This window comes from Corynebacterium sp. HMSC055A01 (assembly GCF_001809405.1).
Lineage (GTDB): Bacteria > Actinomycetota > Actinomycetes > Mycobacteriales > Mycobacteriaceae > Corynebacterium > Corynebacterium hesseae.
In genome coordinates, this window is record NZ_KV797592.1 from 163,740 (window position 1) to 205,044 (window position 41,305).

Sequence of the window (41,305 nt, forward strand, 5' to 3'; positions counted from 1 at the left end):
CGGCGTCCTAGGCCGCTAGACGAACGGGGCATAGAACTGTGACCACTGACTGCAAAGTGCCGCTGCACTTTACGCAGTTATCACTGCTGGCCTACCAGGACTCGAACCTAGAATGACGGTACCAGAAACCGTTGTGTTGCCAATTACACCATAGGCCACTATCGCGTTGAGCTTGCTTGGAGCTTAACCCCTCGCCGCTCGCTGCAACGGTTTATTACTATATCCAGCACCACCGATACACACAAATCGCCAGGCCAGATAGCATTTTCGGGACATTAAGAACGATTCTTAATGCCCCGAAATTACAGGCCTGTGAGACTAGCGCTTGAGACTACTCAGCGCTCCACGGAGTCACGGCCAGAGCTGCCTTAAGGCGAGCCAGCGTGGACTCCTTGCCCAGCAGCTCCATGGACTCGAACAGCGGCGGGGAAACCTGCTGTCCCGAGACCGCGACACGCAGGGCGCCGTAGGCCTTGCGGGGCTTGAGACCGAGGTCGTCGATAAGTGCGCCAGAGAGAACCTTTTCAATCTCTTCGGTCTTCCACTCCCCAAGCTCCTCCAACTTGGCAATGGCGACCTCGAGAGGCTGAACAGCCTCCTCCTTGAGGTTCTTCTTCGCCGCCTTGGCATCGAGCTCCAGCTCAGCGTCCGGCGTGGTCAGGAAGGACATAAGCCCGTAAGCGTCAGACAGCGTCTTAATGCGGGTCTGCACCAGGTCGGCGGCGAAGGCGAACTTGTCTTCCGGGTAATCCGCAGGGAAGTCGGTGTACTCGGTGAGGTAATCCCGCAGGCGCTGGGCAAAGTCAGCCGGCTCAAGCAAACGAATGTGGTCGGCGTTGATGGCTTCCAACTTCTTCTGGTCGAAACGGGCGGGGTTGCCCAGGACGTCGTGCACATCGAAGTTGGCAATGAGCTCATCGACGGAGAAGATGTCCTTGTCCGCGGAAAGGGACCAGCCCAGCAGGGACAGGTAGTTGAGCATTCCCTCCGGGATGATACCCGCATCGCGGTGGTTGAACAGGTTGGACTGCGGATCGCGCTTGGACAGCTTCTTGTTGCCCTCACCCATCACGAACGGCAGGTGGCCGAACTCCGGGGTCTGCTTGGCAATGCCCAACTCAATGAGCGCCTCGTAGAGGGCGAGCTGGCGCGGAGTGGAAGACAGCAGATCTTCGCCGCGCAACACGTGGGTAACCCCCATGAGCGCGTCATCGACGGGGTTAACCAACGTGTAGAGCGGTGCGCCATTGGAGCGGGCCACCACATAATCCGGCTGGGTCTCCGACTTAAAAGTCAGCTCTCCACGCACCAGGTCATTCCACGTCCAGTCCTTGTCCGGCATGCGAAGGCGCCACACCGGCTTGCGGCCTTCCGCCTCGAAGGCATCGATCTGCTCCTGGGTGAGGTCGCGGTCAAAGTTGTCGTAGCCAAGCTGCGGGTCGCGTCCGGCCGCCTTGTGGCGCGCCTGCACTTCTTCATTGGTGGAATAAGCCGGGTAGACATAGCCGCCATCCTTGAGCTTCTGCAGGACATCGGCATAAATATCCATGCGCTGCGACTGACGGTACGGCTCGTCCGGACCACCCACATTGACGCCTTCATCCCAGCCCAAGCCGAGCCAGTTCAGCGAATCAATGATGGCCTGGAAGGACTCCTCGGAGTCACGAGCGGCATCGGTGTCCTCGATGCGGAAGATGAGCTTGCCGCCGGTGTGGCGGGCATAGGCCCAGTTGAACAGCGCCGTGCGGACCATGCCCACGTGGGGCGTTCCTGTGGGCGACGGGCAAAAACGTACGCGGACGTCGGAAGTTGTTTCAGTCATGTCAACCATCGTAGTTCAGCGCTGAGTTACGGCACCGCCCGCCCCACTTGGGGGTAATTGAACCCGGTTTCCACTAAGCGTGAACTGGGTTTTCGATCCAGACTAAACGGAATTGATTTCCATTCCCTATAGTGAAATTCTCTCGACAGAACTGAAGAAAGGTTCCACACTGTGGCTCGAACTCGCTCCGTGGCGCTGCTTACCTGCGCCACACTTCTCTTCTCCCCCGCTACCGCCGTAGCCGGCCCTGACGACGGCAAACACGTCGCCACCCAAACGCACATCGATTCCCCCAAAGCATTCTGGGAAGACGATTCTCTTAACCTCAAGAGCCATTCAGCCGAGTCTGACCACGACCTCGCCGACACCGTCACGTGGGTAGGCAAAGGCTGGGACCAAAACGGCACGAACCAATACCAGTTCACCGTGCCTGAAGACCCTGCGCTCTCCTTCCTGGGGAAGCCGGGCGAAACCTATTACATGGCCCCTGCCAGCGTGCAGGGCAGCCTGGACCCGGTATGGATGGGCTTTGGCGCGGACACTGAGCTGCCTGTCGACAGCTTCCGCGATAACATCGCCTCCCTCGACCTGTTAAGCGTCGATGGACCGGGCGAAGTAGAGATGTTTGGCTACTACCCCGGCCCTGGCGGGCTTCAACGATTCTTTGGCACGTCGGAGGGCGCACCTCACTCCGCGTGGCTGACTAGTGGCACGCATACCCACAACTTCACTGTCTTTTCCAAACCCGGGCGCTACCAGCTCACATACCAAACCACCGCGCGAAACAAAGACGGCGAGTTCATTTCCTCCAAGCCGACAACCACGTCCATTCAGGTCGGAGGGCAGCGCCCGTCAGACCACAAGACTCCCTCCCTCAAGGAGCGCTTCGAACAGGCATCCGCAGGGGATGCTAGCCAGAAGGACTATCGCTTGCGCATCGCCCCTGCCAAGTCCCGTGACAAAGATGGAGATGAGCGGCTTTCCTCCATCGACTTCACTGGGGGCAGTAACGGCACGCTCACGCTGCTTATCGACGGCTACTTCCTCACCGATCTAGCCGTGAAAGATGGCAAGGCACACTTCGATGAATTCTTAGGGCCCGAGGCCTCAACAATCCAAGCTGTGTACACCCCGGAGGACGGCAGCCCGCGCTGGGTGAGCGAGGAGCTCGCCTATTCTGAAAACGCTGAGCTTTCTACCTCCTCGAAGACGTCCGCGGAGTCCTGGGAGGAGACGACCAACCCCCGTCAACTCTTCTCCGGAGAAGAGGTTTCGCTATCTGACACGGGACTGTCCGCGCGCGCCGTTCCGGAGGGCGAAGACGCCACCCGCATCATCCTGGAGGCAGCCGATAAAAACCTGGAAGGCTACGTGCACGGTGGCTTCTTTAGTAAGGGAAGCTCGCTTCCGGACATCGATTTCGACGGCACTATCACCCGCGGCCGCGCGGAATTTGTCGTCGGTGCCAATGCAAACTTCAACGGCAATACCGTGCGCCTCGATATTCTTCCGCACCCAAGCATCACGCAAGACTCCGGCAGCATCACGCTGACCGACAATTTCGCTTTCGGAAAAACGTACGAGCGCGTGGGCAAACTCGGCGCTGGGGCTCAGGCTCCTACGCCAGCCCCAGATAACACTCCTCAGCCCGAACCCGGCGACAACACCGGTGTCTGCGCCGACAAGGCAGTGCTCGACCACGGACACGTCGATATTGCGGTATCCCGTGACGGCGATAAGTTTCTCACCCGCCTCAAGGATGAAACGGCCATCGTGGATAAGAAGACCGTTGAGCGCCCGCTTGACGACGTCGTCCTCGCAGTACACGACAACGCACTGCGCTCCCGCCCCGCCGCGCTCAACGGCAAGGAATTCGACTACCTGGGCAAGGAGAAATTCTTCCTCCTCCCCCAAACCCAAGAGCAGAGCATCATCTGGCCGGGATATAACACCCAAGCTCTCAACTACAAGGACTATAAAGACGGCAAGGTCATGCTCAATATTAAGCCCGTCGAGAAGCCTGAAGGCGCAGAAATTGGGCTCTTCACCACTGAAGGATTAGGCAAAGGTTTTACCCCGCTGATCAACTCAGCCGCAGGAGACTTGTCCATCGAGACCACTTTTGCCTCGCATACCCACAGCAATTGGGTGTTTACCAAGCCGGGAATCTACAAGCTCGAAGTCAGCTATACGGCCACCACCGCCGATGGCAAAGAAATTTCTTCCGAACCCCAGGTGCTCACCGTCGCGGCTGGCGACGCCGCAATCAAGGACTGCGCAAGCTCCAAGGAAGGAAGCGAAGGCGAAGGCACCAACACACCCGGCGGTAAGAAGCCAGGAAACACGAAACCCAGTGGAGATAAGGGGATGACGTCCTCTAAGCCCAAGCTCGACAGCCTGTGGGGATTAGTGCTTCCGGCCGTCGTGGCCCTCATTTTCCAACGCCTCTTCAATTTCTACAACGACCACAGAGCCCAGATCGAGGCCCGCTTCAACGGTCTACTTCACCGCTAGAAAGGACACTTCGATTGCATTCCGCACCGCTGAAAACATTCAATGCCGCCGTGTGCGCCATCGCCGTGACACTTCTCGTGGCCGTCTTTGGCTTTCCAGCGACTGCCCGCGCCGAAAGCGAGGTTATAGATTCTGGGCACGTGGATGCCTTCTATGTCTCCGCGCCGGATGGTCAGCTGACGCTGTCGATGAAGGAAGACGTAACTGGTAGTGGCGTCATCAGGCCCGGTAACGATGTCACCCTCAAGGTGGCTGAGGAGGCATGGAGCGAGGCGACCGAGCGCATCGATGGCATCGGCACACCGACGTACTACCTCCCCCAGACCCAGGACAGCTCACTCCTGTGGCCGGGTTGGGATACGCAAGCGGCCCAATCTGCTGGATATAAGGACGTGAACTTCGAATTTGTTGAGGTCACCGGGCCCGGCGACATTTTCATCTTCGAAACCGCAGGCTTTGGTGATATTCAACCGGTCACGGACGCCGGCGAGCTCGACTTGGTGTCCGGTGACGTCATCAATCAGGCTTACCCGGCGCACCGCCACGTCAATTGGGCGTTTAGCGAACCTGGTACGTACACCATGACTGTTCAGGCTGAATCCAACGGCGACACGAGTAATCAGGTCACCTATACCTGGGACGTCGGCGACGGCGAAGCCGCTCCCCAGGATTCCGGGGACGAGGAATCCAGCGTCGATGATGGCACTGACGGTGCCGACGATGACCACGGGACTGCGCAAGGCGCCGCCTCCCCTGAGCAACCTGCTTCCTCCAACTCCGGCTCACGCTCTCACGCTGGAAGCACCGGAGCCGGCAGCTCTGGAGGCGCTGCCCGCGGATCGGCCACCGCTGCCGGTGCCAAAGACACCAAACAACAGGCCCACAACAAGGAGCGTAAAGACCGCACAACTCGCGGGGAAAGGAAGGAGCGCAAGCCTTCTCACCGATCCGCCGAAACCGCAGACGGGGAGAATGTGGACACGGTGGCTGCGGCCGGCTACTACGACAGCGGGCAAAACCTGTTGCCGTGGGGCATCGGCATCCTCGGCCTGGGAATGCTTGTGCTGGGCCTGGCGCTAGCGCGCCTCGCGCTGCTGAGGGGCCGCGACTGATGCCTCGGAAAGTACGCACTCGGATGGCGTGCATCGCGATTCTTTCCGCCATCTCTCTCGGTGCCTCAGCGCTGAGTGGCTGCGCGAGCACTGCCAGCGGAGACGATGCAAAGGTGAAGGTGGTGGCGACGACACCGATACTGGGGGACGTCGCCAAGCATGTGGCCGGACATGACGCCACGGTGACGACCCTGATCCCCGCGGGAAAGGATCCCCATACCTTTGAACCGAGCCTGCGCTCGGTGCGGGACATCGCAAACGCAGACGTACTGCTGTCCAACGGGTTTCTTCTCGAGCCACAGAATCTGCTGAAGTCCATGAAGGAGTCGTCGGATGTGCCCGTCACCGAAGTGGCGGATCAGGCCTCCACGCGCGGCGCGAAGCTGGTCCCGCTGGTGGAGAACATCGCGCTCGATGCCGTGTGGCTGGGATTGCGTGTGCGCAACGCAGCCCCAGGTACCACGAGCGTCGACCTGCGCCTGATCGACGCAGAAGGCCCGGGCGATGCCGCCGCCTACGTGGTCTCGACATTCGGTACGCCAGAGGTCCTTTTTAACACCGCCGATGGGATAGATCCGCGCGAGGATTCCACAACGCTGCCAGCCAACGCCCACACGCACGTTTCCTGGGCTTTTAGCAAGCCCGGTATCTACAGGTTGAGCTTTGGCGCTCACGATGGCTCCCCGCAGGAATTCACAGTGGCCGTCGGCGTAAACGCACCTGAGGGGATGCACGAGCTCGATGCGGGCCACGTGGATATCACCGCTGACATGGCTACAGGAAAACTCGATTTGGAGGACCAAGGCGAGCGTTTTGATCCGAAGACCACGGTGTTGCGCGTCCCTAACTCCGCGCTGCAGGAGATCCCGCCGGATCCCTCCTACCGTTTCTTAGGCCGTCCAGGCGATGAAACCTATCTCCTGCCGCAGGCGGTGTTAGGAAAGCACATTCACGGTGAGGTGGACCCGCACCTGTGGCATAACGCCGCTAACGTTGTCAGTTTTACCGAGGTCATCGCTGAACAGCTTGCCCAGGCGGACCCCTCGCACGGCGCGGATTACCGCGCCCGCGCACAGGACTACATCACGCAGTTGCGGGAAACCGATGCCGAAGTAAGACGGCTCATCTCCTCCATCCCGGAGCGCAACCGCCACCTGGTTACGCCGCATCACGGTTATGCCTACTTGGAGCAAGGCTACGGCATTGATATTGCGGGCTTCGTTACTCCGAACCCGGCCATCGAGCCCTCGCCGCGCGATGTCATCGCTCTGCGCCGCACCTTGGAGAACCTCCAGCTTCCCGCCGTATTCGTAGAACCAACGCAACAAGCCAGCGCGGATGTCATCCGGGAAGCCGCCGATTCCCTCGGGGTGGCTGTATGCCCGATTTACGGCGACACGCTTGATGACGCCGTTCCGACGTATCTCGACCTCTTGCGCTTCAACGCGCACTCACTCAACCGCTGTCTCAGCAACACAACAAAGGAATCTCATGTCTAAACTCACCATCCGAACCGTCACTATGCCGCTTGCGGCAACGCTTACCGCCGCGGCCTTGGCTTTCGCACCGGCAGCTGCCTTCGCCGGAGATCTCGCCCAGGTGGTCAGCTCTAACGAAGAGGTAGCCGCGCCTGGAACGGCTGCCACCATCGATCACGGCCACGTCGACCTAGGGCTCCTGCTCTCCGAAGGCCAAGCTGAGTTCCTCGCTCGCGATGATTCGGCTGAAACACCCGTGTGGCGCCAGCCCGAGGATGTGGTCTTCCAGGTGGGTGACAACGCCCTGTTGACTCTGCCGGAGGACAAGGCATTCTCCTTCGTTGGCGCAGAACCTGGCTCGCAGGTGTGGGTCGTACCGCAAACGGAGCAGGCTGACGTTCCGTGGTTGGGCTGGAATACCCAAGCTCCCTCATTGGCAGACAACGTTGAGCGAGGAGTGACAATGGAGTTCCTCGGGCACCAAGGCCCGGGTGAGTTCTCCCTCTTCCTGCAAAACGGCGGCTTCGAAGAACCTCAGCTGCTGTGGTCTACAGCAACCGGGGACTCAGAAGGCTTCTGGGTGGACTTGGGCACTCATACCCACGCCAATTGGGTGTTCACCGAGCCCGGCATTCACCAGATCCGGGTCCGCATGAGCGGCGAGGGCGCAGGAGAAAGCGCCGGAAAAGAGGTAGCTGCCGAAGCCACCTTGACCTTCGCTGTGGGCGATGACGCCGACGTTGCGCAAGCACAGGCCGTGGAATGGGACCCCAATGCCGAGTCCTCCGCCACGTCCGGCTCTATGTCGGCGTCGGTGCCCACGTGGATCTGGGCGCTCGCGGGCGTAGGCGTCCTCGTGCTCATCGGTGCCATCATCGCCGTCGTGCGCGCGAAGGGTGGGCGGCGTGGCTAATCCCTTCATTACGGTAAACGATCTGTCCGTATCGCTGTCCGGCCGCCGCGTCATCGACGGGGCAAGCTTTTCTGTTAACCCTGGCGAGTTTATCGGGCTCCTCGGTCCGAACGGCGCTGGCAAAACCACGCTCATGCGCGCTGTCTTAGGCCTCGTGCCCTTTACCGGGACCATCGACGTGACCACCTCGCTTGGCTATGTCCCGCAGCGCCACGACGTAGAGTGGGACTTCCCCATCAGCGTGGCCAAGGCGGTGCTGAGTGGGCGCACTGGACTAGTGGGGTGGTTCCGGCGCCCAGGGCGCTCCGATAAGGAGGCCGCGCGGCGGGCCATCGAGCTGACCAACCTGGAAGAATTCGCACGGCGTCCTATAGCCCAGCTTTCCGGCGGGCAACGCCAGCGCGTCCTCATCGCCCGCGCCTTAGCTTGCGAACCAGAGGTGCTGCTTCTCGACGAACCTTTCACCGGCCTCGACGCCCCCAATACCGAGGAGCTCTTGCTTCTTTTTGACAAGCTCACTACAGATGGCACCAGCGTTGTCATGTCCACGCACAACCTCTCAGAGGCCGCACATTCCTGCTCACGGCTTGTGCTCTTCAACCGGGGCATCATCGCTGACGGCCCAGCGGAAACCCTGCGCTTAACCCCACAGCCTTGGAGCACCACCTTCGGAGTCTCAGCCTCCTCGCCCCTGCTCTCCGCGATTGGGGTGGCGGCATGATCGACATCTCGCTAGTTGAGTTCTTCCAAGACCTCACCAACCCGCACTTGGACTTCCTCGCCCGCGCAGTAGGGATCTCCCTCCTCGCCGCAATCGTGTGCGGCGTGGTGGGGTGCTACGTCGTGCTACGTGGAATGGCCTTCATCGGCGATGCAGTGTCCCACGCAGTGTTCCCGGGACTGGCCATCGCCTTCGCACTTCACGGGTCAGTACTGCTGGGCGGCGCCGTGGCGGGTTGCGCGGTGGCCGTGCTCATCGCGTGCTTCTCCCAGCGGCGAACTGTGCGCGAAGATTCCGTCATCGGCATCTTCTTTGCCGCTTCCTTTGCGCTCGGCATGGTGATCATCTCACGCGTGGAGGGTTACACGGCTTCGCTCACCAGCTTTCTTTTCGGCTCGCTGACGGGCGTCTCCCACGCAGATCTCTACACCGCGTTCACCGTCTCGGTGCTTATCGTGGCCACAGTATTGCTCCTCGGCCCCCAGCTCACAGCCACCTGCATGGACAAAGAGACTGCCCGTGCCATGGGGCTTCCCGTCTTTGTCCTAGACATCGTGCTTTACCTTTGCGTCACGGGCGCGGTGGTTATCTCCGTGGGAACCATCGGCAACGTCCTCGTCCTGGCCCTCCTCATCACCCCAGCCGCGACCGCCAGGCTGCTTTGTGACTCGCTGGGGTCAATGATGGTCGCCTCCGCGGTGATCGGTTCGCTGGGCAGTTTCTTCGGAATCTACCTCGCATGGGCCATCGATCTTCCCGCCGGCGCAACCATCGTTCTGCTGCTCACCGCCTTCTTCCTTGTGGCGTGGGCACTCTCCCCTCTACTGCATTCCCGCCGCGACGCGGCATCCACCTCGCAATCACACACCTCGAAGGAGACCTTGTCCGCATGAACTCTTTTCATATGACACGTATGAGCTTCCGCCCGCTTACCCTGACCGCTGTCGCTGCACTAGCTCTCAGCACACCGCCGTTGGTGGCCGCTGCACCGCCAGCCCTCGCCGAAGAGCACGCGAGCGAGGCCTCCTGCGATGCCGACTCCCTGCACGCCTTTACCCGTGGACACCAAGACCTAGCATTGGTCGGAGATTCCGGAAACCTCTCCTTCTTGGCCCGCGATGACGAGTCAGGCAAGGACTACACCTCCGGCGAGTTTTACGTGGAGGTGGGCAGCAACGCCGCCTTTGAAGAATCCGCAGGCAACGACATCCCATCGAAAGGCTGGCAGATTCCCCAAACCCAGAACCCGGATATCCCGTGGGTTGGATTCAACACCAGCTACCTCGACGAGGCTGCGGCAGCCGACGCCACCCTTTCCTTAACGCTGCACGCCGCGCCGGACGGCGGGCGCATGGTGGGTTTCCAGAACTCTGTGGGTGCTGAACCCACCGTGCTCTTTGATTCAGATAACCCGGATATCACTTGGGACTACCCCGATCACTTCCACAGCCACACCGGGATAATCTTCACCGAACCGGGAGCATACGCCGCTACCTTCACGTTCACGCTCAACGATGGCTCCGAGCACTCCATCGACGTACCGTTCCTGGTCGGCGACGCCGATGCCTCCGACCTCTGCGAATTGGAGTGGGACTCCAGCGAAGGCGACAATGCTGGCTCGGGCAGCCCGAAGAACCGGCCGCAGCAACTGGCCAAGGACATCAATGACACCTCCAAGTCCATCGCACAGTTGGATAAGACTATGGACAAAACACTCAAGGAGGCAGATACCCTCCTCAACGGTGGAAAGCCCTCCGAAACAAGTCGGGCTCAGGATTCGCGGCACTCCACGCGTCCGAGTGCACGCAGTAAAGCACAACCGGGAACATCACCAACGTCTAAAGAGCCCAGTACTGAACGCCCAGCTGATGGCCAGCGCTCAGTGTCGCAGTCCCAGAACTCGGCACAGAACGGTGTAGCCCACACAGCGCAAGGACAGAGAGATTCGGCACACCGTGGGGCGTCGCAAAGCACTGCTTCCTCAGGAGAAAAAGGCTCCACGCGCAACACCGCTGCCAACCGGGAACGCGGCGCAAAGCAGGAAGCACAGCAACAGCACTCTGCGTCCGACTCCAACGAAGACTATGCTGACGCCGAAAACATCCAGGCCATGAGCTATGGAGCCCCGATGGTCGGCTTCTGGGCAGGCTTTCTCGCAGGCATGGGCTCCCTGGCCCTGCTACTTGGTATCGGGCTGTTTGTTGCCGTGCAGTTCTTCCGCCCGCGCAATCGCGACTAGCACCTCGATACCGGTCATATCACAAAAGCAAGGGATCTGGTTTCGGCGCTAGCAGCGGAAGGAACTAGAGTAATTCCTTATGTGTGAAAACAGACCCTCTACCGCCCCCGACTTCCTCCTGTCCCGCGCGACGGGGTCTGTGCGTACCCAAGGTTCAACCACCACCTTTAGCGCTGTCGATGATGCAGTGTCCGCACTACGTGCCGGCAGCGCGCCCATGATCGTCGGCGCACTTCCCTTTCACAAGGGTGATCCAGCTGCGCTCACCGTGCCGCGCAGCATCATTCGTGAGGACGGGCCTCTTGAGCCCCATGCCTACTACCGCAGCGGCAAGCTCAATGCGCGCGTGACCGGTTTTGATCCGGAGCCGGAAGAGCACCTGCGCCGCATTGAGGCCGCCATCGCTACGATCGAAGCCTCCAAACTGGACAAGGTGGTTCTTGCTCGCGCCGTTGACATTGAGTTCAATGCTCCGGTGGATCCGCTCCTCGTGGCCGCGCGGTTGATCGATCTATCCTCGCACCGCGATGGCTTCATCGCCGACCTGTCGCCGGCGGGGCGCCCGGGTTCTATGCTCGTGGGCTCCTCCCCGGAAGTGTTGATTAAGAAGCAAGGCTCAACGGTTACGGCCTTCCCCCTAGCTGGCTCGGCGCCCCGCCAGGCCGATAAGGCACGCGATATCAAGGCCGGTCAAGACCTCCAAAACTCAGGCAAGGATCTGCGCGAGCATGCCTTCGTCGTGGACCACATCCGCCGGATCTTGCAGCCGCTGTGCAGGACTCTCGACGCCCCCACCACCCCGCAGCTGACCTCCACGAACGAGATGTGGCATCTGGGAACCCCGATCGCGGGAACACTGAAGGATTCGAATTTCACGGCACTCGAACTGGCCGAGCTGATCTACCCCACCCCCGCCATCTGCGGCACCCCCACGGAAGCCGCGCAAGCGCTCATCGAAACCGCCGAAGCCGACCGCGGCTTCTACGCCGGTGCAGTGGGCTGGTGCGATGACTCCGGCGACGGCGAATACATGGTGGCCATCCGCTGCGCGGAAGTAGCCGGCGATGGGCTCTCCGCCCGCGCGTGGGCAGGCGGCGGAATCGTCGTGGATTCCGACCCGACGGCCGAGCTTCAGGAAACCACGGCGAAGTTGCGCACCATTCTCAAAGCACTCGGCCTCTAGAGCGGCCTTTAGGCCCGCTCAATCGGGTTGGTCAGGCTGCCCACGCCGGGGATCTCAATTTCGATGGTATCGCCCGGCACCATCGGCGCCGTACCAGCCGGGGAGCCTGTGGTGATGACATCGCCGGGCAGAAGCGTGTACGACTGCGAGATCTCCGCGATGATGCCGCCCATCTTCACGATCATCTGGTCGGTGTTGGAATCCTGCTTTTGCTCGCGCTTGCCATCGTGGGTCAGGTAAGCGTTGATCTTCTGGTCATCGAGGTCGATGCAGTCCAGGTCCGTCTCAATCCACGGGCCTAGCGGGCAGAAGGTGTCAATACCCTTCGCACGTGCCCACTGGCCATCCTGGAACTGCAGGTCGCGCGAAGAGACATCGTTGCAAATGGTGTAGCCAACGACGTGATCACGCCACTTCTCCGGATCAATGTTCTTCGAGACCTTTGAGATCACCACCGCGAGCTCTCCCTCGAACTCCACGTTGGTGGCGAACTCCGGGATCTTGATGGGGGCACCGGGGCCAATGACTGCGGTGGAGGGCTTAATAAAGATCGTCGGCGGGAGGTGCTCCGCGGATTCCTTGAAGACCTCAGCCACGTGGTCGGCGTAGTTGCGGCCAAGCGCCACGACCTTGGTGGGCAGGGTCGGCGCCAGCAAGCGCACCTCACTCAACGGCCACTCGCGGCCAGTTGGCTCCGGCGGGGTAAACGGGGTGCCGGAGATTTCCTTGGCCACCAACTGGTCAAGTGGGGCGTCGGCGGGACCATCAATGATGGCGAAACAAATACCTTCGGTGTGAGCAATTCGTCCTAAACGCATGACGGCCATACTACTCGCAAGGGTTTTTCACTCGCGTTCAGGGGCTAGGTGTAAAGCTTGCAAAGAACGCGATGATACTGCAGGCGTCCAACTTGTGGTACAACGCCCGCTCGGCCGCCTAGCGCTTGGCGACGTCCCCCAAGGTCACCGCCCGCGTGCTCCCCCGCTGTGCCAGATATAGCTCAGCGCAGGCCAAAGCATCACTCAGCGCGTTGTGATTGCCATAGCGCGGCAAGCCGTATCTCGCGCGAACTCGGGGAAGGCGCAGGTCCTCGCCGCGCGGATAAGTGCCCATACGTTCCATGTGGCGCCGCTCGATAGCGAAGGTATCCACCACGCTCAGCCGAGGGACCTGACCAAATATCTCTTTGGAAGCCGCTTCTATGAAACCCACCTCCACAGGTGCGAAGTGAGCGAGTAGCGCTCGGCCGTTCAGGGCCTTTCGCAACTGCTTCATTGCCACTTTGCGTTCCTCGCCGGCATCGATGACCTCCTGCGTCAGCAGGTGAACATGTGCATCTTCTGCCACCTTCGCGCCGCGCACCACGGTATAGCCGGCGCCAGATAGGTCGATAACACCGCCGTTCACCGGGACCCACCCGATAGAAACAATCTTTCCTGTGCGCGGATCAAGACTCGTGGTCTCCATATCTACGGCGAGCAATCCCAGCTCATCGAGCGGGGTGCTTCGTACAGGCGCGCCCCAATCCGCGCGGCGGCTCCACCGGCTCCACATCTAGATACTCCTCACCGGGTACTTGGTGGCAAGCGCGTTCTGCATGGACTTGATCGCACGGAAAGCATCGCGCAGGTGCTCGCGGTCCATCCGCCCCAAGCTCTTGGGGTCAATGTGGTAGTCCGGCTTGTGCCCTTCCCGCAACTGTCGGGCTTGGTGCTCGAAGGAAAGGGATCGGAGGTAGTCGAAGGCGTCGAGAAGCTCCTGTGCACCGCGGCGGCTCACCGCGTTCCCGGCGGCTTCGCTTAGGCGCTGGCGGGTGTCCACCACCGTGGAGCCGGATGCTAAGGCGAAGAGCCGCGCCATCTGGACAATACCCGCGGTACCTCCCTTTTTGATGTCGAGGGTATGTGCATAGTCGCCATCGCGCTCCACCACGAGTCCGCGAAAAAGCGTCAGCGGCGGCTCGCGGCGCGCGGCCAGGCTAGCCAGGTGGGCGTGCAGGCGCGTCGCACCCTTGCCCATCTCCACGGCGGCAGTGTGGACCTCGAGGGCCAGCTCCTCGCTTCCGTAGAGCACGCGGAAGTCGAAGAAAATCTGGGCGTTGAGCAGCGCCTCCGGTTGGGGGTCCCGGATCCATCTGCGGAAGGTGCCGATCCATTGGGAGCGCGTCATCCGCCACTCGGCGTTCATGGCCATCATGTCACCAGGGCACAGAGCCTGACCGGCGGCGGCAAGGCCCTGGCACACGAAGGTACTAAACCGTGCGAAGTACTCGCCGTGCGCGTTGGCATCATAATCATCCGCGAGGACAAGCGCATTATCTTGATCTGAGGCCAGCGCCATTTCGCGCCGCCCCTGCGAACCCACGGCCACGAAGGCATACTCCACTGGCGGAGGACCCAGTTCTTCCTCGGCAAGGGTACATAGGCGGCGCGCTACCGCATCGGCGGCCAACGTGACCAGGCTGGACGCTTCCGCCGGCGTAGAGCCGCGTTCCACGAAACGTCCGGCAAGAAGCGTGGCTTCGTGGAAGGCTTCATTAAGCTCAGCGGCATTGGCGCGCCGCGAGAGATCTGCGGCGAGGTAGACCGGATCATTGTAGAGCAGCCGCGTGATGTCCGATTGCGTGACTATTCCCTGCAGGGTGCCTTCTTTAACCACCGGCAGGTGGTGGATTCCGCGCTCCGCCATGTGCAGCAGAGCCTCCATAGCGGGGGCATCTGCCGATACCGTGAGGGGCTGAGGCGTCATGATCTCCCCCACCGATTCAGCAGGGTCACGCTCCGCGGCGAGCACGCGGGTGCGCAGATCACGGTCGGTCACAATGCCGGCAAGACGCTTGGCTGAATCTGAACCCGGTGTAACAACGAGCAGTGAGGACACGCCGCGGTCCGTCATCAGCATCGCGGCTTCACGGATGGTGGTGGCAGCCGGCGCAGTCAATATGTCGGTGCGAGTGAGCTCTCGCAGCGGCGTGCGTAAAACGTCGGTCGAAGTGGATTCAGACAGCTCGCGTGCTGCCGCACGGATCCGGCGAGACTGCGCTGAAAAGAAACGCGCAATGTCGGGGTTGCGGCGGGACAACTCGGTGAAGTCCTCCTGCGCCAGGGTGAAGACGAGGCTGTCCTCTACCGCGACCATCTCATAAGCGGAGTGCGGCTCCCCCTGCAGCGTGGAATAACCGAAGGTGAGCCCGGATTCGCGGCGGTCTAGCAGCATGCCGTCCTCCCCCAGCACATCGATCGCCCCGGTGCGGATGATGTGGAGGTTGGCATTTTCTTGCCCCAGCTTGATGGGGAAATCCCCTCGGCGCAGGTAGATCATGCTCAACTGTGAGGACAGCGCAACGAGCTCTTCCTCCGGCAGGTGGGAGAAAGGCTCATTCTTGGCCAGGAAGCTGGTGACCTCGTCTATTTCGACGCTCATACGCCAACCATACAGGGCTAGGCGCTGAGCGCGGAGGCGATTCGATCACCAATTTCGGTGGTGCGCGCCTGTGCGTCGCCGCGGGAGGAGACGTCGGCAGCCACGGCCTCTTCGATGCGCACGGCGTTCTCCTCATCCCCGAGGTGGCGCAACAGCATGGCTGCCGACAGGATCGCCGCGGTGGGATCCGCAATGCCCTTGCCTGCGATATCCGGGGCGGAGCCGTGTACCGGTTCAAACATGGAGGGATTAGCGCCGGAGACATCGATGTTGCCCGAGGCAGCCAGACCAATACCGCCGGTGACTGCACCCGCCAAGTCGGTCAGGATGTCGCCGAAGAGGTTGTCGGTCACGATAACGTCATAGCGCGCTGGGTCGGTGACCATGTAGATCGTTGCGGCATCGATGTGGTTGTAATCTACGGTGACCTCGGGGAATTCCTTCGCAACCTCGTCCACCGTGCGCTGCCAGAGGCCACCGGCATTAACAAGGACATTGGTCTTGTGCACCAAAGTCACGTGCTTGCGGCGGCTCATCGCACGCTGAAAGGCATCCCGCACAACGCGTTCAACTCCAAAGCGCGTGTTCTGAGAGACCTCCGAGGCCACCTCGTGTTCAGTACCTTCGCGCAGCGTACCGCCGTTTCCGCAGTACAGACCTTCGGTGCCCTCACGGACGACGACAAAGTCGATATCGCCCGGGTTTGCCAGCGGAGAGGTGGACGTCGGGTACAGCTTGGAGGGGCGCAGGTTGACGTGATGGTCCAGGGCGAAACGCATCTTCAGCAGCAAGCCGCGCTCAAGCACACCGGGCGGGACCTCATCGGGCGCACCAATGGCGCCGAGCAGGATGGCGTCGTGTTCGCGCAGGGAGGCCAGGTCGGCGTCGGTAAGCAGCTCCCCGTTGCGCAGGTAGCGTCGGGCACCGAGGTCATAGTCCGTTACCTCGACATCCTGGCGTACCGCGCGCAGGACCTTGAGTGCTTCCGCGGTTACCTCGGGGCCGATTCCATCGCCGCCAATCACTGCCAGTTTCATTTTGTGGGATTCCTTTCTCACATATTGGATATATGTGAGAGTACCACCCCCTCTGCCTTGAGGGCGGCGAAACCCCCGCAAAGAACCGTTCTCGGTCCTTCACGGGGGCTGGGATGAAAGGTTCAGCTGTCCAGTCTAGGCATCCAAATCAAGCTGGCGGCAGGTAGCACCCAGCGCCGCGTTGATTTCCTCGACAAGCTCCTCCGGTACCTCGCGCTCAACTCGCAAGATAAGGACTGCATCGGAGACATCCTTGCCCTGGGTCAATGCGGCCGCCACGATATTGATGCCGGCAGCGCCAAGCTTCGTACCCACAGTGCCCAAGGCACCCGGGGCATCCTTGTAGGAGAAGAAGAGGTTGCGGCCCGTTGCGCGCATGTCGACGCCACGGCCGTTGATACGGACGATCTTTTCGACGCCGTCGATGCCAGTCAGGGCACCAGTGAGCTGCGATACCAAGCCGTCGGGGCCGATAACCTTGACCCTCACGGAGGAGCGGTGCCCCTTCGATTCCACGTTGGTCTTGACGTCCACGCTCACGCCGCGGCTTTCGGCGATCTGCATCGCGTTCACAAAAGTAACGGTCTCCGAGACCACGCCAGAAAACAGCCCGCGAACCGCGGACAAACCAAGAGCCGAAACATCCTCGTTGGCCAGCTCGCCGCAAGCCTCCACTTCGACGGCAACCGGCGCAGCATCCAACAGGTTGCCTGCGACGAGGCCCAGCTTGCGCGTCAGATCCAACCAGCCGGCAACCTCTTCGCCGACCCGGCCGCCTTCGACGTTGACGGCATCCGCAACGAACTCGCCGGCCAATGCCTTGAGTACGGAGGCAGCCACATCGGTACCCGCGCGATCCTGAGCCTCGACCGTAGACGCGCCAAGGTGCGGGGATACGGTAACTTGCGGAAGCTCGAAGAGCGGGGAATCCGTGCATGGCTCGGAGGCATAAACATCGAAGCCGGCGCCGCGGTGGTGACCAGACTTGATCGAAGCAGCCAAGGCTGCCTCATCGACCAAGCCGCCGCGGGCAGCGTTGATAATGATCTGCCCCTTCTTGGCCTTCGCCAGGAGCTCGGCGTCAAACATGCCGGCGGTCTCCGGAGTCTTGGGCAGGTGAATGGTCACGAAGTCAGCGCGAGACATGAGCTCCTCAAGGGGCACCAATTCCACGCCCAGCGCTGCCGCACGGGCCGGGTTGGCATAAGGGTCGTGCGCGATGACGGTGGTCTCAAATGCCAGCAAGCGCTGGGCAAAGAGCTGGCCGATGTGACCGAAACCCACGATGCCGATGGTCTTGCCGTATACCTCAACCCCCTTGAAGGAGGAACGCTTCCACTCACCTTGGCGCAGGGACTGATCCGCCGCCGGAACCTGGCGTGCGGTGGCGAGAAGCAGCGCGATCGCCTGCTCGCAGGCGGAGTGGATGTTGGAGGTCGGCGCGTTGACAACCATGACGCCACGCTCGGTGGCAGCGGGGATATCAACGTTGTCCAAGCCGACGCCGGCACGCCCCACAATCTTCAGGTTCTTCGCTGCGGTCAACACCTCCGCGTCCACGGTCGTAGCGGAGCGGACGAGGAGGGCGTCTGCCTCCGGCACCGCGGCAAGCAGCTCCGCGCGGTTGGGACCGTCAACCCAGCGGACTTCAACTGTGTCCCCGAGAGCATCGACGGTGGATTCTGCAAGCTTATCGGCGATAAGTACGACCGGCTTCGACATAACTTCCTTCACTAGTCTGAAATGTGGATGCCGAGAAGTGTAGTTTATTCTTTCCAGCCCTGAGCGATTTTATGCGTGAATTCTGTCACTGAACCGAATTCCGGCCCGAGGGCCACGATCGGGCCATCCGCCAACCCCGCAGTAATCGCCGCGCCGGCTTTCGTTGCCGTCGGATCCGGTTGCGCCATCACGAACACCGTACCGCCATACGCGGTGGCGTTCACCACGTTTGCTAAAGGGCTGTCCTTCGTCGCAACGATCACCGGTGCCATCTGCGCATCACGGCGCGCCTGGGCAGGAATCGCTGGCATCTTTTCCTTCGTAAGGTGCTGCGACAGGGGTTCCCACGCGGCCTTCAACTCCGTCTTGGTTGAGGAATCTAGGCGGGTGATGCTGTCCACCATGCGCTCGCGATTCACCACCACCTTGGATTCAAAGCGGAATGCGGTGTACTCCCCCAGCGCCTTGGTGTTTCCCGGATCATGCACCACTTCGCGTTCGCCATTGTGGCTAGCCCATGGGACATCCCCGATGACGAGGATCTGGTCAACGTCAAGGTCGGTAAGCAGCTGCGAGATCTGCGGGCGAATCGAGGAATCGTAGGTCACCATTGGCACGCGCTGCGATACGCTCAGCGTCGCGGCCCGCAGGGCAGCGGCATCTGAGTCTTCGGCCAAGATCAGCGTATTGCTTTCCTTGAAGAACAAACGCGCGGAGTCAATTCCCCAGCGGTCCTCAACCACCGTAACCTCGTTGGCGAATTGCGGGTCAATAAGCCGCAGACGGTTTTCTTCGCTCGCGCGGGCTAGGTCAATCTCCGCCTCAGGGCGGGCGGCAATGTCCTGCGTCAGGATTGGCTCACCGCGCCCCAACGAGGAGCAGCCCACGGCCGCAAGCGCGCTCATGCCCAGCAGCAGCGCTACAGGCACGACACGCAGTGCGCTCGGCGACGACACCTTAACGCGCAAAGGCCTGCGGGCCCTCTTCGCCGCCGGAAAGGTTCGCCTCATCCACGTCGCGCACAACCTTCTTGTTGAGCGCGTATTCAACGATGCCCACGAAACGCTCGCGGCGATCGGCAAAGAACTGATGCGCAGTCTTCGCGGTCAGCAGCTCCGGTTCTAAGTCATGGGAGGCCAGCACGCTGTCGAACTCAGCGTCTTCCATGATTGACTTCGACTGCACGCGCGGCAGGTAGCGCTCCGGCGAGTGCCCGTCGAGGACAACCTCGGTGCGCTTGCCCATCGGCGTGCGGTTGAGCACGGAATTAGCCAGTACACCGCTGACGCCGTGGCGCTCACACCAACGAAGCGGGAAGACCGGGAAGAAGCCTGGTTGCAGCTCCTCGAAGCTGTGGCGGTTGAACGGGCGGCCGGTACGCCAGTCCTTCGCGCCGCGTGCCATGAGCAGAGCATAGAGGCCGTGCCACACTCCGTCGTGCTCCCCCACAGACAACAAGCGGGACTCGCGGAAGGAGGCATCGCGCACAGTCTTCGGGACATCCTCGGTCTCACCCGCGACCCACGCCGTGACCTCATCGACATCACGCGCGGCGCGCAGCCTCACTGCAGAAGAGCCATAAAGCTCACCAAAGACACCGCTCCAGAACCACTGGTTGAGGCGGTCCCATGCGTCCTGGCTGGACAGCACGCCCTTCTTTTCTGCCAGGCGCGCAAGGATGACAGCCAGCGGAATGATCTGCTCGGAATAAGGCACCTGCTCAAGGGAGAGAATGCAGCGCTCGGCCAAGAACTCAGCGACCTCACGGAAAGTAATTACCAGGGTTTGCGAGGCCTTGCGGTACTCATTCAGTGACAGCTGCAAGATATCTTCGCGCTGGCCGCCAGCGTTCCCCTTCTCCCCGGACACCAGCAGCGATACTGCCGAAAGGAACTCATTGCGGCCGATGCCGTCGAGAGCCGGGAAGGCACGCAGCTGCTTCTCGACGCGTGCCCAATCCTCCGCCAGGTGAAAGTCCGGATCTTCAGAAGCAAAGACAGCCGTCAGGAGATCGAAGACGTCCATCTGCAAACCGGCCGAGTTAGCCTGAGCGAAAATGGAGCCAATTCCCGAGCTCGCCGTCTCGCGCGAGAGGCGAATCATCGGCACCGTGTAGCCGGACAGGGGCCGTAGAATCCGGTTATTGAAGGCAGCGACGACGTCACGGGTGGCGCCATCGTTGGCAGCGGCGAGCTCGAAGAGCATGCTGGTGCCTTCCTCACTCAGCAACGCCGAGACCGGGATGCAGCACGCCTGTACTGCGGCCTCACGACTGTCCAAGGTACCCTCGATGTCCGGCGCGAAGTGGGAGCGCAGCTCGCCGTGCTGATTGATGGCAAAGACAGCTTCATCCGGCATGATGTCCTCGGAGGTAGCTTTGCGCAGGTCCACGAAGTACTTGCGGGAGACTTTCTTGGAGCGGAAATCGGTGGTATCCACAAAGCCCTCACCGCGGAAGCAGTGATACAGGGTGGTTAGCCTCTGCTGCCCATCGAGCAGGAGCAGGCCGGGGTTCACCCCAGTGTTAGGCGCGCCCGCGAGAGGCCGTGGCCGAAAGCGCATGGCTTCATTGCGGGTGTCCAAGGCCATGAATGCACCGAGCGGGTAGCCGCGCAGGACGGTGACGATCAGCGATCGAATTCGGTCTTCATCCCAGGCATAGGAGCGCTGGAAATCGGGCAGCTGAATATCACCACGATCGATGCGAGCGAAAAGGTCATTAAGGTCATAGCTTGGCGTAGAGAAACCCATGGCCCCGAGCCTACAACTAAATGTGGGAATATGCCCGTTTATGTGCGAACATCACATCAAAAGGAAATCCCGCTGACCAGTGGCCAACGGGATTCTGTAGTCGAAGCGCAGTTTAGGCAGTTGCATCCAGCGGATTCTTGACCCAGCTCATGAGGTCACGCAGCTGGGAGCCGGTCTGCTCAATCGGGTGGGAGTTCACCTTGGCGCGCAGCTCCTCCAGCTCCTTATTGCCGCCCTCTACGTTGGCGACGAGGCGCTTGACGAAGGTGCCGTCCTGGATATCAGTGAGGACATCCTTCATGCGTTCCTTCACGGAAGCGTCGATGACGCGCGGGCCGGAGAGGTAGCCACCGAACTCAGCGGTGTCGGAACAGGAGTAGTTCATGTTCTTGATGCCGCCCTCAACGATGAGGTCAACGATGAGCTTCAGCTCGTGGCAGACCTCGAAATAAGCCATCTCAGGCTCATAGCCAGCTTCAGTCAGGACCTCGAAGCCGTTCATGATCAGGTACTCCACGCCACCGCACAGGACCGCCTGCTCACCGAAGAGATCGGTCTCGGTCTCATCCTTGAAGGTGGTTGGGATAACGCCGGCGCGGGCACCGCCGATGGCCGCAGCATAGGACAGGGTCAGCTCGCGCCCCTCGCCCTTCGGGTCCTGCTCGGTGGCGATCAGGCAGGGAACGCCCTTGCCGTCGACGAACTGGCGGCGAACCAGGTGGCCCGGGCCCTTCGGAGCAACCATGCCGATGGTGATGTTCTCCGCCGGCTTGATCAGGCCAAAGTGGATGTTGAGGCCGTGGCCGAAGAACAGCGCGTTGCCGTCCTCCAGGTTCGGCTCGATATCATCTGTAAAGATCGTCGCCTGGGAGGTATCCGGCGCCAGCAGCATGATGACATCAGCCCACTTGGCGGCCTCAGCGTTGCTGAAAACCTTGAAGCCAGCCTCTTCTGCCTTCTCGCGGGACTTCGAGCCCTCGCGCAGGCCGATGGCGACCTCAACGCCGGAATCACGCAGGTTCATAGCGTGGGCGTGGCCCTGGGAGCCGTAGCCGATGATGGCGACCTTGCGGCCCTGGATGATGGTCAGGTCTGCATCAGATTCGTACAGAGTCTCAATAGCCATGTTTGATGTTCCTTTTCTTTTGGGTTAGTTCGCACTACGCATCCAGTAGTGACTCGGCCTATTGAATTTGTATCACACCTTGGGACAGTTTGCCCACCTTGTGGGATTTTATTTCGTCGGTGCCATTGCTTTCGGGCCGCGCCCCAGTGCGACGTTGCCAGATTGCACCAGCTCGCGGATACCGAAGGGCTCGAGGACGTCGAGAAGCGCCTGCAGCTTGCCCGGGGTACCGGTGGCCTCCACCACCACGGACTCCGGCGACACATCCACGATGCGTGCGCGGAAGATGTTCACTGCATCGACCACCTGAGGGCGGTTAGAGTTATCCGCGGCTACCTTCACCAACATGATGGAGCGCGCAATCGTGTTCTCTTCCTCGAGCTCAACTACCTTGAGCACCGGGACGATTTTGTTGAGCTGCTTCGTCACCTGCTCGATGATGACCTCGGAGGCATCCACGACGATGGTCAGGCGGTTAATACCTTCCGTCTCGGTCCGAGCGGACACCAGCGAGATGAGGTTGTAGCCACGGCGGGTGAACATGCCGGTCACACGGGAGATGATGCCCTCAATATCCTGAACCCGCACGGAGAGGATGTGTCGGGTGATGTCGTCTTTAGCCATTGTTTTCGGCCTCCTCGAGAGATTCGTGGATGTCGGCCGGTTCCTCGGCCGCGGACTCATTGTCATCAAACAGCGGGCGCAGGCCCAGGGCGTACTGGATCTCCTCATTGGAGGCACCGCCACCAATCATTGGCCACACCTGGGCATCCTGGCCCACGATGAAGTCAATAACCACTGGGCGGTCATTAATTGAGCGCGCACGCTCAATCGCGGGGCCGATCTCTTCTGCTGTGGTGACGCGAATGGACTCGCAGCCCAAGGCTTCGCTGAGCTTGACGAAGTCCGGTACATACTCGTCGTGCTCGCGCAGCTTGGTGTGGGAGTACTTGTTGTCATAGAAGAGCGTCTGCCACTGGCGCACCATGCCCAGGTTGCCGTTATTGATCACGGCAACCTTGATGGGAAAGCCTTCCACGGCCGCGGTGGTCAGCTCCTGGTTCGTCATCTGGAAGCAGCCATCGCCATCGATAGCCCAGACCTCTCGCTCCGGGCAGGCAGCCTTAGCCCCCAGCGCCGCGGGCACGGCGTAGCCCATCGTGCCGGCGCCACCGGAGTTGATCCAGCTGCGGGGGTGCTCAAAGTCGAGGAACTGCGCCGACCACATCTGGTGCTGGCCCACGCCCGCACAGTAGATAGCCTCCGGGCCAACGATGGAGCTGAGTTTTTGGATCACCTCTTGCGGGTTGAGCAGGCCATCTGACGTCGGCTCAAAGCCGCGCGGGAAGCGGCGCTGCATGTTCCCCAAATACTCCATCCACGGACCAATTCGCGGGGCATCCAGCTCCGCATCATTGGCATAAGCCTTGGTCAGTCGCAAAAGCACCTCGCGGGCATCGCCCACGATGGGAACAGCCACCTCGCGGATTTTGCCGATTTCCGCCGGGTCAATGTCGGCATGGATCACCTCGGCGTGGGGAGCAAAGGTGTCCGTATCACCGGTCACGCGGTCGTCGAAGCGTGCGCCCACGGCGATGATAAGGTCCGCGCGCTGCAGGGCCGCCACCGCGGGAACGGTACCGTGCATGCCGGGCATACCCATGTGCTGCGGGTGATTATCCGGGAAGGCACCGAGAGCCATGAGCGTGGTCACCACAGGGATTCCGGTCAGCTCCGCGAACTCGCGCAGCTCGCGGGAGGCCTCGGCCTTGATGACGCCGCCGCCAACGTAGAGCACCGGACGCTCGGCGCGCGCAATGCGCTGAACGGCCTGGGTAATCTGGCGCGGATGCGGAGTAGTCGTGGGCTTGTACCCCGGTAGCTCCGGCATCTTTGGGCCCGAATATTCCATATAAGCGTTCTGCACGTCCTTCGGAATATCCACGAGCACAGGCCCAGGGCGCCCAGTGGCGGCCAAATGGAAGGCGGCCGCGATCGCCCCGGGGATATCTTCTGCCTTGGTGACGATGAAGTTGTGCTTCGTAATCGGCATCGTCACGCCACGGATATCAGCCTCTTGGAAGGCATCGGTGCCCAGCAGGGAGCTGCCCACCTGGCCCGTGATTGCCACGACGGGAATCGAGTCCAGGTTGGCGTCAGCCAGCGGGGTCACCAGGTTGGTCGCACCCGGGCCGGAGGTAGCAATCATGACGCCGACCTTTCCGGATGCTTGGGCGTAGCCTTCGGCTGCATGGCCGGCCCCCTGCTCGTGGCGGGTGAGCACGTGGCGCAGCTTCGTGGATTCAAAGAGGGCGTCGTACAGCGGAAGCACGGCGCCACCCGGAATGCCGAAGACAAGCTCGGTGCCGAGATCTTCGAGGGTGCGGACAATGGCGTGTGCGCCCGTGATGCGCTCGGGCGCCCGCTGTGGCGGTGTGGAAGCTGTCACGGTTGATGTGCTCCTTCAGTGGGGTGGGTGGTGAAGAGATCATCCAACGAGTAACGCCCCCGTCTTTCCTTCCTGGGTGTGAAGGTAACGGGGGCGCTTGCTGGTCGACGTCACTTGTGGACTCGCTACGGCTCGCGCCGCCCGGGTACTACTACGAGGTGAAGTCGAATAATGATCATGGGACAAACTGTACACTGATAGAAACACCACCACTGGCATTTACCCCCATTTTTGGGATCTTTTTCTCATTTTGCGAGATTGCACAGGTGGGGCGGTTCGCCACCGCGCCGCACAGTCAATTACGATGGCCCACTATGACGTCCTCACATCCGCAGAACGCATCAACTCGTGCCGAACACCCCACGGCCGAAACGTTCAAGCCCACCCGCGAACACCTCCTCGGCATTGGCATCCTCGCCGCCATTGCATTTCTCAGCATTGGCTGGGCCCCGAAGTACCTCTTCTGGGTACTCATCTTCCCAGTGCTGGCCATCTGGTGGGTTCTACGCGCACGCACCACCGTCGACGGCAAGGGCATCCACATCACCTATGGCTTCCGCGGCCCCAAGAACATCGAGTGGGGCAACTTCAAGGGAATCGGCTTCCAGCGCTCGCGGGCCTACGCCCGCACCACAAGCGGCAACAACTTCAACCTGCCGGGAGTGACCTTCAACTCCCTCCCCCGCCTTGCCGCCGCTTCCAATGGGCGCATCCCCGACGCATTGACTGCAGGCCGCAACGCCGCCGACGACAAGGTCATCATCGTCCACCGCGATGGCCAGCAAGTCCTCCTCACCAAGGAGGAATACGCCGAGTACCTCAAGAAACACCCCGAATTAAAGGATTAACCATGTACCCGCTCCGCTCCAAAGTCACGACTGTTGGCCGCCAGGCATCCGGTGCGCGCGCACTATGGCGCGCTACCGGCTCCAAGGAGAGTGACTTTGGCAAGCCAATCGTCGCTATTGCCAACTCCTTTACCCAGTTCGTCCCCGGCCACGTCCACCTCAAGAACGTCGGTGACATCGTGGCCGATGCCGTGCGCGAAGCCGGCGGTGTGCCCAAGGAATTCAACACCATTGCCGTCGACGATGGCATCGCCATGGGCCACGGCGGCATGCTGTACTCCCTGCCTTCACGCGAAATCATCTCCGATTCCATCGAGTACATGGTCAACGCCCACACTGCCGACGCCCTAGTGTGCATCTCCAACTGCGACAAGATCACCCCGGGTATGTTGAACGCCGCACTGCGCCTCAACATCCCCACCATCTTCGTCTCCGGCGGCCCGATGGAGGCCGGCAAGGCCGTTGTTGTCGATGGCGTGGCGCACGCGCCGACGGATCTGATTACGGCAATCACGGCGTCGGCAAGCGACGCCGTCTCCGACGAGGGCCTAACCCGCGTGGAGGAATCCGCCTGCCCCACCTGTGGTTCCTGCTCCGGCATGTTCACCGCCAACTCCATGAACTGCCTCACCGAAGCGCTCGGACTCGCACTGCCAGGCAACGGCACCACGCTGGCCACCCACAGCGCACGCCGCGATCTCTTCGAACAAGCAGGCCACACCATCGTCGAGATGTGCCAGCGCTACTACGGCGAAGAGGATGACGCAGTCCTCCCCCGCTCGATTGCGACCAAGGAAGCTTTCACCAACGCCATGGCGCTGGATATGGCCATGGGCGGTTCCACCAACACCATCCTCCACACGCTGGCCGCCGCGCAGGAGGGCGAGGTGGACTTCACGCTGGAGGATATCAACGAGATTTCCTACCGCGTGCCTTGCCTGTCCAAGGTGGCGCCCAACGGCACCTACCACATCGAGGACGTGCACCGCGCCGGCGGCATCCCCGCCATTCTGGGCGAGCTGCGCCGCGCCGGCCACTTGAACCTCAAGGTCCATACCGCCCTCTACGACAACGCCGAGGAGTGGCTCGACGAGTGGGATATCCGCGGCGGCAAGGCTACCGACGCTGCCCGCGAGCTCTTCTTCGCCGCCCCCGGCGGCGTGCGCACTACCGAGCCTTTCAGCCAGTCCAACCGCTGGGATGAGCTGGATACTGACGCTTCCAATGGCTGCATCCACGACGCCGAGCATGCCTTCTCCTCCGACGGCGGCCTCGTTGTCCTGCGCGGCAACCTCGCCCCCAACGGAGCCATCGTCAAGGCCGCCGGCGTTGAAGAGGAACTGTGGACCTTTACCGGCCCAGCCCGCGTGGTGGAATCCCAGGAAGAGGCCGTGTCCATCATCCTGAAAAAGGAGGTCCAGCCTGGCGATGTCATCGTCATCCGCTACGAGGGCCCCGCGGGCGGTCCCGGCATGCAGGAGATGCTGCACCCGACTTCCTTCCTCAAGGGCTCCGGCTTGGGCAAGGCCTGCGCCTTGATTACCGATGGCCGCTTCTCCGGCGGCACCTCCGGCCTGTCCATCGGACACATCTCCCCCGAGGCTGCCCACGGCGGTCTCATCGGTCTGGTGGAAAACGGTGATCCCATCACCATCAACATCCGCGAGCGTCAGCTCACCCTCGACGTCGACGAGGACGTTCTCGAACGCCGCCGCGCCACCGAGGAGCAGCGTGAGAAGCCCTGGACGCCGAAGGACCGCAACCGCCCGGTCACCAAGGCCCTGCGCGCCTATGCCAACATGGCCACGTCCGCTGACCGTGGTGCGGTGCGCGTGGTGGATGGTTACGTCAATTAGAGTATGGGGCGATGAATTTCGCCACTAACGCCGCAAGGCGCACACTCCTGACCGCCGCCGGGCTCATCATTGGCCTGGTGGGCGTCATCCGCCACGTCCTCCACACGGACTACCCTGTGGACATGATCATTTACCGTGAGGGCGTGCGCGCCTTCATGGAGGGCCGCTCGGTCTACTCGGAGCCCATGTACGCCGGGGATTTGGCGCTCCCCTTTATCTACCCGCCCTTCGGGGCACTGGTCATGGTGCCGCTGACAGCCTTTGACTGGATGAGCGACGCCCTAGCGGGCGATATCATGATCGTCCTCTCGGATGCGCTGATCTTCGCCTGCCTCTACACGATCTTCCGCGCACTCAAGGTGCCTCACCTGTGGCCCACCGTGGCGATCGCGTGGGCCGCGGCGATGTTCTTTGAGCCCATCCGCCTCAACAACGGTTTTGCGCAAATCAACATCGTCATCATGGCGTTGGTTATCTTCGATCTTGCCCCCCGCAAACGCAAACTTCCGCAGGGCTGGCTGATAGGCCTCGCGGCAGCCATCAAGATCACCCCGTTGGCCATGCTGCTCTACTTCCTGCTGCGCCGCGAGTGGAAGCCGATCCTCACAGCCTTCGCCTCCGCTGTCGTGGCAACGCTGTTGGCCGCGGCCTACCGCTGGGAGGCTTTTGTCGAATTCTTCAGTTCAAAGCTTCTCGATATGGGCAAGGGCGCAGACTTCGGCGTGGCCACGGACTATCAGTCCAATTCCTCGCTCAAGGGTGTCATCCAGCGACTCTTCACATCCCAGGAGGCCATGGATAACCACGGCATGCTCATCAACGTGCTGTGGCTCGTGGCTGCGCTCGCGATCATCGGCCTCGGCTCCGCACTCATCCTGGCTCAGATGCGGCGCGGCCTGCTTGTCGACGCCCACCTCACCACCGCCACAACCATGCTGCTCATCTCCCCCGTTTCGTGGTCCCACCACTGGGTGTGGCTGTCGCTCATCGTGCCGGTTCTGGTCTACCGCGCATGGTCCTGGCGGAATTCCACCTGGGTCGCTGGCAGCTTGCTGGCTGTTCTCGCGGCTTGGGCTGGCATGCTGCTCACCGTTCCGCCGAAGTGGTGGTTCGGGGACAGCATCGAAGTCCACGCGATGCCGCTGTACCAGAAGTTCTTGGTTGATGACTTCGTGTGGCTGGCACTACTCAGCTGGATTCTCTACGCCATCTGCCTCAAGGCTCGAGGCGCTCAATCCGACAAGCCACATACTGAGCTTGCTTCGGCCCAAACCAACTAAGCCCCGAAAAGCAAAACTGCCCGTTCTGCCAAAGTTATGCGCCACCATTGCGGGCAGGAGGGAAAACTTTGGCAAGATTGGCACCTCAGCGACGCCATACTATGCGCCCAACTCAGCCCTCAGCTAAATCCTTGAGTGCTGCCAAGTGACCGTCGAAGGCGATCTTGCCTTGCTCAGTCAAGGCGACCCACACCGAGTCCTTAGCACGGCTGGTGCCATATTCGCGGAAGCGAGTCACGTAGCCGGCTTGTTCTAGCGCTCCGAGCTGCTTGGACAGGGAGGCGTCGGAAAGCTCCGTGCGGTCGCGCAACACGGCGAATTTCATCTCACGGTTGACGTCTCCTCCCTGCGTGGCCCCGAAGGCATTGAGCGTGGCGCAAATTTTAAAGCGGTTGAGCGGGTGGATTATCGGATCGAGCTCACTCATCGCGGCATCCTATTCAGCGCACCGGTGTGCAACGTCCAAAAGACCGACAAACTGCACAGCACACCTGCGATGCACGAGGCAATAACGTGCCCTTCAACAAAGGGATTGAACAGTGCCGGCAGCATCATAAACCCCAATCCTGCGTAGAAGCGCCAGGTCACATTCCTGGAGGCGTGCGGATCAACCTTCTGACGCATCGAATCCCGCACCCCCGTGCGGTAAAAGAAGGCAAGACTCACCAAGAGCCCGAGTACAAGAAGCAGTCCACCAACAAGAACGAGAGGATGGACGTCATCCTTGATCCACATGTAGGCAAACCACGCGCCGTAAGCAGCCGATGCGAGCAAACTCAGCCAGATAGGCGGCCGCTTCGCCGCGGCTAGCTGTTGTTGCTCCTCAAATGCGAGTGCTTCTCGAACATCCTGATCGGACAAAACTAAAGCTCCCCTCCTGCGGCACCAAAGTCATTGTTTTCCATTACGGAAACCAACTTACTTTACGCAATGGCAAACAACAACAGTTGGTGTATAACTGCAGGCTGGGAGCTTAAGTAGGCGCTAAAACTCTTAGCTCAACGGGTTGACGCCAGCTCCAAACCACCAGATGGCCACGAGCGCGGCAACGCCAATGACGACAAAGACCCACGAGGTTGCCAGTGGGCGACGGGTCCAGGAGCGATTGAAGTCAAGGGAGATGAATCCCGGACCGGTGAACTGCAGGGCCACAGCGATAACAAAGAGCACCAGACCCAGCCAGACGCTCTCATTCCAGGCAAAGACATCCAACCCAGCACCGGAGGCATTGAGGCCGTGGATAGCAGAAAACCCAGTAACAATGAGGCCGAACATGGCCGCCAGCGGTGTAACTAGACCCAGAAGCAGGAAGGCGCCGGCAATGAGCTGGACGGTGGGCACGCCGATGGCCAAGGCCGCCGCCATGGTGTACTCACCGAACTCATTCTCCAAGCCTGACAGCCCCTCGTTGCCGCCGAGCTTAAAGAAGGTCGAAGCACCAGCCACGAGCAGGTAAACGCTGAGCGCCAGGCGCACGAAAAGTAGACCAAAGTCAATGGTGCCTCGGCGAGCCGACGAGTGCTTTTCTTCTACAGCCTCCGTCTCGGTTGAGGTGACTGGCTCATCCGCAGGGTCAGCCACGGCAACGGCGCTGGGCTCTTCATCAGCCTCGGCCGCCGGCATGGCAGTCGTCTCCGTATCGGTTCCTGCCGTCGCCTCCGCGCGTGGGAAAGCAGTAGTTTCAGTTTCAGCATCTGCGGCAGCGCTATCGAAAGACAAGGAGTCGCGGGAAGCGCTCTCAAAGGTTTCGGTCTTGGCCTCAGGCTCTGCCTCAACGGCGGGCTCTTCGGCCTTCTTAGGCTTGATCACCTGCGGCTCGGCGCGCCCCGGGCGCTGGAAGAGGCTGCTCTTCTTCGGCTTTTCGGCCGCAGCTTCCGCGGGCGCGTTGTCCTTCACGGAGTCTTTGCCCGTGTAGGTCGGGATATCGTCATCAAAGTCGGTGGCTTTATCAGGAGTTTTATCGCTCATACCTCCAACTTAAGGCAGCACAGCACCCTTATGGTGCATCTTTACCGGCGCGGCGCGAAGCTAAAACCGCATGGCCAGCGTTTAAGACGTCTTCGGTGAGATCAGCAAGCAACTCCGACTCCAGCCGCCAGCGCTGCCAGTAGAGGTCGATGTCGAGCGGGAAGTCGTCGAGAAGCACTAGCTCCCCGGACTCCAGCAATGGCTGGGCCTGCAGGCGCGGCACCAAGCCCCAGCCCAGGCCGTAGCGCACAGCTTCGACATAACTCTCCGAGGAGGGAATCTGAGATACCCGTGCGCGCAGGACGTGGGAGTCGATGAAGCGCTCACGCATGGCGTCATCCAACGTGGCGTCGTTCGGCCCGAAACCCACGATGGGCAGCGTCTCCCAGTCCTCGAAGGTCTCCGCCAGCTCCGGCGCGGCGACGGCAAAATAGCGCATGGTGCCGAGGTATGTGGATTCGCAGCCAGAGACTGGCGTTTGCTCGCGAGTCACAGCTCCCAGAACGTCGCCGCGGCGCAGCATTGCGAGCGTGCGGGCCTCATCCTCGATGCGGATACGCAGCGCCGCCGCACCGCGCTCGGCAGTGCGCTGGATTACAGGACGAAACCACGTGGCCAGGGAATCCGAGTTGATGGCAACGGTCAGTGGCACGCGGGACAACCGCTCGGTAAGCCGCGCATCCGCTTCCGCCTGGACCAGCGCCATGCGTCGTGCGGCTTGGGCGACGATCTCCCCCGCCTCAGTCACGGTGACAGGGGTCCCGCGGCGCAGGAGTATGCGGCCCGTCGACACCTCCAGTGCCTTGATGCGCTGGCTCACGGCCGAGGGAGTGATTCCCAACACAGCCGCGGCACCCTCGAAGGAACCTTCATCGATGATGGCCAGCAGTGTTTCGGTATGCAGCGGGTTCATGAAGCAATATTAAACCAGATGTAGAACATTTAACTGGACTTCATATGTCGATATACGCACACTAGAAGCCATGTCAGTATTGCTCGCAGGATTTGCGCTGGGCCTGTCCCTCATCATCGCTATCGGACCGCAGAATGCCTACATCATCAAGATGGGTATTAAACGCGACCATGTCGGCCCCATCCTGTTGGCATGCTTGCTTTCCGACGTCATCCTGATCACCGGCGGCACCGCCGGCGTCGGCGTCCTTGTGGAGCGCTTCCCCACCGCGCTCGTCGTGGTGAAGTACCTCGGCGCGGCCTACCTCATCTACTTCGGCTTCACGTGTTTCCGCGATGCCTTCAAGAAGGAACAGGAAGCACTGGTAATCGAGGAAACTGCACCGGTGGCCCAAGTTGTTGATGAGAATTCGGGTTCCTCTGGGACACCGGGGAACTCAGTACTTACGAAGATCCGCCCCCGCGTGCGCTCAAAATCCTGGGTCAAGCCCGTCCTCGGTGCGTTGGCGCTGACGTGGCTTAACCCCCTGGCCTACGTCGACGCGCTAGTCATGCTGGGCTCCATTGCAAACCAATATGGCGACCAGCGCTGGGTGTTCGCGGCAGGCGCCATCATGGCCAGCGCAGTGTGGTTCCCCTCCCTAGGCTTTGGCGCCTACAAGCTCTCCCACGTGCTGGCCAAGCCGACGACGTGGCGCGTAGTCAACATCGTCATCGGCTGCGTCATGATTGCACTAACGGCGAAGCTGTTGCTCCACTAATTTTTCTGTGAGTCCTCGGGGAGTTCTTCATCCTCGGCGGGATCTCCCACCGCGCCGGTTTCTTCCACCCAGGCCTTGATCTCTTCGTCGCTGCGGTCCTGCTCCACGGCGTCGCGCTCGGTGTAGTAGGAGTGATCGTTGCGGTTTTCCTCCCACTCTTCCTTGTCGAAGTCGAGCTCCTCGTCCGAATCCAGCTCATCGACCACATCGGAGACGAGATCCTCAAAAAGGGCTTCATCGTCCATGTTGGAATCAGCGATCTGCTGACCAATCTCATCGTCGTAACGCGCTGCGTCATATTCCGAATCGGGATGCAGCTTCAGGTGAAGCAGGGCGCGGATGCGCTCGCGGCGCAAGCCTTCATCCTTGATCTTGCCCAAGGAGCGCAGCCATCCAACCACCAGGATGACGACGAGGACGATGCCCATGTAGCCCAGAACCGGGTACACATACTGCATGAGCGCCTTGAAGCCGGCGAAGGAAACCGCGAAACCTGCAAGGCAGCCGGCGATAAAGATGATGCGGTACTTGGACTCGTTGCCGGAGGACAAACGCTTACCCAGCGCATAGAACATGCCGATGGCCGTATTAAAGATCATCAGGTAGATGATGACTGCCATGATGACGCCAAGGACTGGGTGAACGTTGTCCACCAGGGTCAGCATCGGAATATCTGAATCGCCCACATTCTCCGCGTTCATCAGCAAGGAGAAACCAGCAATGGCCATGAGCACCGCGTAGACCGCGCCGCCTACAATGCCACCGACACCAGCCTCACGCGGGCTGATGTTATCGCCACCGATCACCAAGGACATCGATACAGCCAGAATGAGGGCGAGGCCGTTGTAGTTCAGCGCGGATACGAGCCAGAACGGAATCGGGGACTCGATCGCTTCAGAGGCACTAATGGCCGCATCAACGTTCTCTGGCATGTGCAGCAGCGTGTAGGTGCCTACAAAGAGAACGGCGATAATGATGGTCGGCGTGAGAAGACCAATAACCTGTGACACCTTATCCACATCAAACATGCCTGTGATGAGAACAAGCACGAGCATGAGCAGCGAGCCTACCCAAGCCGGCCAGCCGAACTGCTGTTGCATGTTGGAACCGGCACCCGCCAGCATGACGAAGCCCACCGCAAATAGCGTGAGGATTACCGCGACATCCAGAATGCGCGAAATGATCGGGTGGGTGATGTTCCTGAACACCTGGTTGTGCTCGCTGGCGTGGAAGTAGCTTCCCAGTTGGAGGAAGACTGTACCGGCAAGGGTCATGACCAAACCGGCAACCAGGATTCCCCACATGCCGGGAATACCGAAGGACGTAAAGTACTGGACAACTTCCTGTCCCGTGGCAAAGCCCGCACCCACGAGCAAGCCAATGAAGGACAAAGCGATGCCTACGACGTTTTTATAAGACACGTTTTCCTATCTGTTTTCTAGTTTCTTCTCTTTATGCTTTATGACTAGCGCATAAAAACGCGCCATACCTTTGATGAAGTACGGCGGCACACTACTACCACGGTACTCCATCATGACAGGAAAACATGTGTGCGGCCATGGAGAGCTTGCTCCAATGGCCGCTAAAGCATGAGGCGGCTCACCTCTTAATGCTCGGCAAACGTAGCGGTATCAATGACGAATCGGAACTTCACATCACCCGCAACGACGCGCTCATAGGCGGCATCGACGTCATCGACGCCGACCTTCTCAATGACCGCTCCCAGGCCGTGCTCGGCACAAAAGTCCAGCATTTCCTGGGTTTCGGCGATCCCGCCAATGTTGTTGCCGGTGAGCACCTTGCCGCCGCCTACCAGGCGGTTGAGGCGCAATGGCAGGGCCTCCGGCGGCAGCCCCACGACAGACATGATGCCGCGCGGCTTGAGCATCCGCAGGTAGTCCTCGAGGTTGTACTCGGCGGAAATCGTGGAGAGGATGAAGTCGAACTCCCCGCGGTGGTTTTTGAAAAAGTCCTCTTCTTCGGTGGTGGCGAGCGTACGGTTCGCGCCCAGCTTCGCGGCCTCCTCAGCCTTGCGCGAGGTGCGTGAGATGACAGTGACATCCGCCCCCTTGGCAGCGGCAATCTGTACGCCCATGTGCCCCAAACCGCCGAGGCCCACGACGGCCACCTTCTGCCCTTCCTTGACGTCCCAGCGAGCCAGCGGAGAGTAGGTGGTAATTCCGGCACACAGCAAGGGCGCGGCGACATCGAAGTCAAGGGCATCCGGAATACGCAGGACGAAATCCTGGTTCACCACGACCTTCTCCGCATAACCACCTTGGGTAATCGTTCCGTCGACGTCGGTGGAATTATAGGTGCCCACACCACCATTAAGGCAGTTCTGCTCCATTCCAGCTTGGCACTGCTCGCACTCGCCGCAAGAATTCACCAGGCAGCCCACGCCGACGCGGTCCCCCACCTGGAACTTGGTGACGTCCTCCCCCACGGCGGAAACAACGCCGGCGATCTCATGGCCGACGGTCAGCGGGAAGTGCGCCTCACCCCACTCATTGCGGATGGTGTGGATGTCCGAGTGGCAGATGCCCGCGGCCTTTATGTCGATGACGACGTCATCGGCGCGCGGGTCACGACGCTGGATGGTCACAACCTTAAAAGGTTCGTTTGGGCCTGTCTTTTGGAGTGCTTTAGCAGAAATAGTCATGGCGACCACGGTACCCCGCAGCCGCCTGACCTCGCCTAATGGAAATTTATACCAACTAAGAGAGCTTCTTCGCGATCAGCTTATTGACCTGCCCCGGGTCAGCCTTACCCTGGGTAGCCTTCATGACCGCGCCAACGATGGCGCCGGTGACCTTCTTGTTGCCAGCCTTGTACTTCTCCACGATGTCCGGGTTGGCTGCCAGGGCATCATCAACGGCCTTCTCGATTGCGCCGTCATCGCGCACGACCTCGAGTCCGCGATTGGCGACGACCTCGTCGACATCCCCCTCGCCTTCGAGGACGCCGTCAACCGCCTTGCGAGCAAGCTTGGTGGTCAGCTTGCCTTCCTTGACCAGCTCGACCACGCGCGCGACCTGAGCCGGGGTGATGTCGAGGGCGCTCAGCTCAACGCCGCCCTCATTAGCCTTACCGGTCAGGTAAGAAACCCACCAAGAGCGGGCCTCATCCGGGCTGGTTCCGGCTTCCACGGTTTCGATGATGAGATCCAAGGCGCCGGCGTTGACCAGATCGCGCATCTCCTCGTCCTTGAGGCCCCACTCCTCTTGGATGCGGGCGCGGCGAATCCACGGCATCTCTGGCAGGGTCTGGCGGATTTCCTCAACCCACTCGCGGGAGACAATCACCGGCGGCAGGTCCGGGTCGTTGAAGTATCGGTAGTCCTCGGCGGTCTCCTTCGGACGGCCCTTGGAAGTCGAACCATCCGTTTCCTGGTAGTGGCGAGTTTCCTGGACGATCTCGCCACCGTCGACAAGCACCTGCGCCTGGCGCTGCATCTCAAAGCGCACCGCCTGCTCGACGGAGCGCAGGGAGTTGATGTTCTTGGTTTCGGTGCGGGTGCCGAACTCTTCCTGGCCCACCGGGCGCAGCGACACGTTGGAATCCACGCGCATCGAGCCCTGATCCATGCGGGCATCGGACACGCCCAGTGCCGCGACGAGTTCACGCAGGGCAGAGACATAGGCGCGGGCAACCTCGGGGGCGCGCTCGCCAGCACCAATGATCGGCTTGGTCACGATCTCAATGAGCGGAATACCCGCGCGGTTGCAATCCACCAGCGAGGAGGTCGCGCCATGGATACGGCCGTCGGCACCGCCCAAGTGGGTGAGCTTTCCGGTGTCTTCTTCCATGTGGGCACGCTCAATTTCTACGCGCCACTCGGTGCCGTCATCGAGGACAACGTCAAGGTAGCCGTCGTATGCAATCGGCTCATCATACTGAGAGATCTGATAGTTCTTCGGCTGGTCCGGGTAGAAGTAGTTCTTGCGGGCAAAGCGCGACGATTCCGCAATCTTGCAGTTCAGCGCCAGACCGATCTTGATGGCGCCTTCCACGCCCTTAGAATTCACTACCGGCAATGCTCCGGGCAGACCCAGCGAAACCGGGTCCACGTTGGAGTTGGGGGCTGCGTTGAAGTTCGTGGGCGAGGTGGAGAACATCTTGGTTTCCGTATTGAGCTCCACGTGAACTTCCATGCCCATTACGGGTTCGAACTTTTCCAGGACCTCGTCGTAGTCCATCAGGTCATACATCGCAGCAGTCATGCGTGCCATCTTAGTATGTTAACGCGTCACCGTGCGCAACCGCCTAACCCAACAAGGTGATGCCGTGCGTAATAAGAATTTTGGCGATCATCGCTGCCGGATACACCATGGCATAGCCCAAGGACACACGCTGATCAGTGCTCGTCCGATTATTCACAAAAGCGAGAACTGCCGGTTGAGTCTGAGCTCCGGCCATAGCACCCGCCGTCTTTGTAGCGCCGACGCGCAGGAATCGGCGCATCACAAAGGCAAACCCGAATGCGACCAGCGTTGTGATGATGATGCCAAGGAGAAGAATCTTCCACCACGCGCCGCCTGTAAAGGCACCGGCGATCTCCCCGCCCGCATTCGTTCCGGCTTGGGCCAAGAAGAGCAACAGTCCGAGCTCGGAAAGAATCGTGTTGGCTGAGTGCGGCAATGCGGTCACTGTATTGCCGATTCGCCCAATCCGCGCCATGACCAACGCGACGATGAGAACGCCGGCGGCAGCACCGAGGTTGAAGGAAGATCCGCCCGGAAGCGGGATATCGATATGCCCTACAAAGATGCCAAGGGCCAAGCCGAGGCCGAGGGATACGGGGTTGATATCGGTTAGGCCTTGCGAAGAATCCCCAAGAAAGTTTGAGATCTCGCGCAGCGACTTCTTTGAGCCCACGACGCGCACGCGATCTCCCAGCTCCACGATGTGTTCGGGGATAGCAACCTGATCGTTGTCCGCACGGCGAACGCGCGAAATGCGCGCGCCCCACCGGTCAGACAGCTGGTTGTTCAGCTCCGCAATAGTCAGGCCAGCCAAGCTGTGCTCGGAGATAGTAATGCGACGAAAGTCTAGCTCGTGGCGGTCATCGTTGAGGATCTGCGGGGATTCACGGCCAGCGCGCTCAATGATATTGTCCAGATCTTCCGGGGCACCGACGAGCGTGACCACATCACCTGGGTGCAACACATCGAAAAACTTCGGCAGGACGATATCATTGCTGCCGACGCGCCGCAGGCGGGTCACTTGCACTTCCCCGTTGCCGATGTCTGCAATCTCTGCCACCGCGATTTCTCTCAGAATCTGCATGTGCTGGCGCGTGACGGGTGACAGGGTGTCGTCGTCATTCCCGGCGTCGCGAAGCACGAGCACCGTGGCCGCGAGCATGCCGATGACGCCGAATAAGTAAGACACCGCGTAGCCCACGGTTGCTGCGCCGGGATCACCCGTAGCTTCCGACGCCGCCGCCAACGCGGGGGTATTCGTCACAGCGCCGGCAAAAGTACCCGCGATGGTGGCATTCGATAGCCCAAAAACATAAGTGCCCAACCCCCACGCGGCAAGCGCCGCGACGATGAAGACTCCAATCATCGACAGCACTGGGCCCGTCGCCGTTTTTAGCGACTTAAAGAAGGACACCCCAGAATTATTGCCAATGCCAAAGGCAAAGAGCACCAAGCCGAGCATTCCCAGAATGGGAGGTACGGAGGCTTCCACACCAACGGCGGAGGCAGCCGCCGAAAAAGCAATACCGAGGAAGAGAACGGCGGCCGCCCCTAAGCTAATTCCCCGGGTTTTGATGCCGCCGAGCGCCATGCCGATGCCAATCAGCAAAAACACCAACAGGACCGGCTGCTCAGCAAGGAAAGCTAATACGCTTGTCATCGAAACCTTTATTAACTATGGGCGGCCTTGTCGCGGCGTTTAACCGAAGAGGGCTTGTGCGTTGGCATAACGCTTTGCCGGAACCACCTTCAGCTTGCCCACGGCATCCTCGAGCGGGACGAGATCGATGTTTTCACCGTGGAGGGCGACGCACATTCCGGACTGACCATTGTGCGCAGCACGGGCGGCGTGGGTGCCGTAACGGGTTGCCAGGACGCGGTCATACGCCGTCGGCGTGCCGCCGCGCTGGATGTGGCCGAGGACCGTCGTGCGCACGTCGTAACCAGTGCGCTTCTTGATCTCATCACCGATGACCTGGCCAATTCCGTTAAAGGTCTGGTGACCAAACTGATCGACACCGCCCGCTTCGAAGTCCATGGTGCCTTCCTTGGGAAGTGCTCCTTCGGCGACGCAGATGATGCCATACTTCTCACCCATCTGGAAGCGGCGTTCCATCGCCTTGGTGATATCTGCGATATCGAATGGGACCTCGGGGATCACCGTGTAGTGCGCGCCGCCGGCCATGCCTGCATGCAGCGCAATCCACCCAACGTGGCGGCCCATGACCTCCACGATGAGGATGCGGTTGTGGGACTCAGCAGTGGTGTGGAGGCGGTCAATCGCATCGGTGGCCACGGACACGGCCGTGTCGAAACCGAAGGTGTAGTCCGTTGCATTGACGTCGTTATCGATGGTCTTTGGCACGCCGACAACTGGGATACCGTTGTCAGAAAGCCACTTAGCACCCTTGAGAGTTCCCTCGCCGCCAATGGCGACGAGCGCATCAACCTCAGCATCGGCCATATTGGCCTTGATGGTGTCCAGCCCAGCCTTGAACTTATCTGGGTGGAGGCGGCCAGTACCAAGGATGGTTCCGCCGCGAAGGAGGATGCGGTCAATTTCAGCGTCGTCATAAAGGTCACGGCGTCGGTCTTCCATCAGACCAACCCAGCCGTCCTCGTAGCCGACGACCGTATCGCCGAACTCGTTGGATGCGGTGCGAACGACCGCGCGGATAACAGCATTCAGACCGGGGCAATCACCACCGGATGTCAGTACAGCAAGACGCATGACATCCAATCTACTCGCTTCCCTATTGGCTCGCAGTCTCCACACCAGCGTGCAGGGTATCCCGGAAGAAGAGCGAAGCAATACACCCGACGAAAAGGATCGCAGCGATAGCGACCAGCGAGTCCGCCGCGCCGGCGACCTGCATGACTGCTGATACACCGGCCACACCAATCACCGAGCCCACCTGTCGCGATGTGTTATAGACACCGGAAGCAGCTCCCATGAGATGTGCATCAATATCGCGCATCGTCGTCGCGGCATTGGATCCCCAAATAAAGGACTGTCCCGCCCCCAAGGCCGCACATGGCAGGCTCAGCCACCACCCCGAAACACCCGCGTGCATGAGGAACCACAGCACTGCGAAAGTGGCAATCAAAATGCTGAATCCCGTGAGCGCTAATAGTCGCGGATGCAGCCTATCTGCCAAAATGCCCGCTAGCGGTGACACGCACAAAGAAACCAGAGCCATCGGCGTGACGATCATTCCGGCATCTCCCGCCGATAAACCCTGCTCGACCTGCAACCACATCATGATCGGAATCATCATCGACGCAGCCATAAAGCCCATGGACACGATGGCCACCGTGCCCACGGAGTAGTTACGGTCCTTAAACAACCCAAGCGGAACGAGCGCTGCCGCCCCACGGGATGATTGCAGGCGCACGAAGATAGCCATGCCGACAATTCCGGCGACGAGGAGGCCCCAAATCCACCACGGCCAGCCCGTCTCTGGCCCTTGTTGCACCGCAAAGACGAAGCAGGTCAACGCGACAAACGACGCCCCTACCGACACGAAGTCAATCTTCCCGGTCGCCGTCGGTAAGGCAGGCACCCACAGGCCGGAAAGCACAATCGCTGCAATGACAATGGGAATGTGGATCCAAAAGACCGCCTGCCACCCAAACGCGGCTACGACGAAGCCTCCCACTAGCGGTCCAGCAAGAGTGGCCAGCGAACCCACCACGCCCCAGGCACCCAGCGCACGGCCGCGCCGCTCACGAGGGAAAATTCGGTTGATCACCGCCATGGTCTGGGGCATCTGAATGGAGGCACCTAGCCCCTGCAGGGCACGTGCGGCGATGAGAAACTCTACGGATGGCGCCAGCGCACAAAGCAGTGCACCAAGGCCAAAGAGTCCGTTGCCGAGCTGAAACATTCGCTTCTGCCCGTAAATATCCCCTAGCCTTCCAGTAAACAGGAGCGGCACGACCACGGCGAGCAAATAGATGGCGGAGACCCACAGCACCTGATTGACGTCGGCGTTGAACTCACGACGGACGTCGGGAAGCGCAACTGCAATCATGGATTGGTCGAGCAACGACATGAAGAAGCCGAGTGACAGCGCCGCCATGGCGAGCCAAGCTTGCTTTTCTGACGTGGGCGGTGCTGCGTGATTCATGGAGGGAAGTCTAGCCACCGTCCATGCAGGCGGCCTAAACTGAAGCGCATGGGAATGATTGACATCAAGAAACCACAGGACGTATCGACGGCCGCAACCGTCTCTCTGGGTCTCATTGGCGGTTGGCTCACAGCTCGGGAAACTGGAATCCGCCCGCTTGGCGGCGTAGTGCTCGCCGCCGCTGGCGTCTGGGCCGGACGCAGCTGGTGGGCCAAGACGAACCCAGCCACTACTGCCGGTCTGGCTGCTCTTTACACCGGCGCGTTTGGTCTCTCTCACCCGCTGGCTAAGAAGATTGGCTCCTGGCCGGCAGTCCTGTCCGTCACCGCCGCAAGCGCTGGCGCTGCCTACGCGCTTTCCGACGCCCAGTAGATCCCCACGCCCCACGTGCCGCCAACAACGCACGTGGGGTTTTGATTGTTTTCTCCCCTTACCCCTACTGCACCCTATCGAACCTCCTGGCTAACAGGGTGCCACTACCCCCGTTTATAGTAACGACTTGACGTGAATTCACTACTGGCTATAGCCATGCGTGGCGTGTGCTACTAGAATCGTGGTTAGAACATTTCTTCTAACTCATGTTTCTCGGGGGAGACATCCATGACCACCACCGCCACACACCCTTCAACCTCATCTTCTTTCTTCTTCTCAACAACGAATCCGAATAATCCACACGCTATAGCCCGCGCCAAAGCACGCCGAGCCACCTATGACACCTGGCAGGCTGCTATGCCCAGCCTGCAAGCCGATATCAACACCACCGCCTTATCCCTGGTGGCTGCCTGGTCACTGCCCGAAGGCCATATCAAAGCAGGTCTGCGTGCTATCCACCGGCTTGATAGCCTGCCGAAAGTC

General features: G+C 60.7%; 34 protein-coding genes, 1 tRNA gene and 1 pseudogene. 14 read left to right on the top strand and 22 right to left on the bottom strand.

The features are described 5' to 3' along the window. Positions 1-86: 86 nt before the first annotated feature. Positions 87-158, bottom strand: a tRNA-Gln gene (locus tag HMPREF2604_RS10915). A 173-nt stretch (positions 159-331) separates the two neighbouring features. After that, positions 332-1,831, bottom strand: a complete 1,500-nt coding sequence (gltX, locus tag HMPREF2604_RS10920) for a glutamate--tRNA ligase (RefSeq protein WP_083299251.1) — start codon at positions 1,829-1,831, stop codon at positions 332-334. A gap of 162 nt (positions 1,832-1,993) precedes the next feature. Here gltX and HMPREF2604_RS10925 point away from each other — a divergent pair, with 162 nt between their 5' ends. From HMPREF2604_RS10925 to HMPREF2604_RS10960, 8 genes are all read left to right on the top strand, one after another. Then, the gene (locus tag HMPREF2604_RS10925) at positions 1,994-4,336 is read left to right on the top strand and encodes a choice-of-anchor M domain-containing protein (RefSeq protein WP_070565367.1); all 2,343 of its coding nucleotides are present in this window, start codon (positions 1,994-1,996) and stop codon (positions 4,334-4,336) included. A gap of 14 nt (positions 4,337-4,350) precedes the next feature. Then, the gene (locus HMPREF2604_RS10930) at positions 4,351-5,448 is read left to right on the top strand and encodes a choice-of-anchor M domain-containing protein (protein WP_070565369.1); all 1,098 of its coding nucleotides are present in this window, start codon (positions 4,351-4,353) and stop codon (positions 5,446-5,448) included. Further along, the gene (locus HMPREF2604_RS10935; protein WP_070565371.1) at positions 5,448-6,947 is read left to right on the top strand and encodes an anchored repeat ABC transporter, substrate-binding protein; all 1,500 of its coding nucleotides are present in this window, start codon (positions 5,448-5,450) and stop codon (positions 6,945-6,947) included. Before HMPREF2604_RS10930 ends, HMPREF2604_RS10935 begins: the two co-directional genes overlap by 1 nt. Then, positions 6,940-7,839 carry a choice-of-anchor M domain-containing protein gene (locus HMPREF2604_RS10940; protein WP_070524402.1) on the top strand — a complete coding sequence of 300 codons (900 nt, stop codon included), beginning with the start codon at positions 6,940-6,942 and terminating at the stop codon, positions 7,837-7,839. Before HMPREF2604_RS10935 ends, HMPREF2604_RS10940 begins: the two co-directional genes overlap by 8 nt. Continuing rightward, positions 7,832-8,560, top strand: coding sequence for an anchored repeat-type ABC transporter ATP-binding subunit (locus HMPREF2604_RS10945; RefSeq protein ID WP_070524404.1), 729 nt, complete (start codon positions 7,832-7,834; stop codon positions 8,558-8,560). Before HMPREF2604_RS10940 ends, HMPREF2604_RS10945 begins: the two co-directional genes overlap by 8 nt. Further along, on the top strand, positions 8,557-9,453 hold the full coding sequence (locus HMPREF2604_RS10950) for an anchored repeat-type ABC transporter permease subunit (protein ID WP_070565373.1): 897 nt from the start codon (positions 8,557-8,559) through the stop codon (positions 9,451-9,453). Before HMPREF2604_RS10945 ends, HMPREF2604_RS10950 begins: the two co-directional genes overlap by 4 nt. Then, positions 9,450-10,799, top strand: a complete 1,350-nt coding sequence (locus tag HMPREF2604_RS10955; protein WP_070565375.1) for a choice-of-anchor M domain-containing protein — start codon at positions 9,450-9,452, stop codon at positions 10,797-10,799. The genes HMPREF2604_RS10950 and HMPREF2604_RS10955 overlap by 4 nt, the downstream gene beginning before the upstream one ends. Positions 10,800-10,878: 79 nt before the next feature. Further along, positions 10,879-11,982 carry an isochorismate synthase gene (locus HMPREF2604_RS10960; protein WP_070565377.1) on the top strand — a complete coding sequence of 368 codons (1,104 nt, stop codon included), beginning with the start codon at positions 10,879-10,881 and terminating at the stop codon, positions 11,980-11,982. Between the two features lie 8 nt (positions 11,983-11,990). Here the strand turns inward: HMPREF2604_RS10960 and HMPREF2604_RS10965 are convergent, their stop codons facing one another. The 10 genes from HMPREF2604_RS10965 to HMPREF2604_RS11010 form a co-directional block, all read right to left on the bottom strand. Then, entirely contained in the window at positions 11,991-12,800 is an 810-nt protein-coding gene (locus HMPREF2604_RS10965) for a fumarylacetoacetate hydrolase family protein (RefSeq protein WP_185963178.1), read from the bottom strand. A gap of 118 nt (positions 12,801-12,918) precedes the next feature. Next, positions 12,919-13,536, bottom strand: a complete 618-nt coding sequence (locus tag HMPREF2604_RS10970) for an exonuclease domain-containing protein (protein WP_070565379.1) — start codon at positions 13,534-13,536, stop codon at positions 12,919-12,921. Continuing rightward, positions 13,537-15,405: a DUF294 nucleotidyltransferase-like domain-containing protein gene (locus HMPREF2604_RS10975; RefSeq protein ID WP_070565381.1), complete on the bottom strand. Its 1,869-nt coding sequence runs from the start codon at positions 15,403-15,405 to the stop codon at positions 13,537-13,539. It abuts the gene before it with no gap. 17 nt (positions 15,406-15,422) lie between these two features. Then, complete coding sequence (locus HMPREF2604_RS10980; protein WP_070565383.1) at positions 15,423-16,442, bottom strand: 3-isopropylmalate dehydrogenase; 1,020 nt, start codon at positions 16,440-16,442, stop codon at positions 15,423-15,425. A 135-nt stretch (positions 16,443-16,577) separates the two neighbouring features. Then, positions 16,578-18,164: a phosphoglycerate dehydrogenase gene (serA, locus tag HMPREF2604_RS10985; RefSeq protein ID WP_070565385.1), complete on the bottom strand. Its 1,587-nt coding sequence runs from the start codon at positions 18,162-18,164 to the stop codon at positions 16,578-16,580. Between the two features lie 44 nt (positions 18,165-18,208). Then, positions 18,209-19,093 carry a hypothetical protein gene (locus tag HMPREF2604_RS10990; RefSeq protein ID WP_118854827.1) on the bottom strand — a complete coding sequence of 295 codons (885 nt, stop codon included), beginning with the start codon at positions 19,091-19,093 and terminating at the stop codon, positions 18,209-18,211. A 28-nt stretch (positions 19,094-19,121) separates the two neighbouring features. Then, entirely contained in the window at positions 19,122-20,915 is a 1,794-nt protein-coding gene (locus tag HMPREF2604_RS10995; RefSeq protein ID WP_070565387.1) for a GmrSD restriction endonuclease domain-containing protein, read from the bottom strand. Between the two features lie 112 nt (positions 20,916-21,027). Beyond that, on the bottom strand, positions 21,028-22,041 hold the full coding sequence (ilvC, locus tag HMPREF2604_RS11000; protein WP_070564318.1) for a ketol-acid reductoisomerase: 1,014 nt from the start codon (positions 22,039-22,041) through the stop codon (positions 21,028-21,030). A gap of 108 nt (positions 22,042-22,149) precedes the next feature. After that, positions 22,150-22,665, bottom strand: a complete 516-nt coding sequence (ilvN, locus tag HMPREF2604_RS11005) for an acetolactate synthase small subunit (protein WP_070528612.1) — start codon at positions 22,663-22,665, stop codon at positions 22,150-22,152. Further along, positions 22,658-24,490 carry an acetolactate synthase large subunit gene (locus HMPREF2604_RS11010; protein ID WP_070533038.1) on the bottom strand — a complete coding sequence of 611 codons (1,833 nt, stop codon included), beginning with the start codon at positions 24,488-24,490 and terminating at the stop codon, positions 22,658-22,660. Before HMPREF2604_RS11010 ends, ilvN begins: the two co-directional genes overlap by 8 nt. A gap of 314 nt (positions 24,491-24,804) precedes the next feature. Between HMPREF2604_RS11010 and HMPREF2604_RS11015 the strand changes: the two genes are divergently transcribed. Genes HMPREF2604_RS11015 through HMPREF2604_RS11025 form a run of 3 tightly spaced genes read left to right on the top strand, consistent with a single transcriptional unit; the run spans position 24,805 to position 28,474 of the window. Continuing rightward, the gene (locus tag HMPREF2604_RS11015; RefSeq protein ID WP_070533040.1) at positions 24,805-25,338 is read left to right on the top strand and encodes a PH domain-containing protein; all 534 of its coding nucleotides are present in this window, start codon (positions 24,805-24,807) and stop codon (positions 25,336-25,338) included. Between the two features lie 2 nt (positions 25,339-25,340). Further along, the gene (gene ilvD / locus HMPREF2604_RS11020) at positions 25,341-27,194 is read left to right on the top strand and encodes a dihydroxy-acid dehydratase (RefSeq protein WP_070565389.1); all 1,854 of its coding nucleotides are present in this window, start codon (positions 25,341-25,343) and stop codon (positions 27,192-27,194) included. A gap of 11 nt (positions 27,195-27,205) precedes the next feature. Next, on the top strand, positions 27,206-28,474 hold the full coding sequence (locus HMPREF2604_RS11025; protein ID WP_070565391.1) for a glycosyltransferase 87 family protein: 1,269 nt from the start codon (positions 27,206-27,208) through the stop codon (positions 28,472-28,474). A gap of 112 nt (positions 28,475-28,586) precedes the next feature. On the opposite strand, the gene HMPREF2604_RS11030 is transcribed toward HMPREF2604_RS11025, so the two are convergent. The 4 genes from HMPREF2604_RS11030 to HMPREF2604_RS11045 form a co-directional block, all read right to left on the bottom strand. Then, the gene (locus tag HMPREF2604_RS11030) at positions 28,587-28,901 is read right to left on the bottom strand and encodes a transcriptional regulator (RefSeq protein ID WP_070565393.1); all 315 of its coding nucleotides are present in this window, start codon (positions 28,899-28,901) and stop codon (positions 28,587-28,589) included. Then, a complete protein-coding gene (locus tag HMPREF2604_RS11035; protein ID WP_070564297.1) occupies positions 28,898-29,335 on the bottom strand; it encodes a hypothetical protein in 438 nt (145 codons plus the stop codon). The genes HMPREF2604_RS11030 and HMPREF2604_RS11035 overlap by 4 nt, the downstream gene beginning before the upstream one ends. Before the next feature lie 132 nt (positions 29,336-29,467). Beyond that, complete coding sequence (locus tag HMPREF2604_RS11040; protein WP_070565395.1) at positions 29,468-30,442, bottom strand: DoxX family protein; 975 nt, start codon at positions 30,440-30,442, stop codon at positions 29,468-29,470. 28 nt (positions 30,443-30,470) lie between these two features. Then, complete coding sequence (locus tag HMPREF2604_RS11045) at positions 30,471-31,355, bottom strand: LysR family transcriptional regulator ArgP (protein WP_070524444.1); 885 nt, start codon at positions 31,353-31,355, stop codon at positions 30,471-30,473. A gap of 70 nt (positions 31,356-31,425) precedes the next feature. On the opposite strand from HMPREF2604_RS11045, the gene HMPREF2604_RS11050 reads away from it, so the two are divergent. Next, positions 31,426-32,115, top strand: coding sequence for a LysE/ArgO family amino acid transporter (locus tag HMPREF2604_RS11050; RefSeq protein ID WP_070565397.1), 690 nt, complete (start codon positions 31,426-31,428; stop codon positions 32,113-32,115). On the opposite strand, the gene HMPREF2604_RS11055 is transcribed toward HMPREF2604_RS11050, so the two are convergent. The 6 genes from HMPREF2604_RS11055 to HMPREF2604_RS11080 all read right to left on the bottom strand — a co-directional run bounded on the left by HMPREF2604_RS11055 (position 32,112) and on the right by HMPREF2604_RS11080 (position 40,450). Further along, a complete protein-coding gene (locus tag HMPREF2604_RS11055) occupies positions 32,112-33,536 on the bottom strand; it encodes a YkvI family membrane protein (protein WP_070524447.1) in 1,425 nt (474 codons plus the stop codon). The genes HMPREF2604_RS11050 and HMPREF2604_RS11055 overlap by 4 nt on opposite strands. Positions 33,537-33,721: 185 nt before the next feature. Beyond that, the gene (locus HMPREF2604_RS11060; protein WP_070524448.1) at positions 33,722-34,777 is read right to left on the bottom strand and encodes an NAD(P)-dependent alcohol dehydrogenase; all 1,056 of its coding nucleotides are present in this window, start codon (positions 34,775-34,777) and stop codon (positions 33,722-33,724) included. 55 nt (positions 34,778-34,832) lie between these two features. Continuing rightward, a complete protein-coding gene (gene gatB, locus HMPREF2604_RS11065; protein ID WP_180952118.1) occupies positions 34,833-36,347 on the bottom strand; it encodes an Asp-tRNA(Asn)/Glu-tRNA(Gln) amidotransferase subunit GatB in 1,515 nt (504 codons plus the stop codon). A 34-nt stretch (positions 36,348-36,381) separates the two neighbouring features. Next, positions 36,382-37,980, bottom strand: a complete 1,599-nt coding sequence (locus HMPREF2604_RS11070) for an aspartate:alanine exchanger family transporter (RefSeq protein ID WP_070564279.1) — start codon at positions 37,978-37,980, stop codon at positions 36,382-36,384. A gap of 39 nt (positions 37,981-38,019) precedes the next feature. After that, on the bottom strand, positions 38,020-39,051 hold the full coding sequence (locus tag HMPREF2604_RS11075; protein WP_070524457.1) for an ATP-dependent 6-phosphofructokinase: 1,032 nt from the start codon (positions 39,049-39,051) through the stop codon (positions 38,020-38,022). A gap of 22 nt (positions 39,052-39,073) precedes the next feature. Then, positions 39,074-40,450 carry an MFS transporter gene (locus HMPREF2604_RS11080; protein WP_070565399.1) on the bottom strand — a complete coding sequence of 459 codons (1,377 nt, stop codon included), beginning with the start codon at positions 40,448-40,450 and terminating at the stop codon, positions 39,074-39,076. A gap of 48 nt (positions 40,451-40,498) precedes the next feature. On the opposite strand from HMPREF2604_RS11080, the gene HMPREF2604_RS11085 reads away from it, so the two are divergent. Next, the gene (locus HMPREF2604_RS11085; RefSeq protein ID WP_070565401.1) at positions 40,499-40,822 is read left to right on the top strand and encodes a hypothetical protein; all 324 of its coding nucleotides are present in this window, start codon (positions 40,499-40,501) and stop codon (positions 40,820-40,822) included. Between the two features lie 228 nt (positions 40,823-41,050). Next, a pseudogene (locus tag HMPREF2604_RS13995) lies at positions 41,051-41,305 on the top strand (HNH endonuclease); the annotation flags it as partial.

Bases quoted from the DNA above. Each gene is read 5' to 3' on its own strand.
- ilvD (WP_070565389.1), top strand. From the start codon at position 25,341: ATGTACCCGCTCCGCTCCAAAGTCACGACTGTTGGCCGCCAGGCATCC.
- HMPREF2604_RS11015 (WP_070533040.1), top strand. From the start codon at position 24,805: ATGACGTCCTCACATCCGCAGAACGCATCAACTCGTGCCGAACACCCC.
- HMPREF2604_RS10955 (WP_070565375.1), top strand. From the start codon at position 9,450: ATGAACTCTTTTCATATGACACGTATGAGCTTCCGCCCGCTTACCCTG.
- serA (WP_070565385.1), bottom strand. From the start codon at position 18,164: ATGTCGAAGCCGGTCGTACTTATCGCCGATAAGCTTGCAGAATCCACC.
- gatB (WP_180952118.1), bottom strand. From the start codon at position 36,347: ATGGCACGCATGACTGCTGCGATGTATGACCTGATGGACTACGACGAG.
- HMPREF2604_RS10970 (WP_070565379.1), bottom strand. From the start codon at position 13,536: ATGTGGAGCCGGTGGAGCCGCCGCGCGGATTGGGGCGCGCCTGTACGA.
- HMPREF2604_RS10975 (WP_070565381.1), bottom strand. From the start codon at position 15,405: ATGAGCGTCGAAATAGACGAGGTCACCAGCTTCCTGGCCAAGAATGAG.
- HMPREF2604_RS10940 (WP_070524402.1), top strand. From the start codon at position 6,940: ATGTCTAAACTCACCATCCGAACCGTCACTATGCCGCTTGCGGCAACG.
- HMPREF2604_RS10995 (WP_070565387.1), bottom strand. From the start codon at position 20,915: ATGGGTTTCTCTACGCCAAGCTATGACCTTAATGACCTTTTCGCTCGC.
- HMPREF2604_RS11060 (WP_070524448.1), bottom strand. From the start codon at position 34,777: ATGACTATTTCTGCTAAAGCACTCCAAAAGACAGGCCCAAACGAACCT.
- HMPREF2604_RS11040 (WP_070565395.1), bottom strand. From the start codon at position 30,442: ATGAGCGATAAAACTCCTGATAAAGCCACCGACTTTGATGACGATATC.
- ilvN (WP_070528612.1), bottom strand. From the start codon at position 22,665: ATGGCTAAAGACGACATCACCCGACACATCCTCTCCGTGCGGGTTCAG.
- gltX (WP_083299251.1), bottom strand. From the start codon at position 1,831: ATGGTTGACATGACTGAAACAACTTCCGACGTCCGCGTACGTTTTTGC.
- HMPREF2604_RS11030 (WP_070565393.1), bottom strand. From the start codon at position 28,901: ATGAGTGAGCTCGATCCGATAATCCACCCGCTCAACCGCTTTAAAATT.
- HMPREF2604_RS10950 (WP_070565373.1), top strand. From the start codon at position 8,557: ATGATCGACATCTCGCTAGTTGAGTTCTTCCAAGACCTCACCAACCCG.
- HMPREF2604_RS10980 (WP_070565383.1), bottom strand. From the start codon at position 16,442: ATGAAACTGGCAGTGATTGGCGGCGATGGAATCGGCCCCGAGGTAACC.
- HMPREF2604_RS10960 (WP_070565377.1), top strand. From the start codon at position 10,879: ATGTGTGAAAACAGACCCTCTACCGCCCCCGACTTCCTCCTGTCCCGC.
- ilvC (WP_070564318.1), bottom strand. From the start codon at position 22,041: ATGGCTATTGAGACTCTGTACGAATCTGATGCAGACCTGACCATCATC.
- HMPREF2604_RS10935 (WP_070565371.1), top strand. From the start codon at position 5,448: ATGCCTCGGAAAGTACGCACTCGGATGGCGTGCATCGCGATTCTTTCC.
- HMPREF2604_RS11085 (WP_070565401.1), top strand. From the start codon at position 40,499: ATGGGAATGATTGACATCAAGAAACCACAGGACGTATCGACGGCCGCA.
- HMPREF2604_RS11075 (WP_070524457.1), bottom strand. From the start codon at position 39,051: ATGCGTCTTGCTGTACTGACATCCGGTGGTGATTGCCCCGGTCTGAAT.
- HMPREF2604_RS11080 (WP_070565399.1), bottom strand. From the start codon at position 40,450: ATGAATCACGCAGCACCGCCCACGTCAGAAAAGCAAGCTTGGCTCGCC.
- HMPREF2604_RS10965 (WP_185963178.1), bottom strand. From the start codon at position 12,800: ATGCGTTTAGGACGAATTGCTCACACCGAAGGTATTTGTTTCGCCATC.
- HMPREF2604_RS11050 (WP_070565397.1), top strand. From the start codon at position 31,426: ATGTCAGTATTGCTCGCAGGATTTGCGCTGGGCCTGTCCCTCATCATC.
- HMPREF2604_RS11045 (WP_070524444.1), bottom strand. From the start codon at position 31,355: ATGAACCCGCTGCATACCGAAACACTGCTGGCCATCATCGATGAAGGT.
- HMPREF2604_RS11025 (WP_070565391.1), top strand. From the start codon at position 27,206: ATGAATTTCGCCACTAACGCCGCAAGGCGCACACTCCTGACCGCCGCC.
- HMPREF2604_RS11070 (WP_070564279.1), bottom strand. From the start codon at position 37,980: ATGACAAGCGTATTAGCTTTCCTTGCTGAGCAGCCGGTCCTGTTGGTG.